The organism is Roseofilum sp. SBFL (genome assembly GCF_017746885.1).
Lineage (GTDB): Bacteria > Cyanobacteriota > Cyanobacteriia > Cyanobacteriales > Desertifilaceae > Roseofilum.
On the sequence record NZ_JAGHZH010000173.1, the window covers coordinates 1 to 40,590 of the forward strand.

General features: G+C 45.5%; 26 protein-coding genes and 1 riboswitch. Of the genes, 7 read left to right on the forward strand and 19 right to left on the reverse strand.

Annotated features, from left to right (window positions below):
• Positions 1 to 363: 363 nt before the first annotated feature.
• The gene (locus tag J7545_RS18380) at positions 364 to 1,134 is read right to left on the reverse strand and encodes a tyrosine-type recombinase/integrase (protein WP_318698251.1); all 771 of its coding nucleotides are present in this window, start codon (positions 1,132 to 1,134) and stop codon (positions 364 to 366) included.
• Positions 1,135 to 1,216: 82 nt separating this feature from the next.
• Positions 1,217 to 1,873, reverse strand: coding sequence for a hypothetical protein (locus tag J7545_RS18385; RefSeq protein ID WP_318698252.1), 657 nt, complete (start codon positions 1,871 to 1,873; stop codon positions 1,217 to 1,219).
• Positions 1,874 to 2,300: 427 nt separating this feature from the next.
• On the opposite strand from J7545_RS18385, the gene J7545_RS18390 reads away from it, so the two are divergent.
• The gene (locus tag J7545_RS18390) at positions 2,301 to 7,031 is read left to right on the forward strand and encodes a glutamate synthase-related protein (RefSeq protein WP_318698253.1); all 4,731 of its coding nucleotides are present in this window, start codon (positions 2,301 to 2,303) and stop codon (positions 7,029 to 7,031) included.
• 499 nt (positions 7,032 to 7,530) lie between these two features.
• Here J7545_RS18390 and J7545_RS18395 read toward each other — a convergent pair whose 3' ends face one another.
• The 9 genes from J7545_RS18395 to ctpB form a co-directional block, all read right to left on the reverse strand.
• A complete protein-coding gene (locus tag J7545_RS18395; RefSeq protein WP_318698254.1) occupies positions 7,531 to 8,052 on the reverse strand; it encodes a tetratricopeptide repeat protein in 522 nt (173 codons plus the stop codon).
• Positions 8,053 to 8,142: 90 nt separating this feature from the next.
• Positions 8,143 to 9,141 carry a transaldolase gene (locus J7545_RS18400; RefSeq protein WP_318698255.1) on the reverse strand — a complete coding sequence of 333 codons (999 nt, stop codon included), beginning with the start codon at positions 9,139 to 9,141 and terminating at the stop codon, positions 8,143 to 8,145.
• A gap of 196 nt (positions 9,142 to 9,337) precedes the next feature.
• Positions 9,338 to 9,709 carry a cyclic nucleotide-binding domain-containing protein gene (locus J7545_RS18405; protein ID WP_318698256.1) on the reverse strand — a complete coding sequence of 124 codons (372 nt, stop codon included), beginning with the start codon at positions 9,707 to 9,709 and terminating at the stop codon, positions 9,338 to 9,340.
• Positions 9,710 to 9,809: 100 nt separating this feature from the next.
• Positions 9,810 to 11,444, reverse strand: a complete 1,635-nt coding sequence (locus J7545_RS18410) for an alpha-D-glucose phosphate-specific phosphoglucomutase (RefSeq protein ID WP_318698257.1) — start codon at positions 11,442 to 11,444, stop codon at positions 9,810 to 9,812.
• 131 nt (positions 11,445 to 11,575) lie between these two features.
• Entirely contained in the window at positions 11,576 to 11,935 is a 360-nt protein-coding gene (locus tag J7545_RS18415; protein WP_318719981.1) for a hypothetical protein, read from the reverse strand.
• Positions 11,936 to 12,035: 100 nt separating this feature from the next.
• Entirely contained in the window at positions 12,036 to 12,758 is a 723-nt protein-coding gene (locus J7545_RS18420; RefSeq protein WP_318698259.1) for an HAD family hydrolase, read from the reverse strand.
• 101 nt (positions 12,759 to 12,859) lie between these two features.
• The gene (locus J7545_RS18425) at positions 12,860 to 13,357 is read right to left on the reverse strand and encodes an ureidoglycolate lyase (RefSeq protein WP_318698260.1); all 498 of its coding nucleotides are present in this window, start codon (positions 13,355 to 13,357) and stop codon (positions 12,860 to 12,862) included.
• Positions 13,358 to 13,501: 144 nt separating this feature from the next.
• Positions 13,502 to 14,071 carry a Uma2 family endonuclease gene (locus J7545_RS18430; protein ID WP_318698261.1) on the reverse strand — a complete coding sequence of 190 codons (570 nt, stop codon included), beginning with the start codon at positions 14,069 to 14,071 and terminating at the stop codon, positions 13,502 to 13,504.
• Positions 14,072 to 14,282: 211 nt separating this feature from the next.
• Positions 14,283 to 15,587: a carboxyl-terminal processing protease CtpB gene (gene ctpB / locus J7545_RS18435; protein ID WP_318698262.1), complete on the reverse strand. Its 1,305-nt coding sequence runs from the start codon at positions 15,585 to 15,587 to the stop codon at positions 14,283 to 14,285.
• Between the two features lie 286 nt (positions 15,588 to 15,873).
• On the opposite strand from ctpB, the gene J7545_RS18440 reads away from it, so the two are divergent.
• Complete coding sequence (locus tag J7545_RS18440; protein WP_318698263.1) at positions 15,874 to 16,581, forward strand: YdcF family protein; 708 nt, start codon at positions 15,874 to 15,876, stop codon at positions 16,579 to 16,581.
• 53 nt (positions 16,582 to 16,634) lie between these two features.
• Here J7545_RS18440 and J7545_RS18445 read toward each other — a convergent pair whose 3' ends face one another.
• From J7545_RS18445 to sat, 3 genes are all read right to left on the reverse strand, one after another.
• The gene (locus J7545_RS18445) at positions 16,635 to 18,317 is read right to left on the reverse strand and encodes a tetratricopeptide repeat protein (protein WP_318719982.1); all 1,683 of its coding nucleotides are present in this window, start codon (positions 18,315 to 18,317) and stop codon (positions 16,635 to 16,637) included.
• A gap of 81 nt (positions 18,318 to 18,398) precedes the next feature.
• A complete protein-coding gene (locus J7545_RS18450) occupies positions 18,399 to 20,708 on the reverse strand; it encodes a caspase family protein (RefSeq protein WP_318719983.1) in 2,310 nt (769 codons plus the stop codon).
• 141 nt (positions 20,709 to 20,849) lie between these two features.
• Positions 20,850 to 22,022, reverse strand: coding sequence for a sulfate adenylyltransferase (gene sat, locus J7545_RS18455; RefSeq protein WP_318698266.1), 1,173 nt, complete (start codon positions 22,020 to 22,022; stop codon positions 20,850 to 20,852).
• Positions 22,023 to 22,442: 420 nt separating this feature from the next.
• Here sat and J7545_RS18460 point away from each other — a divergent pair, with 420 nt between their 5' ends.
• Complete coding sequence (locus J7545_RS18460; RefSeq protein WP_318719984.1) at positions 22,443 to 24,263, forward strand: aspartate kinase; 1,821 nt, start codon at positions 22,443 to 22,445, stop codon at positions 24,261 to 24,263.
• A gap of 89 nt (positions 24,264 to 24,352) precedes the next feature.
• Here J7545_RS18460 and J7545_RS18465 read toward each other — a convergent pair whose 3' ends face one another.
• From J7545_RS18465 to J7545_RS18480, 4 genes are all read right to left on the reverse strand, one after another.
• Positions 24,353 to 25,795 (reverse strand): diguanylate cyclase domain-containing protein, encoded by a 1,443-nt coding sequence (locus tag J7545_RS18465; protein WP_318719985.1) that lies wholly within the window; start codon positions 25,793 to 25,795, stop codon positions 24,353 to 24,355.
• A gap of 2 nt (positions 25,796 to 25,797) precedes the next feature.
• Positions 25,798 to 29,841 (reverse strand): PAS domain S-box protein, encoded by a 4,044-nt coding sequence (locus J7545_RS18470; protein ID WP_318698269.1) that lies wholly within the window; start codon positions 29,839 to 29,841, stop codon positions 25,798 to 25,800.
• A gap of 174 nt (positions 29,842 to 30,015) precedes the next feature.
• Positions 30,016 to 30,981, reverse strand: coding sequence for a folate-binding protein (locus J7545_RS18475; RefSeq protein ID WP_318698270.1), 966 nt, complete (start codon positions 30,979 to 30,981; stop codon positions 30,016 to 30,018).
• Between the two features lie 146 nt (positions 30,982 to 31,127).
• On the reverse strand, positions 31,128 to 31,514 hold the full coding sequence (locus J7545_RS18480; protein ID WP_318698271.1) for a hypothetical protein: 387 nt from the start codon (positions 31,512 to 31,514) through the stop codon (positions 31,128 to 31,130).
• 320 nt (positions 31,515 to 31,834) lie between these two features.
• Positions 31,835 to 31,933, forward strand: a riboswitch (TPP riboswitch).
• An 8-nt stretch (positions 31,934 to 31,941) separates the two neighbouring features.
• Here J7545_RS18480 and thiC point away from each other — a divergent pair.
• A complete protein-coding gene (thiC, locus tag J7545_RS18485) occupies positions 31,942 to 33,327 on the forward strand; it encodes a phosphomethylpyrimidine synthase (protein ID WP_318698272.1) in 1,386 nt (461 codons plus the stop codon).
• Positions 33,328 to 33,546: 219 nt separating this feature from the next.
• On the opposite strand, the gene J7545_RS18490 is transcribed toward thiC, so the two are convergent.
• Positions 33,547 to 35,871 carry a DUF4157 domain-containing protein gene (locus J7545_RS18490; RefSeq protein ID WP_318698273.1) on the reverse strand — a complete coding sequence of 775 codons (2,325 nt, stop codon included), beginning with the start codon at positions 35,869 to 35,871 and terminating at the stop codon, positions 33,547 to 33,549.
• A 190-nt stretch (positions 35,872 to 36,061) separates the two neighbouring features.
• On the opposite strand from J7545_RS18490, the gene J7545_RS18495 reads away from it, so the two are divergent.
• The 3 genes from J7545_RS18495 (at position 36,062) to J7545_RS18505 (ending at position 40,424) form a co-directional block, all read left to right on the forward strand.
• A complete protein-coding gene (locus J7545_RS18495; RefSeq protein ID WP_318698274.1) occupies positions 36,062 to 37,006 on the forward strand; it encodes a UDP-glucuronic acid decarboxylase family protein in 945 nt (314 codons plus the stop codon).
• A gap of 81 nt (positions 37,007 to 37,087) precedes the next feature.
• Positions 37,088 to 38,455: a UDP-glucose/GDP-mannose dehydrogenase family protein gene (locus tag J7545_RS18500; RefSeq protein WP_318698275.1), complete on the forward strand. Its 1,368-nt coding sequence runs from the start codon at positions 37,088 to 37,090 to the stop codon at positions 38,453 to 38,455.
• A 166-nt stretch (positions 38,456 to 38,621) separates the two neighbouring features.
• Entirely contained in the window at positions 38,622 to 40,424 is a 1,803-nt protein-coding gene (locus J7545_RS18505) for a M3 family oligoendopeptidase (RefSeq protein ID WP_318698276.1), read from the forward strand.
• Positions 40,425 to 40,590 lie beyond the last annotated feature (166 nt).

Sequence of the window (40,590 nt, forward strand, 5' to 3'; positions counted from 1 at the left end):
GATGGAGTTAGAGTGGAAATACTCATTCACCATCGACCAGGAACGATCTAGATAGTCTTTCCAGTTTTGCACCTATTTTGCACCTATTTCCTTTTTAAGGTTTTAGGATGCAAACCAGGTATAGCTTCTAGCCATTCAAATAGCGTTAGCTAATTAATGGGTCACCGGTTCGAGCCCCGTTACGTCCATCCCAGTCACAGCAAGGGTTTCAGCGATTCGGATTTGGGGGGGGGAAAATTGCCCTGTACCAAAATCGTACCACTTTTGGGCATGTTTTTTCTGGGGATAGAACTCACTAGCCCTTACAGGGGGCGCAATCTGGATTGAAAATTCCGATCCCAAATCGTACCAGTTTGGAGGGGTTTAATAGAGGTTGGGGAAGGTTTGGGTGGTTAAGGGTTTGGTTCCTGAGTAAAAGCGGATGACGGTTTCAATTTTGTCGCCAATGAGGTGGGCAATGGTGGGGAAGGGGACTCCATGTTCGTGATGGATGTTGGTGACGAAGGAATGGCGTAGGCAGTAGGGGCGTAGGCGCTTGCGGATTTCTCCTTCGGCTACTAAGGAGTGGAGGACGCAATTCCAGACCCGACTAGAAAAGTTGCTTTGGTCGATGTGCTTCTTGTGAGGTGAGGGGAAGACTAAGCCCGATCGCCTCTTTCGCTCCTCTAATAGGTCCTGAAGGGCTAGGGAGATGGGGATGTTTCGGATGAGGTGGTTTTTGGTGTACGGCTTGAGGATGTTTTTAGAAAAGACTTTGGTGATGGAAGCTTCGCAACTAGCCTGGGGCCAAAACAAGTCAGACCACAGCAGGGAGATCGCCTCTTCGGGTCTGCACCCGGTATAAGCGAGGAAACAGACATAGGGGTAATAGTAGCTGTGAGGAACTGGGGCAAAGGGAGAGGAAAACCGGTCGGTTTTAAACGCTTGCAAGATGGCTTTGACCTCCTCTGGGGGAAACCATTCGATTGGCCGCTTTACTCTTTTGGGCAATTGGGGTTTGAGTTTGGTTTCGGGCAGGTGCAACCGGATGGCTGGTTGCAGTGACTCGAAATGACGGTGGCAGGTCGCGATCGCGTTCGCTTTAGCGTAAGCCGCTTCGATGCTTGCTTTGCTGATGGCTCCTGGAATGGACAAATGGTATCGCTTCTCTGAAAATGTCCATCGAAGTTGGATAGACCCGCCTCGATTAATTAGACTGATGCGTTTAGCGACGCGATCAAATGTGCCGATCGATGCGGGTGATGTGCCACCCCTGCACCCATCCCTTCTTGTCTTTGATGCCAGCACTCTCATCGATGTAAACCGGGTCGGGCTGTGGTCTCCACTCTTTCAAACCATTGACAATGGGGATCTTTAAGGTTTCCCGAGCAAACTGGGTGAGCCGGCTGCCAGCGAAAACATTCTTGTGAACTCGTTGCACTTCCACTAATTCCCAGTACCCGTCTAAGGGGACGTAGACGCGATCGCCCTTCTTGGGTAATTCAGGGTTGGGTGAGGGTTGCGATCGATCCGGAGGCTTGGGGATGGAGAGAAACTTCCTCAACAAGCGCCAGGGGATAAAAAGCTTATCTGTCTGTGTGGGCAGCCTTTTCTTATCCCACATGTTAGAGCCGAGGTCTCCCAAGTTTATCGAATCATTCGCTCTAGCGGTGACCAACACTCGGTTACCCCTTATTTCGTGAACCAACCCACAACAGGGAACCGGCTTCTCTGTGAATAAGTTCTCAATCAAGAATCCCCTGCGATCGCCCACCTTTAACGCCTCAGTCCCTGGCGTTGAGTCTGTAACGGAATGTAACGGCGTGCTATCAATTTCCTCTGAACTTTCGCAATAATCATCGTTTTCAGCGAGTTGATCCGCAATTTTTTGCATTTTCCGGTTTGGGGAAATCATCGCGTTTTGCTGGATCAACTGGATCTTTAAAGTTGTCCTCGTGCTGCACATTGCTGAAGGGACTAGACGAGCATCGGGATGAAAGCCGGCCAATCTTGGGAGTACTCTTCGAGAAGAAACTTCGCGTCTACCATGCCTCCAAGATCGAAACAATTGCCAGAACTGACTAGAATTCGATACAATCATTATCCACATCAAATTCGGGGCGGGTAAATACACAGCACTCTCTGGATTCGCTTGTCCCGACAGAAAGCAAGATCCCTGCCAACATCCAGCAGTAATTGATACGAAATCTTATCGATCAATAGGGATATGATGTCTGCATCGCTGAGTTGACCAGCTCCTATAGCACAAAAAGCACGCAGCGTCAGAAACTCCCAATCCAAAAATACCTTTGATGAATCCCATGGACAGAATTTTAACTCAAGATCAACTGCATCCACTAACTGGTTCTTCCGACCTGGGGACTTCAGGACGAGAAGAAAAAGTTTTACGCCAACTCACAGAAGAACGAGATGCCTGTGGGGTGGGAGTCATTGCCCATCCCCAAGGGATTGCCAGCCATGATTTAATTACCAAAGCCTTATCGGGTTTAACCTGTCTCGAACATCGGGGAGGTTGTAGCGCCGATCGAGACTCTGGAGATGGGGCGGGGGTAATGACCGGTATTCCCTGGGACTTATTCCAAGACTGGAGCCAGACAGAAGACATTACGCTGCCAAGTCCTAGCCATATGGGAGTGGCAATGGTCTTTTTACCCCAGGATGGATCGGCCCGCAACAAAGCCAAAGCCTTATTTGAACAACATCTGAGAGAAGAAGGGTTGAAGCCACTTGGATGGCGCGTGGTTCCAGTTAACTTGGAGATTTTAGGGCCCCAAGCACGGGAAAATGAACCACAAATTGAGCAATTACTCGTTGAGTCTCCAAATCTATCGGGACAGGAGCTAGAGCGCCTGTTGTATTTAACTCGGAAGAAAACCCATTTAGATGCCGATCGCTCCGGAGTTGAGATCTATATTGTTTCCTTTTCTACTCGCCAAATTCTCTACAAAGGCATGGTACGCTCCGTTATCTTGGGAGACTTTTACCTAGATCTGAAAAATCCTCTCTATACCAGCAGTTATGCTATTTTTCACCGTAGATTCAGTACAAACACGATGCCAAGATGGTCGTTAGCCCAACCCCTACGAATGTTGGGGCATAACGGGGAAATTAACACCCTCTTGGGCAATTTGAACTGGATGCGGACTCGCGAAATCGAATTTACCTCACCCGTATGGGGCGATCGCCTGAAAGAACTGCTTCCTCTGACCAACCGCAGCGCCTCCGACTCGGCTAACCTCGATAATGTCTTCGAGTTGATGGTACTCTCCGGACGCACCCCCATGGAAGCCTTAATGATCCTGGTTCCCGAAGCCTTCCACAATCAACCGGCTTTAGACAATCGTCAAGAAATTATCGACTTTTACGAATACTATGCCGGCATCCAAGAACCGTGGGATGGCCCAGCCCTACTGGTGTTTAGCGATGGTCGCTATGTGGGAGCAGCCCTAGACCGCAATGGTCTGCGCCCAGCTCGCTACAGTTTAACCAAAGATGGCTATATTGTGATTGCTTCGGAAACCGGTAGTATTCTCCTGGATGAATCCGAGGTCATCGAAAAAGGTCGCTTAGGCCCGGGACAAATGATGGCCATTGACCTGGAAAATCACCAAGTACTGCACAACTGGGAAATTAAACAACAGGTCGCCAGTCAATATCCCTATGGAGAATGGCTGAAAGCAGGAACCCACGATCTTGCCGAACTGCCTTGGGATACTCACCTAAACCTAGACGAGAAAACTCTACTCAGATCCCAAACTGCTTTTGGCTATACCTCGGAAGATGTGGAAATGGTGGTACAGTCCATGGCTGAACTGGGCAAAGAGCCAACCTTCTGCATGGGGGATGATATTCCCTTAGCAGTGCTGTCCCAGAAACCTCATGTGCTGTATGACTACTTTAAGCAGCGCTTCGCTCAGGTCACGAACCCCCCCATTGACCCCCTGCGGGAAAAATTGGTGATGTCTCTGCAAATTCGTTTAGGCGACCATCCTAACCTGCTCGATCCTCAGTCCCGGAAAACGACCCAATTGCGCCTGCCGACACCGATTTTAAGTGAGGCGGAGTTATCAACGCTGGAACATTCCCTACTCAAAGCGCGGGAGGTTTCCACATTGTATCCGGTGGGAGAATCCCTGAAGGTTGCCATTGACCAACTGTGCGATCGCGTAGATACCGCAGTCAGAGAAGGCGCGAAAGTGGTTGTTCTTACAGACCGCAATATTACCCTCGACCAAACCTATATTCCGCCCCTAGTGGCAACCGGTGCAGTTCACTACCATTTGATTCGCAATCAACTGCGCTGTGAAACCTCCATTGTGATCGATACAGCTCAATGTTGGAGTACCCATCATGTGGCCTGTTTAGTGGGCTATGGTGCGTCGGCAGTGTGTCCCTATCTAGCTTTAGAAACGGTGCGTCATTGGTGGAGCAGCGATCGCACCCAAGGGTTTATGGAGCGCGGCAAACTGCCCAAGATCTCCATGGAACAAGCCTTAGATAACACCCGCCATGCGATCGAGTTGGGACTGCTGAAGATTTTATCGAAAATGGGGATTTCTCTACTCTCTTCCTATCATGGGGCACAGATTTTTGAGGCGATCGGTATTGGTGAAGAGTTGCTGGATCTAGCCTTTGAAGGAACAGTATCGCGCGTTGGCGGTTTATCTCTGGATGAATTAGCCCAAGAAACTCTACAATTTCATGCCAAGGCGTTCCCAGAACTCGAAGGCAAAAAACTGGAAAATCGCGGTTTTGTTCAGTATCGTACCGGCCTAGAATATCACATGAATTCTCCGGAAATGTCCAAGGCTCTCCACAAGGCCGTTCGCGCGGTAGGGGCGGGTTCACCAAAATCTGGGTTGGATGACCAAAAATCCCCTGAACCCGCCCCTACCTCTGGTGGTAATAACGGTAAACTCTCCCCTACAGAGGCACGCGCAGGATATGACCATTACGAGTTGTACCAAAAAATGCTGCAAGAGCGTCCCCCTTGTGCCCTGCGGGATTTACTGGAGTTTCGCCCCGATACTCAATCTATTCCCCTCGAAGAAGTAGAACCGGTCGAAAACATTGTTAAACGGTTCTGTACCGGGGGAATGTCCCTAGGAGCCTTGGGACGGGAAGCCCATGAAACTTTAGCGATCGCCATGAACCGTCTGGGCGGTAAATCGAACTCTGGAGAAGGGGGCGAAGATCCCTTGCGCTATACCACCCTTCACGATGTCGATGGTGAAGGAAATAGTGCTAGTTTTGCCCACCTCAAGGGTCTGCAAGCTGGAGATACGGCCAGCAGTGCCATTAAACAGGTGGCTTCGGGGCGCTTTGGCGTGACTCCTGAATACCTGATGAATGGCAAGCAGATTGAGATTAAGATGGCCCAAGGAGCCAAACCCGGAGAAGGGGGCCAACTTCCCGGTAAAAAGGTGAGTCCCTATATCGCCATGTTGCGGAGATCTAAACCCGGTGTACCTCTGATTTCTCCTCCTCCCCACCACGATATTTATTCCATTGAAGATTTAGCACAGCTTATTTTTGACCTGCATCAAATTAATCCGAATGCAGGCGTGAGTGTCAAACTGGTGTCAGAAGTTGGTATCGGTACAGTTGCCTGTGGAGTCGCTAAAGCTAATGCCGATATTATCCAAATTTCCGGCCACGATGGTGGAACGGGTGCGAGTCCCCTGAGTTCGATTAAACATGCGGGAGTGCCCTGGGAATTGGGCGTAACTGAAGTGCATCGGATGCTGATGGAAAATGGATTGCGCGATCGCGTTTTGCTCCGGGCTGATGGCGGTCTCAAAACTGGCTGGGATGTTCTCATGGCCGCACTCTTGGGAGCTGAAGAATATGGATTTGGCTCCATTGCCATGATTGCCGAAGGCTGCATTATGGCTCGCATTTGCCACACCAATAATTGCCCCGTGGGAGTGGCAACCCAACAGGAGAGACTGCGCCAGAAGTTTACCGGTATCCCCGGTCATGTGGTCAACTTCTTCTATTTTGTCGCTGAAGAAGTACGTCAACTCTTGGCTCGGTTGGGCTATCGTTCCTTAAACGAAATTATCGGTCGTGCTGACCTATTGCAGGTGCGGAATGTGGAGTTAGCGAAAACTAACCATATTCATGTCCTGTCCCTAATTGACGATTTACCTGATACTAGAAGCGATCGCAGTTGGCTGGGCCACGGCCCCGTTCACTCCAACGGCCCGGTTTTAGATGATGACATCTTAGCCGATGCCCAGATTAAATCCGCTATTTCTGAACAAGGCAAGGTGAGCAAAACCTGGAAAATTGTCAACACTGACCGCTCCGTAGGAGCGCGAATCTCTGGTGAAATTGCCCGTCGCTACGGCAATAGCGGCTTTAGCGGAGAGTTGAAACTGTCCTTTACCGGCAATGCGGGGCAAAGTTTTGGTGCATTTAATTTACCCCGAATGCACCTGCACCTGACCGGAGATGCGAATGATTATGTGGGTAAAGGAATGCATGGGGGCGAAATTGTCATCGTTCCAGCAACCAATGCAACATTTGACCCCTCGGAAAATGTCATTGTCGGCAATACCTGTCTCTATGGTGCAACCGGCGGTACTCTGTTTGCCAATGGTCAAGCTGGAGAGCGTTTTGCGGTTCGCAACTCCCTCGGCAAAGCTGTCATTGAAGGGGCGGGCGACCACTGCTGCGAGTATATGACGGGTGGTGTGGTTGTGGTTCTCGGATCGACTGGCCGCAATGTGGGGGCAGGGATGACCGGAGGATTGGCTTATATTCTTGATGAAGATGAGAATTTCCCGGAAAAAATTAATACCGAGATTGTGACCCTTCAACGGGTAACCTCGAAGGTGGGTGCAGCGTCTGTGCGAGAGTTGATTGAGTTGCACTATTCCCGCACGGGAAGTCCGAAAGCCAAGATGATTTTAGAGAACTGGGAAACCTATTTGCCTAAGTTCTGGCAAGTCGTTCCTCCTTCGGAAGCTAATTCTCCAGAGGTGAATGATAATCTGGTTGTGGATAAGGTGGCTGTTGAGGCTTAATTTACATCAGGGGTCAATGCTTGTTGACCCCTAATCGTTAACGTTTTTTAGACTAACCTGAGTTCGGGATAAGGAAAGGAGGATGGAGTAAGCTGAAAGTTACCAAACATCAGCACCATCCTCCACAATGACTACTAGCTTAGAAGAACTGTATCTAAGGGGCGGGGCCGCTTCAACTCAACGGATGCCACATCACTCCTATTTTCTACGGAAACTGTACTTAGGGCATCAGAAGAGAGAGCATTTCTTTCTTTTCCCTCTCCTCTAACCCACTGGAACTGTTGTCTTGTCTATTCTTTATTTCCCTCCTTATCTACATCGATGGAGCTGGCTGTTTAACGATCTCTGACTTGGCCCGATCTCCTACTCTCTTAAGATACAAGGGGCGGGTTTCAAACCTGCCCCTACAACAATGTCTCATTGTTAATCGAATTCACTATATCTTGACTGGCTAGAAAAGCTTGGTCTTGAATAGAAGTTACTGTAGAATTTTCACGAATCACTTCCGCGAGGGTGATACTTTCGAGTTCTGCCCTCCAAGGATGTAAATCAACATCATTGAGATAAAAGAAGCGATCGCCCCTTCTACATCTAAGGTACGGTAGCGAGTATAACCTCGGTTGTAGTAAGCTTGTGTAAGATTAGGGTCTAACTCCAGTGCTTGATCAAAATCAGCGATCGCTTCTGCATAATTTCCGGCTTCAAAGTTAGCAGTAGCTCGATTATTGTAAACCTCTGCTTGCTTGGCATTCTTAGCCAAAACTTCAGTATACTCTGCAATCGCTTCAGTATAATTTCCCTGTTCTGCGTGGGCTATCCCTTGAGAAAACTGGCGAGATTTTAAGTATCTCAACGTTAAGAATGTGCCCAAACTGCCAATAATCGAGAGAGCAGTGTAAACGGCGATCGCTTTGTGCAAAGATTTTATGATATTTTCTCCGAAGAATTGATGAATAAGAATGGATAGATCCTGTAGAGGTGAGAGGTACATCGCCCCTACATAATGAAAAATTGACAACATAATTTTAGTAATTCTCATTAGGATGTATGATCCCGCCGAGCCTACTGTAGGGGCGAAAAGTTTTTCGCCCCTACGACTTTTTTCGACAGATTAAACGGCAACGGTTGCTTCTAAGTGATTTAAGCGCTCTGCCAAAAGACTCTCTAACTGTTCTAAGGCTTTAGAGAATCCTTTAATCCCTTCGTCGAGTTTTTCTGAAGCCATGGGATCTTCAGCGTGCATTTTGTCGAAGGTGTCCTTATCCATGGGGATTTTTTCGATCGCCATTTCCTGAGCTGCATCTGGACAGAGTTTTCTTGGTAATTCCCCAACCGTTGCATCGAGTTCCCCTAGGAGTTTCGGGGAAATCGTGAGTAGATCGCATCCCGCTAATTCAGTGATTTCGCCAATGTTGCGGAAACTGGCTCCCATGACTTCCGTGGAATAGCCAAATTTCTTGTAGTAGTTGTAGATTTTAGTGACCGACAATACACCGGGATCTTCGGCAGAGGGATAGCTATCGCGTCCCGTTTGTTTCTTGTACCAGTCTAAAATCCGACCCACAAAGGGGGAGATTAGGGTAACTCCGGCTTCTGCGCAGGCGATCGCCTGGTGGAATCCAAACAAGAGGGTTAAATTACAATGGATACCTTCTTTTTCCAGAATTTCTGCTGCTTGGATGCCTTCCCAAGTGGAAGCAATTTTAATTAAGATGCGATCGCGAGATACCCCAGCCGCTTCATATTGGGCGATAATGTCTCTAGCTTTGGCGATCGTGCCTTCCGTATCATAGGATAAGCGAGCATCTACTTCTGTAGACACCCGTCCGGAGATAATATCCAAGATTTTTAGCCCAAATTCGACAGCTAGGCGATCGAAGGCTAAATTAGCCACCTCCTGAATCGTTGCTGCATTTCCTAAGTCTTTTCTGGCTTTTTTCACCGTACTATCGACAATCTCTTGATATTCCGGCATTTGAGCGGCTGCAGTAATCAAAGAGGGATTCGTGGTCGCATCGCGGGGGGTGAATTTTTCCATCGATTGCATATCCCCCGTATCGGCAACTACAACTGTCATTTGGCGCAGTTGTTCGAGTAACGTCTGACTCATATTATCTCCTAATAACGATTGAATTAGGCAAGTCTTTGGAAAGATACAACTTGCCTAATTCAATCATAGGAATTCGAGTTCTGTCCTGAAATTAAATAACCCTTAAAAATTTAGGGGGTATGGCAAAAAAGTTTAAGGATTATTTTAGGATTAAAGTATAGCGCTTCACGAATTACCCATGACTAGCACGTAGGGCTTACATTTCATGACGTTTAAGCCGTCGCAAGCGATCAGAATAACTCCGGAGCACCTCTAGGGCAAATTCTGGCGTTTCTTGCACCGCAAATAAAAAGCGCCCTTTATCGATAAATGCTAGGGTGCAATCAGTTTTTGCTACTGCGGTAGAAGCGCGAGTCCCTTCGTGATGCACTAAAGCACCTTCCCCAAATACATCACCCTTTTCAATAGTTTCGACAACTTCACCATTGACTTTTAATTCCACCGTTCCTTCAATGATGCCATACATATGTTGCCCTTTATGGCCATCTTCAAAGATAATATCGCCCACCTTAAAGTGGCGTGGTTCGGGTTGTTTTTGAAATAATTTAATCGTTTCTAGCGCAGCCATAAACACTCAATTTACCTCCTATTGTGTTTAATCTATGCCTTGACTCATTTCAAGGGCAAGGGGCTGGGGGCCCCTTTTTTTAGTTCTTCCTCTCCAGAGATTAAGTGATTACGGTGGGTTTTTCTCTGCCGGTTAAAGCTTGGATTTGAGCAATTTCGTCAGCGAGTTCAATTAAAGAAGCTAAAGCCTCTTGTGGGTCTTGATGATGTGCTTTAGAATCGGGTTCATATCGTTCTAAATACACGCGCAAAGTTGCCCCTTGGGTTCCAGTTCCGGATAAACGGAAGACAATACGCGAGCCATCGGTAAACCCAATGCGAATCCCTTGTTTCGTTGCTACACTACCATCTATGGGGTCAGTATAGCTGAAGTCATCGGCATATTTGACTTCATACTTTCCATACTGTTTTCCTTGGAGTGTAGGAACGAGAGAGCGCAAGTTTTCCATTAAGGTATTAGCGGGTTTAGTCTCTACTCCTTCATAGTCATGACGAGAATAGTAATTCCGACCGTAGGTTTGCCAATGTTCTTGGACAATTTCCTCGACAGATTGCTGTTTAACCGCGAGGATATTGAGCCAAAATAAAACGGCCCAGAGACCATCTTTTTCGCGTACGTGATTGGAACCGGTTCCAAAACTTTCTTCGCCGCAAAGGGTGGCTTTTCCAGCATCGAGAAGATTACCAAAGAATTTCCAGCCGGTGGGCGTTTCGTAACAGTCGATACCCAGTTTTTCGGCCACGCGATCTGGTGCTTCACTGGTGGGCATGGAACGGGCAATGCCGGCTAGGCCTTCTTTGTATCCGGGGACGAGGGTGGCGTTGGCGGCGAGGACGGCTAAACTATCGCTAGGGGTAACAAAAAAGTGGTTGCCCAATATCATATTGCGATCGCCGTCTCCATCAGACGCTGCACCAAAGTCAGGTGCATTATCTCCATAGAGAATCTCGACTAAATCATGGGCGTAGACTAAGTTCGGATCGGGATGACCGCCACCAAAGTCTTCTAGGGGAACTCCATTTTGCACGGTTCCCGCAGGTGCTCCGAGACGAGTTTCAAACAGTTCTTTGGCATAGGGCCCGGTAACGGCGTGCAGGGAGTCCATACACATGCGAAACTGGCCAGAACTGAGGTAATCGCGAATCACGTTAAAGTCAAACAGGGACTCCATCAACTCGGCATAGTCAGCAACCGAGTTAATCACCTCGACGCTCATATCTCCTAGTTTGAAGCTGCCTAACTGGTCAAGATTGAGGTCGGCCGCTTCTAAGATTGTATAGCGATCGATGGTTTTGGAGCGATCGTAAATGGCGCTGGTCACCTTTTCTGGAGCTGGCCCGCCATTACTGACGTTATACTTCACGCCAAAATCCCCTTCTGGCCCTCCTGGGTTATGACTAGCAGAAAGAACAATACCTCCAAATGCCCCATTTTTACGGATAATGCAAGAAGCAGCAGGAGTGGATAAAATTCCTCCTTGTCCCACTAGAGTTCGACCTACACCATTTGCGGCCGCAATTTTCAAAATCGTCTGGATAGCTGGTCGGTTATAATAGCGACTATCTCCACCTAAAACTAAGGTTTTACCCTGAAAGTCCTCTAAACTATCAAAAATGGATTGGATGAAATTTTCCAAATAATGCGGTTGTTGAAATACCGGAACCTGTTTGCGTAAACCGGAGGTTCCCGGTTTTTGGTCGGTAAACGGTTGAGTTGAAATGGTCTTTATACTCATAAAAAGCTGATGCTCGGATCTTCAGCATCTTTATTTTCGAGCATTTCGTGCCTCTTGAAGCAGGGAGTGGGAAAATCTTTGGCGCATTATGAGCAATAGTTAGGAGAGAGCGCCCCTAAAGTCCCTGAACCCTACAAATCCAGTTGACTAATAATCTCCTGTAGCACTTGTGCTGAATGATGTAGTTGTTGCTGTTCCATCTCATTGAGAGATAAATGAATGAGCTTAGTTGCGCCTTGGCAGTCTACTAAAGTCGACAATACGTCTGGCACTACAAGCGCTACTCTGGTAACTGCCCAAATAAAATGGGAATTTCTGACGGGGAGGCGATCAATCGCTAAACAGAAAAAGATTGGGTTGTGAACAGGTAACCCTATTCCACCTTGGGAGTGGCGAAACAATAATTGATTGACTGTACGTTGGCAACCCAACTTGTAGGGAAAATGCTTGCTACAGCGATGGTTTATGGTAAGGGAGCGAAAAAAGACCATTTGCTATAAATCAAGAATATTCTGCTCCCTTGCCACCGCTTCGCTCAACCATCACCTCTGCGCATTTTCCTGAGTGGAGCTGGCGATCCTAAATTGGGTCTCAAAATCCCTCTGTTTGTGGGTCAGAGTCTCGATGTTTGCGGGTCGCTACAGCTATAGTAGCATCCAGTATTTCAGCAGGGTGCTTTATAATATAGTCAACATAATTTATCTCTTCCTCATTTGGTTCATTTTTTTTATTCAGACTCATCAATGCGGTTCTCATACCAGCTTTTTTTGCGGGCATCAAATCTGCTTTTATTCTATCTCCAATATATAAAATCTCTTGAGCAGATATATTGGATAGCTGAAGAATTTTGTTAAAACCTTCGCTATTAGGTTTAGGATAATGTAACTCATCGTTAGTGATAATATGTGCAAAAATATTTATATCAATGCCTATATATCTTAGCATTTCTTTCGTATCATTGCGTTTCTTTCCACTAAATAGGGAGTGGGGTGGAAACCGTTGAGTCAACTTGTAAAAGGTTTGTTTAATGGATTCATCAGGTACGATGTAGTCTTTTACAGAAATATTACGATTTCTTAACCAAAAATCTTTATCTTTGCCCAAGCTCATAAAAACCATACAGCGACTGCCATGCTCTTCATAAGCTTGTAGACATTCCTGCTCTATCTGAGGAGTTACAGTCTGCCCGATAATTGAAGCATAAAGTTCTATAAATCGTTTTGTTTTCTTTTCATAAAAAGTAGGTAATGTTTTATAAAGAGTTTCCCCAAAATCCCACCAAATGTGTTGGATATTGTGTTGAAATTTCAACATATTGAAGTCCAGATAACGATGTTTGTTCAAAAACGTATAATAATATGAAATCATCAGCTTATGGCTCAAAGTTGTGCCCCAAGATTCCAGGCGATCGCGCCCTAAAGATCTATGATGTCAAACGTTACACCATAACTTGAGCGCAGATTACAGGTGTGATGATCGGTAATATTCGTATCACTTAATTCCAGGTTATAAAAATCGACCCGATCGTGGTCAATATAAGGCCCTGCGTGCCAGGTTCCCAGGTGCAGTTTCACGAAGCAGTTACCAGGAATATGAAAGGCTCGGATCTCATTTAGGTCAGGTTGCGGGTTTTCACTCGGTGGTGCAACGCCTAAAAACCAATCTTTACCTTCAAGCGATCCTAGGCATTGGGTGCAGTTTTGATGACGGGTAATGGCGGAAAATTGTCGCCCGTTTTGGTGCAAGCGCATGATGTAAAATCGAGGCTCTCCGCGATCGAGGATCAGTTGGGCATCCTGGAAATCATAGGGTTTGTCGTCATCAGTAGCCCAGATCGCTTGACCGTAGGGGGCGAAGTTTTCTGGGGAGATCCAGGGAGCTGGAAGGGTTTGTAATTTGAGAGGTTGGGTCATCAGACTCAAGGGGTGATAAAGAGGATAAAGAGTATACTATATAGCGCTGCATACTTGGCTAAAAATCGACGAGTTCGATAGAAGATATTTATCAAGAAACTTGTATAATGATCTACAACATTTAGAAATAGTAGAAATCATTAATTATTCCATCAAAACCTCATCATAAATATCTGTCATTGTGAAGGTTAAACCTACTGAATTTAACTCTAAACGATCGCCTTCCTCTAAAATTTCCAGAGACCAATTTCCCGCTGTATTCCGTCGATACATTTCCACCTTCATTTCCGTTTGCGACACGAGCACATATTCCTGTAAACTGGGCAAACTTTGATAATTTATCCATTTTTCTCGCCGATCTAAACTTTCAGTGGAAGGAGAAAGTACTTCCACAATTAAACAAGGACGAGTTTTATGATATTTTGCCGTATCTTGGGGGTCGCAAGTCACCATGACATCGGGATAATAAAAAATGTCTGCCGTATCGCGAGCGATAGGTATATTGACTTTCATATCTGACATGAACGTTTTACAACCACTCCCCCGCAAGCGAATGTTTAAGAGACTGACAATATTGATAGCAATCCGATTATGTGCTTCGCTACCCCCAGACATGGCGAAGATTTGACCGCCCAGATATTCATGGCGAATGGGACTTATTTTTTCTGCTTCCAGATAGTCCGGTACGGAAATAAATGCTGTAGAAACTTTCATAAATTTGTCCTATTTTGAGAGATTTCTTCCAGCATAACCGCCACCACCGGTATCGATCGCCATCTTATCCCCAAAGTAGGGAAAAACAGTTAATCTATTACCCATTATGGCGATTCTCTCTTCTATGAAGTACAGCTTGAAGGCTTAGAACCTAAGCAATGGGAGCTATTGCTAGAGTGCGTGTTGCCTATTGGCTAGGGCAAGCGCTATATCACTCTTCAAATGTTGTCGCTAACGGTTTCGGAGACAATTGAGCGACTAAAGAGGCGATCGCCTGGGTATAATGGCGATCGGAAGACGTTGCACGTAAACGGGCATTTCGTACTAAGCGCCGTTGCTCTTGTTGACTCAACTCTATCGTTACATCTGGCGTAATCCCCATTTTACTGATATCGGTTCCCTTCGGCGTGTAATAATGGGCAACGGTCACCGCTAATCCAGAGCCATCGGAGAGGGAATGAACTGCCTGCACTAAAGCTTTACCAAAGGTTTTCATTCCCACAATTTGAGCGCGATGATTATCTTGCAGAGCGCCAGTGAGAATTTCACTAGAACTAGCCGATTTTTGATCGACTAAAACCGCTAAAGGTCTTTTCGTTAAGGCAGTACGGTTAGCTCGCACAGACTCCCAATTACCATCGCGGTCAATGGTACTGACAATTGCCCCATTGTCAAGCCACATACGGGCAATTTCAATGCTTGATTCTAATAATCCCCCTGGGTTACCGCGCAAATCCAACACAAACCCATCAACGTTTTGATGTTCTAAATCTTTAATCGAGCGCTCCATTTGTTCTGCTGCGTGGGAGCTAAATTCATCTAAGCGAATATAGCCGACTCTTAGGGAACCCTCTTGTTTCACTTCATAATTAACCGCAGGTACTTCCACCGTAGCTCGGACTAATTCTAATTCAAAGGGCCCCCATCCGGGTCGGGTTAGTTTCAGTTTAACTTGACTGCCCACATCCCCCCGAATCAGTTGGCTAACCGTTTGTAGAGACATGCCTTCCGTAGACTGACCATCAATCGCTAGAATGATATCTCCAGCCAGAATCCCCGCTTTTAAGGCAGGAGAGTTTTCATAGGGTTTAACCACGGTTAATCGGCGGGTTTGGGGATGGATTTCTAAGGAAATACCCACCCCTGATAATTCCCCAGAGGTTTGCTCGGTCAGTCGTTGAAACTGCTTCGGGTCAAGAAAACGGGTATAGGGATCGTTAAGCTGTTTGAGAGCGGCTCGAATGGCTCTATAGGCTTGATCTGGACTGGTATATTGGCGATCCAGGAGATCCTGTCGCACATTTAACCAATCGACTTGATTAAAATTGGAGTCAACATACTCGCGGTTCACAATTTGCCAGGTTTCATCCACAATGGATTTGGGACTATCCTGTAGGGCTGCACTTACGGATTGACACCAGGCTGTACCCAGTAAACCTAAGCTTGCTGTGGTAGTTAAGGTGCCACTGAGCAAGGCAATCTGAAGCGGTTTTAAGCAGTTTTTATACCAATTCATTGGGATTATTCGCGATGGAGGTTAGAGAGTGAGCCGTCCTATTCGGTCTTCATCTTCATTTTATCGATTAATTTAGTCGATGAGCCGCAATACTGAATTAATCGAAGAAGGCAAAATGCTCAAGGAAGCCCTTTGAGTCTACTTCAAGGGGAAATCTCACTTTCCCTATTGTGGGCCATTTTTCCTATTGTGCGACCAGTGAACATAACATAACTTTACATCGACTCAGCAAAATGGCGATCGCCTATACTCAGAATCGCATGGATAGTCGGTTTGCTGGGAGGGGATGATGAAGATTTTGGCGCGACTCGGCTCTTGGGTGCTGCCTCGTTGGTTGCTGTTTGGCACTTTGGCAGGACTTAGTCTGATTATAGTGATTGGCAGTGGGTGGGCGATCGCCACGTCACAAAAACTTTCTGCTGCTTCCCAATCTCCCCTTGATGCCTATTTAATGCTAGGGGGGAGTATTCGCCGAGAAGTCCATATGACGCAAGTTGCCAAAGATGATCCTAACATTCCTATTTTAATCTCCCAAGGAGCTGACGATCCGTGCATTATTCGCCTATTTGAAGTTAATGCAGCTCCCCAAAATCAAGTGTGGTTAGAACGCTGCGCCCATTCCACCTTTGAAAACTTTTACTATACATTACCCATTCTGAAACAATGGGGAGTTCACCACGTGCAAACGATCACCTCTGCTCGGCATCTCCCCCGCGCCCAATGGTTAGGACAAATTATCCTTGGTAGTCATGGCATCTGGATGGAAACATATACGGTCAAAGAACAAGGCATTCCTGGCAATACAGAATCGAGTTTAAAAACTGGATTAGATGTGATTCGTAGCCTCATTTGGGCAGGAATTAGCCAATTTTATCAACCCAGTTGCGGGCAGTTTTATCGCCTCGTGGACTCTAATTTACAAGAGTGGATAGAAAAAGGATATGGCTGTGAAGATCAATGGGATTTACGCCATATTTTCAAGGAGATGCCGTAATGGGGAATAGGGAATAGACCATAGGATTTTATCTCCGTGTTCCCCATGTTCCCCTAAGAGGCAGAACCAGCAACTTTTAATTCTCCTGCCATGATTCGCTTAAAGACCTGATGGTTGCGAACCGATTCTAAGTCGGCATCATTTTGAGCCACTTCCCGATACATGGGATTAATTTTAATGGCGCGATGGAGACTAATTAGGGAAGATTTTTGATCGCCCATTAAGGCATAACAATAGGCTTTATTGTAATGAGCATTGGCATGATCGGGTTTACATTTTAAGGCTTCATCAAGACTGGATAGGGCTTCTTTATAGCGTTTCAGTTTACTGAGAGTATATCCCCGGTTATCCCAGGCTTCATATTTATCAGGTTGTATGCGAAGGGCTTGTTCATAGGAAGCAATTGCCTCATCAAAGCGATCTAATTTTTCTAAAACATTGCCCCGATTATTCCAATAATCGGCTTTATTCTCTTCTAATTCGATCGCTCGATCGTAGGCTTCCAGGGCTTCTTCATCTCGGTGTAATTCATACAGAACATAGCCTTTTGCATACCAAACTTCGGGATTATTGGCTTGCAAACTCAGCACCTGGTTATAGGAATCTAAAGCAGGTTCATAGCGCCGAATTTGGGCTAAAGAATTACCGCGTTGTTGCCAAAGTAAGGGATCGTCGGCACGATATTGAATCGCTTTATCATAGGCAGAAACGGCTTCTTCATAGCGCTGAAGTTTTACCAAGACATTGGCTAAATTCATCCAAATTAAGGGGTCAGATTGTTTATACGCAACGGCTTTATTATAGGACTCTAAAGATTCTTCATATTGTTGTAATTTGGCCAAAGTTCCACCACGATTATTCCAGGCTTCAGGAAAATTCTCCCGTAATTTTAACGCCCGATCGTAGGAGGCGATCGCTTCTGAATGGCGGCCGAGTTTGGCTAATGCACCACCACGATTATTCCAGGCTTCAGGGAAATGGGTTTGATGAGCGATCGCTTGATCGTAAAGGGTAATCGCTTCATGATACCGACCTTGCAAAAATTGGGTATCTCCTTGCCTCAGATACTCATTGGCTGCTTTAGAATAGGATGGAGGGGGAGGGGGTTGGGCAGGATTTGCTCCATTTGTACCATTTGCCCCATTTGTACCATTGATTCCATTGCTTACCCCATGCCCATTTTGCACGGCATTGGCTGCTTCTGTTAACCGAGGTAAAACTTCCGCTAATTTTTGATAAATTTCATCTTTTGCTTTTTCGGTCTCAGCCGCAATTTCCCTAAGTTCCGATACGGCTTCTGACTTAGCGTGACTGATTTGTTGTTCAGCTAATAATTCCTTTTCAGCGATCGCCTCTAACACAGTTTCGGCAGAACCAATGGTCTGTTTAATCGAGGATACCGCATCCTGTTCAAAGCTGGCCAACTCTTGTTTATGAAACTCCGTTTGCTGCTTTAACCGTTGCAGTTGGAGCCAAAAGCCAATGGTCACTAGGGCAAAAAACAGCGCCAAAAACGCCACAAACAAGGCATTCATGGAGATCATCGTACTAAAAAACGTCGCCTCTACTTCATTGGCGATCGCATCCCGCATGTCAGAATCTAATCTTCCCCCCTGTGCAATAAGCTGTTCTTCCTGTAACCCTTGAGCGGTTGAAGGTTCAACCACTGCCAAATTTGCCACTCCTCCCGTAGACCATATGAGGGTAGAGAGGATGAATGCCATCTGATTGTTCATTTGAGTGCCCGGTAAAACCTGCCAGATTTCTCCAAATTATCCCATTTTTCGTTAAATTGACGAGTGTATTCTAATTCACTTCTAAACGACACGGTAAATAAAGCTTAATGAACACCAAGCCTTAACCGAAAACGCATAACTATCGGGTTTAATCCATTCTGGAGCAAGTTCGGCCCGACTGGCTTGGTGTAGATCTTCTAAAATGGCTTTAGCTGTAGCTCCAGGGTTTTTGACCGTACCCGATACGCCCTTTGATCCAGTTGAAGATTCAGCTAACTTCAAGACTTTAGCCGTTTGCGTAAAGGGAGCCACACTAAAGAGTATTTGGGTGTGGGCTAATCCATCCCCACAGCATACTGTCCATTCAACCGGGGCGATCGCCTCTGGCAGAAAAATACTGGCTCCTGGAGGAATGACTAACTGTTGATTCTCTACGGTAACATTTAGCTCTGTCTGGCTTCCAGAACTTGGGCTGGCGCTTTTGGGGGATAAGGAGACTTTAGAAGGTTGAAATAGCTCTAATGCTCCAGAGCGATCCAAGCCGAATAACATCACGTATAAGGGGCGATCTTCCTGGTTATGGAGACGGTAACCGATGCGACTGCCGATCTCCAGATTAAGTAAGGAGGGAATTTTAGCGGCTGAAGTCCGGGGAAGGGGCGATCGCGCCGGTTCCTGTCTAGCGATAATTTCTCGTTCGGGGGTAAGCTTCTCCAAAGTGGCTCGCACTGCCAAACGAGACGATCCAGGATTAACCGTTAACTGTAACAGTTTCATCGCCCAGAGGGCATCCAAGGTGGGCATTAACCGCCGAATTGCTGTTTTGACCGCTTCATCAGTTTCTCCCATGGTATGGGGAATTAAGTCTAATCCAGGGGAAAATAAGCCATAGCTGTTGTGGGAATTAATGCCCTGGGAGAGATTGGAATTAATCCCCTTACTAAACACACAATTAACCGCTTGGGTTAATTCTCCTAAAACCACCGTAGACACATTGGGAATACCTGAAAAGGCACTGGTGGCATCAACCCGTTCTATACGTTCTAAGTCTTGGCAGATCCCCACGACTAAGTTTAGGGAACGGGAGAGATAACGCACCGATTCTTGAATCAGGTCTCCTTCTTCTATATCTAGGTCAACATTATTGCCAGGAACCATTACGGCTTTTGCCTTTAAGCCTTCAATCGAGCGCAGTTGAATTAGGGGGATTGACCCTGGAAGGGACTCTGGCGTTGGGGTGAGAGTAAATAGGGAAGAGGGCTGATAGTTATTGAGGACTTCTGGAGGCAGTCCACCAAGCCACAGAGTAAAGCTTTTACCATCTTCACCAATCTCTGCCACCCTCCCTTCGGCTCCTTGGAGATCGGCCGCTTTCCACTGGGTAAGGGTTTGAGTCGCGTCCTGACTTTTTTCACCACTTAAATGGGGTTGTTCGCGATCGCCCGCCAATTTTTGCACCTGATTCGAGACAGTTGCTAAACTCACCGATAAGCGAGTTTCAGGGGCAGCTAACCACAGATGTTGCGTTAACTGATAGGTTAACAACCCTGCACTAAAACCATTCCATTGACTCTCAAATGCTTGTTCCCCCAATCCTTGACTGGGGGCTTGTTCAATGGGTCGCTGAATCGGCATCGCCGCAGAAATCACCACACCCGGCAGTTGTCCAAACCGACGTTGTACCCGCAGTTGCTCGGCATCGGCTTTGAGATCGTCGCGCAGTTGGTCTTGCAGTGCTTGTACTTCTGGAGTCAGTTCCATACTGCGAGTTTCCCAACTCTCTTTTAAATGGGGATAAGAGCGCCCTCGTAGCACTCCCACCTGTTGGCGCTCCAGGGTTCCATAACTGGTATCGAGAAGGGTTACTACTTGAGTGGTTTTTAGGGATTTGAGCAACAGTTGTAGAGTCGATTCTAGAAGATCGTTGATTTGCCCCCCAGAGGCTTGTGGGACATTACCATCAATGGGGACTAAGCTACTTTGTAGTTCCGCTGGAGTCTCTCCGGTTTGAACAGAGCGACCATAGCCGCTAAAGTGGAAGACTACTACATCATCGGGTCGCACTTGGGAAATCAGATGATTGATAAAAGCCGATTCAATTTGTTCGCGGGTAGCTTGCTCATTGGTGAGGGTTAAGATATCGCGGGAACTAAATCCTAAGCGATCGACCAACAGTTCCCGTTGCAGTTCCACATCGGTTAGGCATCCTTGGAGTTTGAGGCTCTCTTTCAGAGGATATTGATTAATGCCCACCAAAAGGGCTAACTTCCGAGAGGTGGGTTTGGCGATCGCCGCTAAAGCGCGATCGCTCAACTGCCATAAACTCGCTTCACTTATGCCTAACGTCGCTAAGGCTAAACCTGCCTGCTGTAGAAATTCCCGCCGCTTCATAATTTGCCATCAGCTATCCGCTCTCCGCTATCAGCCTATCAGCTTTTTAGCCCTTTGCGTTGGGAATGGGAAGTCGGGAATGGGGAGTTGGGAGTAAGGTAGACATTGCCCACCTTACCACCACTGACTTCTGAAACCCGTCTATTGCTGAATCTGCATCGCTTTGGCCAATTCTGCCGCTACTTCCGGGCGAGAAAATTCTGGGGGTGGAAGTTGACCAGATCGTAACATTTCCCTGACTTTAGTGCCTGACAAATGAATCCGATCTTCTTTTTTGCTGGGACTGGTTTTTGCCGTAGCCATACCTCCCGTTAATTTGCAGTAAAATGCATGTTCAAATTTCATCGGCACAATGCCCAATTCTGACGGTTCAAACTCATCAAAAATATATTGAGCATCATAGGTTCCATAATAGTCACCAACCCCGGCATGATCTCGACCGACAATAAAGTGAGTACAGCCATAATTTTTCCGCAGAATTGCATGGAAAATCGCTTCTCTGGGGCCAGCGTAGCGCATGGCAGCCGGATTAATAGCCAACATCACCCGGTCTTGGGGATAATATTTTTCGATAATAATTTCATAGCAGCGCATCCGCACATCTGCCGGAATATCGTCACTCTTGGTGGCTCCCACTAGGGGATGTAGCAAGAGACCATCCACCGTTTCCATGGCACATTTTTGAATATATTCATGGGCGCGATGAACTGGGTTGCGAGTCTGAAACCCAACAATGGTTTTCCAGCCTTTTTCTTTAAATGCGGCCCGCGTATCTGCAGGGTCAATTTGATAGTTAGGGAACAGGGGATGGGGGTCGCGTTGTAAGAGCCAAATGGGGCCAGCTAAATTCACTTCTCCTTGTTCATAAACGACTTTTACACCGGGATGTTTTTCGTCGTCTGTACGATAAACATTTTTCACTTCATGGGTTTTGTTATATTGATATTTTTGGGTTAACTCCAAAATGCCCACAAAGCGCCCTTGAGGATCGTCTAAACGCACCCAAGATCCCTCATTTAAAGGCTCTGCTACTTCTGGGGTTACTGATAAGGTAATGGGAATGGCCCAGGGGATTCCATTTTGGAGATGCATATCCGCGACCACGGTTTCATAGTCTTTTTGCTCCATAAAACCGGTTAACGGGCTAAATCCGCCAATGGCAATTAATACAAGGTCGGAAAAGGCGCGATCGTCGAGTTGAACCCGGGGAAGAGTATCGGCTTTTTGTAAATATTCTTGCTTTTCTTCTGGGGTAACCACTCGGTTGATTAGTTGACCACCATGGGGAGGAATGCCGTCAGGATGAATCGTCATAAGATATAGCGCTTCGCGCGATAATGGGTAATCGGTAATGGGTCAGCCGAAGGTATGGCCTTAAAAATGCCCATTTATTACAGGTTTGGCCTGGTCTGCTCACCGGTGCTAGGAAGCGTTTCTGATAACAGCAAAAATTGCTGTAAAGCTGTCCGTGGGGACATAAAACCAGGTTGTGCCGCCTTCATCGTACCAAGTTTTGTTCCCCCATCAGGAAACCCATTTCAATTCAGAATTCAAAATTAGAAATTAAAAAAATTACGGGTATGGGTCGATTGGGCTGACGATCGCCGATCAATCTGGTACATTAGTTAAGCTAACTGCCAATAGTTCAGTTCTACACTGTTGGCTCCATTGGGTAAAATGCACCCTTAGTCTGATTGAAATCAGGTTTGTAAGCATGGCAGGGGAATAAGACATATGGCCTTAATCGTACAAAAATATGGTGGCACTTCCGTGGGTACAGTCGATCGCATTCAAGCCGTTGCCGATCGCGTACAACGAACTGTAAAAGCTGGTAATTCTGTAGTGGTGGTCGTTTCCGCCATGGGCAAAACCACGGATGGATTAGTAAAACTCGCTTCAGAAATTTCCGCCAACCCCTGCCGCAGAGAAATGGATATGTTGCTCTCAACTGGGGAGCAGGTATCTATCGCTCTCCTGAGTATGGCCCTGAAAGAAATCGGACAACCCGCAATCTCCTTAACCGGCGCTCAAGTGGGCATTGTCACAGAAAATAATCAGCACACCCGCGCCCGTATTCTGAGCATTAATCCCCAACGCATTGAGCGCCATTTGGGGGAAGGGCAAGTCGTGATTGTGGCCGGTTTTCAAGGAATTGCCCTTTCTGAGGATATGGGGAGTAAAATTCCAGAGGTAGAAATTACCACATTGGGAAGAGGGGGATCGGATACCTCAGCCGTGGCTTTAGGCGCAGCATTAAAGGCTGACATTTGTGAAATTTATACGGATGTTCCCGGTATTTTGACGGCCGATCCCCGTTTGATTCCCGATGCTCAATTGATGAGCGAAATTACCAGTGATGAGATGCTGGAATTAGCCAGTTTAGGAGCCAAGGTCTTGCATCCTAGGGCAGTGGAAATTGCCCGCAATTACGGTATTCCTTTAGTTGTTAAGTCGAGTTGGACGGACGATCCGGGTACGAAGGTAACCTCTCCCAAACCTTTCCCCCGCCCCTTGGAAGGATTGGAACTGGTGCGTCCGGTGGATGCAGTGGAGTTTGACACCGATCAGGCGAAAGTTTCCCTATTGCGGGTTCCCGATCGCCCAGGGGTAGCGGCTCAGTTGTTTGGTGAAATTGGCGACCAGAATCTGGATGTAGATCTAATTATCCAATCGATTCATGAAGGGCAAACCAATGATATTGCCTTTACGGTGACAACAGATTCCCTCAAACGTGCAGAAGCTGTTTCGACTGCTATCTTACCCGTTCTTGCCCAAGGGTCTAGCCTCGATAAGGCCGAAGTCATCGTCAAAGAAAACATCGCCAAAATTAGTATCTCTGGTGCGGGGATGATTGGCCGACCGGGGGTCGCAGCACAAATGTTTACAGCCCTATCTGAAGGAGGGGTAAACATTCAGATGATCTCAACTTCTGAGGTGAAAGTTAGTTGCGTCGTTGAAGCCACAGAGTGCGATCGCGCTGTGGAAATTCTGACCTCAACCTTTGATGTACAAGTTCAGGCAGCTAAAGCGATCGACTCCGGTACTCAACCCCCCGTTCGAGGTGTCGCCTTAGATCTCAAACAAGCTCGGTTAGCCCTGCTCCGCGTGCCCGATCGCCCCGGAACTGCCGCCGAGTTGTTCAAACTGTTAGCCGAACATAACATTAGCGTGGATATGATTATCCAATCCCAACGCTGTCGGGTGATTAATGACCTCTATACCCGCGATATCGCCTTTACTGTCGCTCAAGCTGATGCCCAAACCGCTCGGACACTCTTAGAGGAACTCGCTTCAGAATGGGGATCGTCAGAAGTGGTTGTGGATGAAGCGATCTCCAAAGTCAGTGCCGTCGGTACAGGAATGATTAATCATCCCGGTGTAGCCGCCATGATGTTTTCTGCCCTATCTAAGGAAGGGATTAACATTCAGATGATCGCCACCTCTGAAATTAAAATTAGTTGCGTCGTCGATCGAGATTCTGGAGTACAAGCACTACAAGCGATCCATGCTGCCTTTGGTCTCGCTGGCAGCCAGAAAATCACCGTCCCCGCCTGATGGGAAAATGGGGGACGCGGGGACACGGAGAGAGCCATGAACAAACCGGGTTTCTATTTCCCTATTCCCTAGCGCGAAGCACTATAATCCTAAACACCGATCGCATACCGATTCCGCCCTTTGTGTTTCGCTTCATACAATGCTCGATCCGCAAAATCTAAGAGTCTGATCAGATGAGAGTGTGGAGTTGGCGTGACACAAGCAATCCCTAAGCTAATCGTCACAATAGGTTCCGGTAACTTGGTTGCCATATGGGGAATTTTTAGGTCACCGATCGCTTGTTGCATGTATTCTGCTACAGTAATTGCTCCTTTGAGAGGAGTATTGGGTAAAATCGCAGCAAACTCTTCCCCGCCATAACGAGCAATTAAATCAGCCGGGCGTTTCAGGATCGAAGATAGGGCTTGGGCAACTTGTTCCAGACAGTAATCGCCGATGATATGACCATAGGTATCATTATACTGCTTGAAATAATCAATATCACAAAGGATGAGGGACAATGGCAGTGCTTCCCGTTGCAGTCGTCGCCATTCCTGTTCTAAATACTGATCGAAATAGCGACGATTAGCAACTTGGGTTAAGGCATCCACATTCACCAGACGCTCTAATTCTTGATTGGCTTGTTGCAGCGCATCATACAACTGGGACTGTTTAATAGCGATCGCAATTTGTTCAATAATCCGGACTAAAATCTCGTATTCAGGAGAATGCCAGGCTTTAGAGATGTCATCGCGATCGACAATTAATATACCCCACAGGTCATTCTGTTGATAGATGGGGACACTTAGTTGCGTTTTCACCTCTTTACGATCTAGACCGATTGGATAATAGATCTTAAACTGGCGATCCTTCGATTCTGGATTGGCTAAGGGTTGGATCTTCACAGTTTCACCGATGGGTAATGTCTTGGCATTGGCAGAATGGGCGATCGCCACAATTCCATATTCTCCCTCAGATACACAACGACAAATCATTACTCGACTCGCGTCAAACAACCCCTGGATACTGAAAACTGTAGTCGTTAAAATTTCTTCTAAATTCAGAGAATAATGAATTCCCTGAATAATTTTGAGTAAAATCAGCTCTTTTTCGGCTTGGCGCTGACTTTGTTCCCGTAAATGCTTTAACTCTAAATGAGTTTTCACCCGTGCCAAGAGTTCCGGAGGATGAAACGGTTTCGTTAAATAATCAATCGCTCCCTTCTCAAAGGCTTGGAGCAGATGATCTTTTTCTTGACTTGCCGTTAAAAAAATTAGGGGAATATCCTTAAAATTTGAATCCGCCTTCAGCCACTCGCAAACCTGAAAACCATCCATATCTGGCATCATTAAATCCAGTAAAATCAAATCAGGTTTTGCCTTTTTTACTCGGTCTAGAGCTTGTTTTCCTCCCATGGCAAATGTCAGCTTATAGCCAGGAGGAGATAGTAAACCTCTCAAAACTTTCAGATTGTCTGGATTATCATCCACAACAAGCAATAAACAATCTTCCGGCTTCATCAATTGGACTTCAGAGTTGAGAAGTACGGTCAAGATCAGTCCACCTCCTCTGCGACACTCTCTAAAAGAGTTTTGAATTTCAGTATAGTTTGAGGTATCATATCCCAATCAAAGTTATCCAATTGTTTCTCTAAATTTTGAATATAATTGACCAAGGGTAAATAGTAATATTGTATCGTAAGAGCCTGTAAATCCTCAACAAATCGCTCAACTTCTTCAATTTCTAACGTTTCAGATAAGCTAACCCAAGAGTTTTTTTTGAGAATCGTTAGTTTTTCTAATAGTTCAGCTAAATGAACCGGAGTGAGTGCCGGCTCAAAAGAATTGACTTCTGGATTAACTGGGGCGATATCGTTCGGGCTGGAGGAAGAATCCAGCTCTTGAGAGGGAGGGAGTAGGGACTGAAGTACCCTAATCAAATCACTTATCTTGACCGGTTTGAGGACAAATCCTTCACAGATGGATTTGAGTTGTTGTTCATCTTTAAATTCAGAAGAAGCAGTAACAATGACAATGGGAATATGTTGTGTTTGTTGACTTTCTTTGAGAAAATTGGCAACTTCCCGGCCATTCATCCGTGGCATCCGCAAATCCAGTAAAATCAGATCTGGGAAGTGATTAAACGTTACTCGAATGGCTTCTTCTCCATCTTCAGCAAACAATAAGGTATGAGCCGTATCTCTAAAATATCCTCGAATGAGTTCTCGATTAGATACAATATCATCAACGACTAAAATGGTAGAGGGCTGAAACTGATTTAAGTCAGAAATCGGCTGTTCTTGGACACTAGCGAGGACTCGAGAGTGACTAATGGGAACATCAGGAAAGCGAAAAATAAAGAGACTGCCCTTAGCCAATTCACTCTGGAGTTCAATTGTTCCTCCTATCATATCAACTAAACGGCGTGTAATGGCTAGTCCTAACCCTGTACCGCCAAACTTACGGTTACTTTGACCTTGACTTTGGGTAAAGGCATCAAAGATATGGTCTCGATCGCTTTGGCTAATCCCAATTCCAGTATCTCTAATCCTAATTTCCAGATTAATTTTATCTTCGTTATCAGAATTAAAAGAGCATTGTGAGCTAATCTGAACTGTTCCTGAAGCAGTAAATTTAATGGCATTTCCAACCACATTAAATAAAATTTGACGCAAACGCACTTCATCAAATATGACTAAATCTGGTAAATGGTCATCCAATTTCATCTGGAGACTAAGACCTTTATCTTGAGCTTTATGCAGAAAAATATTATAGATATCCTTAAAGATATTTTTTAAAGGGGTGGGTTCAGGGTCAAGTTCGAGCCTACCGGCTTCGATTTTGGAGAGATCGAGGATATCGTTAATTAAAGAGAGTAAGGTTTTACTACTAGCGGCAATCGCTTGTAAGTATTCTTGGGATAAGGGTTCTTTAATTAAGGGTTTGAGGAGTTCGGTAAATCCCAAGACGGCATTCATCGGTGTACGAATCTCATGGCTCATATTGGCTAAAAATTCACTTTTGGCTCGATTCGCACTATCGGCCATCACCTTTGCCTGTTCTAATTCTTGATTTTTTTGGATTAATTCTTCTCGTTGGCTAATTTCTTTTTCCAGTAATGAAGCTTGGGCGATGGCAATACCGAGTTGCCCCGCTAAGGCTTCGATCAGTTCAATATCCTCTTTGGTCCAATGACGATAATCATCACATTGGTGTAGACCAATCACTCCATTAATTTGTCCTTGGTAAAATGTCCCTACTGACAGCATGGATTTGAGGTGGATTTGTTCGCAGGTGGGTTGCACATTGGCCAGCAATGGATGGGCATAGACATTATCGCAGGAGATTGCCTCCTCCTGACTCATCAGTTGTTCTATATGGGGATTCCCTTCTAGAGGAACGGCAAAATCTTGCAAAGAAGCATAATTACCCCTCAAATATTCTGCTACAACGGGGATAGAGACTGTCCATTCAGGGTTATAAAAATGAATCAAGCAACGGTTTACCTGGAAGGCTTGGCCAATTTTTTCAGCAGCCACCTGAAAAATGGTGTCAATTTCTAGGCTTTGACGAATAGCAGTGGTTATTTCTTGCAGTAGTAGGGCTTTGTTGAGTTGATAAACTAGAGCGGCTTCTTGCTGTTTGCGGTGGGTAATATCTCGAATAACAGCTAATACACTCTCATTATCAAAGGGAATCAAACGACATTCTTCACAGTAAACCTTTTCTTCAAGGGAGATTTCATATTCATAGCTCTGAATGGTTTGGGTATTGAGGGTTGTTTGAATATACCCGATTCGTTCTGGACTCACCAGTTGAGGGAGACGTTTGATCAAATACCTACCTAGGTATCGGTTGTCAGTTCCCCAGTCATTTCGATCAGTACGATTGACGTTCATCACATTGATAAATTGACCCTCTCGGCTTAATCGAATCATTAAGTCAGGGATGGCATCCATTAAAGCGCGATTGGTGGTTTCAGTTTTCTTGCGATCTGTGATGTCCATGACTGTACCAAAATAACCAGTAATATCGCCATTATCATTGCGAACGGCGATCGCACTTCCCCAAACCCAAACGATTTGACCATCCGGTTTCTGAAAACGGTATTCCAGGTCAAATGGACGGCTTTGTTGACTTGATGCAGTCCATTCCTCAAAAATAGCTTCTCGATCCTCTGGATGTAGGGCTTGCTGCCAAGCATCTCCTAAATAGCTTTCGGGTTGATAGCGTCCTGTCATCTCAGCCCATTGGGGATTAACATAGAGGCATTGACCTTGGAGATTGGTCTGAAAAATACCAACCGGAGAATGGGAGACTAGCACTCGAAAGCGTTGTTCACTGTTTTCCAGAGCAATTTGGGCGAGTCGGCGATCGCTAATATCTTGTACTAAATAGGAAAATCGGGGACGCTCTGGATGGACAAATCCGATAAAACTCACGGTTGCCCACAAGAAATATGACCTGTTTTCTACATAGTTTTCATACTCAAATTCAACTGCCTCTTGGGTTGCCATTGCTTCTCGGTAATGGCTAATCCATTGCTGAATATGTTCGGGGGGAGCGCCCATTAGACTCGCTCGCTGATTGGCCATTGCTTCTGGAGTTGTACCAAAAAAACGAGCGGATGCCTGATTATCGGACAGATGTAAAACATCATTTTCGAGCAGTTCTACAATTCCCATCATTATGGGAGAGCTATTATAAAAACTCCGTAGCATTGCCTCTCTTTCTTCTAGTTTTAATTCTGCTTGTTGACGATCCATCATTTCTTGATTGAGTTTCTGATTGATCGTCTGAATAACATTGAGTTTATTTCGCCAACTTTGGAGCATAGCAATCCCAATGGCAATACTCCAACTGGTTAATAATCCTCCGGCTAAAAATTGAGAGGGAAAAGGAGCATGAAGTTTTTGAATCCACCATTTTTTTGGATATAATGTAAATTTGAGCATTTGACCATAAAGGTTAACCGTTTTTATGACTTTGCGATCTATATCAATTTCTTGAGAGAGTTCTTTTTGGTAGATGACTTGCTCTCCCTGAGTAATGATTAATTGATAATGATGATGACGCAAGGGTTGTAAAAGATGATCGAACAAAGTCTCTAAATTCACAACTGAAACGATACATCCATTAAAAGTACTGTCTTCTGCGTTTGGATCAAGCTCTAAGAATAGGGGATCAACAATCAAAATACCCCGATCTCCTCCAGAAAGTAAAAAATTTTCTGTTAGAGTCATTTGTTGGTAGTCGTATGAGCGCTCTAGAGTGCGTTTATAATCTGCATTTTGATTTAAGTTGATATGGGCAATCAGTTGGGGATCTTCAGGACTGACACTCCAACGAATTTGATGGTTCATATCCACCCAGGCTAAAGCTTGCAGTCCGGCAAAATCTTCAACATAGTTGAGAGCGTCTTTTTGCCACAGAACTTCAGGGGTTCCCCCCGCAGCTTCCCAGCGATCTCCCATCCGTTGTAGGGCTAAAATTTGTTCCTTGAACTGTGATTCTAGATGAATTTGTAGTGTTTCAGCCTCTTCTAGAATAGACTGTTGCACTAATTCCCGGTCTTGACTTTCTAGCTTTGACCAAACCACTAGGATTCCTAGAGATAGGACACACCCGAAAATCCACGGTAATTTTAATTTGAAATATTGCCCAGCCACACTATCAGAGAATCGAAGTTAAGGGTATATTCAATAGCTTATCGAATACCCCATCTAATGACAACTTTAGAACCTGAGTGTGGTTGGGGACTAAGGAGGGTCTGTTTATTGGGATGGGGTGTCTAAATACCCACGAGATAGAAAGGGCAGATCGATGAGAGTTGCGGATTGGTTGCCGACTTGAACGGTGAGGCCTTTTCCTCCTGTTTTGGTGCGAATATAGGCTAGGGCGATCGCTCCTTCTGAAAGAGCGATACAACTGGTGATGCTTCCGGCTTTCTGTTCTCCCACTTGGATGGGGGTTCCAGGATCAACAGGTTGGGAAAGTTGGAGACCCCAAAGTTGCTGTTTCACCCCTTGATATGTGTTTAAACGAGCGATGGTTTCTTGACCAATGTAACAGCCTTTTTCAAAGGAAATGGTTTGCCATAATCCGGCTTCTAGGGGATTATAATCTTCGGTTAATTCGCGATCGGGTGCGGGACGACCTTGTTGAATTCGTAGCTGCTCCCAATCTAGATCGGTGATTTCTTTTGCTCCTTTTGCTATCAGTTTTTCGACTAAAACTCTTCGGTGTTGAGCCTCAAACATAAGGGTATAGCCAGCCGTTGCTAACCCACTGCCTACTGCTATTCTGAGGGGAATTTCCCCTAGGGTAATTTGCTGGTGGGTTCCTTGGGGAGCGTGGGTTAAGGGGTCGATGTCAAGGGTCTCTAAGAGGCGATCGCTGTCGGTTCCGATTAAACTTATACAGGCTGTATTTTCGGTAATATCCGCCAGCTCGACTCGATCCATTGGGAAGATATACCGATCCATCCACTGGAAGAGTTGTTCTTGTCTATTGGGAGAAACCAGTAAAATCACGCTATCTTCGGTCAGATAAGCTGTGACTAAATCCAGGGTACGAGCAGTGGAGGTAACGAAGACGGTATCACAGCCTTGTCCGGGTCGCAGGCGCTCGAAATCATTGGTACTCTGGTTGTGTAGGAAGCGGATGCGATCGCTTCCTTTAACTTCAATTCTGCCCCAATGGGTGCGATCGTAGAGTAAAGTTTCTGTTTCTTCAGGCATAATAATTACGGATGCTTCTTAAAAGGCCATCTTTAATCATAATCAACAACGGCAGGAAAAACCCTCCTAATTCAATGACTGGGCGGGCTTATTAGAGTTACCTGTGAATTTCCTACACCTAGGAACAACCCTCCCCTACGCCTCCATTAACTCATTTTGGGTAAACTCTCAAACAGTTCCGCGATCGTTTGCTTGGTTTTTTCTTCCAATTGTATCCAATCAACATCTCCCGTATCATCAATTAAGCTCGTATCAATCTCTACGTTCTGTGCGTCATAGGGAGAATGGGTCATTGGGTATTCTAGAAAACAAATACGGAAACATAGCTCCCACAGATTCACTCGCATTTCTTCTCCCTGATAGGTTAAGCACAATACATAACCAGGATAGGGGTCTTGCACCTCTTCATAAGTTCCTTTCCAGGGTGAGGTTTCCAAAACTTGACGCAGATTATCCACGACCCTCAAGAGGGAAGGTTGCATCAGTAGTTCGGCTTGTTGCCATGCGATTGTGTCCTTAAATTTAGGTCTCATGAAGTCAGCTAAAGGCTTTTAATTATTGTTGAAGACTTAGGGTTCAGTTGTCAATCACTCTGGTGGTTCAGGTTAGCCCATCTGGTAAATTTATGTTCAATTAATTACCATCACCAAGTAAGATGTAAATGGTTACTATCTATAAAGCAACTCAAAAGGGAAAAGGACAATATTTTGTAGATACTGGAGAAATGACTCCAGCAATTAGAGAAAGATAATTGAACTTAAGCTTAAGAGAATTAAAAATGTGTGTCTGCACTATCTACCTGACCCCCTAGGCCAAATTTTTCTCTTAGCCTGCCCAAATTATGTTAAAATTTAGCGCAAGCTAGGGGTGCCTGATGGCGATCGGGCTGAGAGTAAACCCTTAGAACCTGAGTCCGGCTAGTACCGGCGGAGGGAAGCTGTCACTTCGAGGACTAAACATATGCGAACTGAATGGGTTGCTAAACGGCGGGGACAAGCCAATGTCACGCAGATGAATTATGCTCGTCAAGGCCTGATTACGGAAGAGATGCAGTATGTGGCGCAACGGGAAAATCTGACCCCTGAATTGATTCGGGATGAGGTTGCGCGGGGACGGATGATTATTCCGGCGAATGTTAATCACCCAAATTTAGAGCCAATGGCGATCGGGATTGCTTCTAAGTGTAAGGTGAATGCTAACCTGGGTGCTTCTCCCAATTCTTCTAATTTGCAAGAAGAAGTCGATAAGCTGAATCTGGCGGTTAAATATGGTGCAGATACGGTGATGGACTTGTCTACGGGAGGCGGAAACTTAGACGAGATTCGTACAGCGATTATTAAAGCGTCCCCGGTTCCGATTGGTACCGTTCCCATCTACCAAGCGCTAGAAAGTGTGAATGGTAGAATAGAGAAACTTACGCCAGATGACTTTTTGCATATTATCGATAAACATGCCCAGCAAGGGGTGGATTATATGACCATCCATGCAGGGATTTTGATTGAACATTTGCCGTTAGTGAGAAGTCGGATTACTGGGATTGTTTCCCGTGGTGGTGGTATTATTGCTCGGTGGATGTTACACCATCATAAGCAAAATCCTCTGTATACCCATTTCAATGATATTATTGAAATCTTTAAGAAACATGATGTTTCGTTTAGTTTAGGGGATTCTCTGCGTCCGGGTTGTACCCATGATGCTTCGGATGAGGCACAATTGGCGGAGTTGAAGACGTTAGGTCAACTTACCCGCAAAGCTTGGGAACATAATGTACAGGTGATGGTTGAAGGGCCGGGCCATGTACCGATGGATCAAATTGAGTTTAATGTGAAGAAGCAGATGGAGGAGTGTTCGGAAGCTCCGTTCTATGTGCTGGGGCCGTTGGTGACCGACATTGCGCCTGGTTACGATCATATCACCTCTGCCATTGGAGCGGCGATCGCCGGTTGGCATGGAACTGCCATGCTCTGTTACGTTACTCCCAAAGAACATTTAGGACTTCCCAACGCCGAAGATGTACGCAATGGCTTAATTGCCTATAAAATTGCTGCTCACGCTGCTGATATTGCCCGACACCGCCTAGGAGCCAGAGACCGAGATGACCAACTCTCTGCCGCTCGGTATAATTTCGACTGGAATCGCCAGTTTGAACTCTCCCTCGACCCCGACCGCGCGCGGGAATATCACGACGAAACCCTCCCCGCAGATATCTACAAAACGGCTGAATTCTGCTCCATGTGCGGGCCTAAATTCTGCCCCATGCAAACCAAGGTAGATGCAGACGCGCTCACCGAGTTAGAGAAATACTTAGCTCAGGAAGAGCAAAAGAAAGAAGTCGCTTCAGTTTAAGCTGAACTTCAAGTTTTACCCCCATACCCCCAGTTGCTAAAATCTGGGGGTTTTTCATATCCATTACAAATGGGTTTGGGTCGTTCTTTTAAACCAATATCCTAGAATTCTAAAAACGAGGTAATGTAATGACTAACTTTTGGAATCAAGTGAAGTCAAACTATCCATTAGCTTGCCCACCTTAACCCTTGAAAAGAAAAATGGTTTTCCCATTACCCATCACCACACCTGATTAGCGTGTTGATCCACGATTGTACCAATCCGAATAATGATGCGTCGAATATCGGCAAGACTGGATTGACCCATTAGATTCTTCAGTTCTACTCGTTGAGTCGTTTGATCAGCTCCTTGACCTTTGAGCTGAGTTGCCTTTTGTCCCAGGTTTCGGATGAATGTGAAATCTTGAGTTAAATTATTCGATAATCCATTAGGAAGTAGGGAAGTTGCCGCTAAGATCATACGGTCAATGTATTTACCTGCTTTATAAACTCCCTTCCATGCCGGTTGATTGGCATATTCTTTCAAGACTTTCAGGGTATCGCCCACTTGTTCGCGCATCGATTGTAATCTGAGTTGGTTTGCCAGTTGCAAATCGACGGTTTTGCCTGTTTTCTTGGCCATTCCTTGTCCAATCTGATAACCAAGGACGACATCCTGAACTGCTCCTTGACTAAAGTAAGCTTCATTAGAAAACATAATCGCTTCTGAAAGAGCATTTTTTAAGTTAATGCCACATTCTTTCATGTCTTTAATGACCTCTTGAGTGCGAGGGCGCTGTTGCTTCAGTGTTTGGAGCTGATTTCGCAGGGTTTGTACTCGATTGAGTTTGCGCTCATAAATCAGATTGGCTGCAATCATTTTTTTAGTTTCCTCTTTGTGGTGTTCGGAAACTGTATTGCCACCTTGATCGAGAGTCTCATGCAGCCGGTCATAAACATGGTTGGCATTGGTATTAATGATATTTACTTCATGTTCAATGCTCTCAAGATAGTCTTCGTAATAATATTCGGCATCTAAAAGTTGCTGCTTCAGTTGTTCTTTTTTCTGATAGCTGTCTGGATCGTTCGCCATCATTTGCTCATTCATTTCTGTGCCCAACATATCGGCTTTATAAGCATTCCATTCATTATCCGTCATATACATCCGCATCTTAGCCATTGACCACACATCTTGATTCGCGGAGAAGGTTTCAAAGGCAATGCTATCTTCATCGGTTAGAGGTGAAACTTCTTCGACAGGAGTTAAAGTTACTTGGTTATCCTGTTCTTGTTTTTCAAAGGGAGAGCCGAGTTTTTTATGTCCTCCAGATAGGGTTTTGGTTTGACCTGGGGTCATAAAATCTTGGGCATAAACATTGACATCGTAGACTGTCCCTGCATCATAAGCCCATTTTTCTTGGGTTTTGAAGAGTTTGTTAAATAAACCAACAGCAGCAATGGAACCAGCACCTTTGAGGTTAACATCAATATCAGAGGTTAGAGTCGTGCTACCTGCGGCTGCCCAAGAAAGTCGTTTTGCAGGGTCCATCTTCCTCATGTGGGGATATTGTGCAGGAAGTTTGGTATCGCGAATGTGCCGCAGTAGTTTATTCGTATCATATTCGCGGACGGCTAATAGGGCCCGCATGAGTTTTTCAAAGCGAGGCTTTTTCTCGGAAATGGAACGTTTGGATTTGTTTTGCCATTTGTTGGCGACTAAATAATCTTTGGCGATAAACCAGTTGGAATAAAAGTCTTTTTTGAGGACTTGACGGACTTTCCCAGGGCTTTTTATGACTTGAGTTAAGGCATCTTCATGGGTTCCCCAAATGGTTTCTGGCGATCGCTGTATAAGATTCGTAGAACGTTGAATACTGGCTCCACCCTTGAGTTGTACCGAAACCGGTTGATTTTGAGTAATCCGTTGTTCATTCTCTTGGGCATCTTTTTCCAACGTATCATTGATCGGAGTATTGGGAATGGTTGGCTCCACATCCATGTTATGTTGCTGGGCGACATGGGTGGCTTCATGGGTTAATACTTTTTTATCATTGGCGACCCGTGATTGCACCACGATATGTTTTTTCCCGGTTGTATAAGCCTGAGCGCCAATACTTTGAGCAGCAGCATCATCAACATGAACTTCAGCTTCTTCGACTTCCGGATGCCCTTGCCCAGTAAAATTGTCTACAATCTCATCCGGTAAAGACCGCCCTTTCCCAGTTGGGTATAGATTAACCGGCTTTTCTCGATCAGTTCGTTGCACCACTCCAGAAGTTAAGGACTGAATGACATTGGGGTACAAGGGGGTTCTGCTGCTCTGTTTGTGTGAGAGTTGAGATGTCCCAGTTCCTTGTTCCTGTTGTGATTGCGCTTTGAGGGCATCTCGTTCCATGATTTGTTTTAAGATATTGCCACTCCGCACTAGGGGGCAATCTTTGCCCATGGAAGGAGTATAATTATTGCCCTCTGCCATAGAGTTTAACTTGGCTTGCAGAATCGATCCTTTTTTGCCTTTAGGTGAAGTGAAGGGACGTTTTTTGATTCGCATTTGTCCACGTGCCATAGTGGTTTCTGGGCGATCGCCCAGCGACTTTAACTCTTTGCTTACCCTATCGAAAGCTATACCCAGATGTCAATAATGATGCTAGAGCTAGGGCGCTCAAATTCAGACTTTAACTAATGTTCCAGTTCTCACCAAATCAGCCAGGAAAAGGCTAATATAACCTTGCTGGCTTAATATACCTGCACACATTATGAGAATCCTTGTAACGGGGGGAGCTGGCTTTGTTGGCTCCCACCTCATTGACCGTTTGATGGAAGCGGGTGATGAAGTCATCTGTTTAGATAACTTCTACACAGGCAACAAACGAAATATTCTTCAGTGGCTCGATAATCCCTTTTTTGAGCTGATCCGACATGATGTTACCGAACCCATCCGGTTAGAGGTCGATCAGATCTATCACTTGGCTTGTCCAGCATCACCCATCCACTACCAATACAATCCCATCAAGACCACCAAAACCAGCGTCTTGGGAACCATTAATATGCTAGGACTAGCCAAGCGAGTAAAGGCACGCATATTACTAGCATCTACTTCAGAAATCTATGGCGATCCTGATGTTCACCCCCAGATGGAAGAATATCGGGGAAACGTAAATACCATCGGCATTCGTTCCTGTTATGACGAAGGCAAACGAATTGCTGAAACCCTATGTTTTGACTACTATCGAGAGCATGGTCTAGAAATTCGCGTCGCTCGGATTTTTAATACCTATGGCCCTCGAATGCTGGAAAATGATGGTCGAGTGGTAAGTAATTTTGTGGTACAAGCCCTCAAGAGAATTCCGCTCACTGTTTATGGTGATGGCTCTCAAACCCGCAGTTTCTGCTATGTTTCTGATTTGGTAGAAGGGTTAATTCGGTTGATGAATCGCGATAATCGTGAAGAAGAAGGGCCGGTCAATTTGGGAAATCCTGATGAGTATACAATTCTGGAATTAGCCCAAAAAATTCAACAAAAGGTTAATCCAGATGCCCAAATTCAGTATCAGCCTCTTCCTGCGGATGACCCCCGAAAACGGAAACCGGATATTACTCGCGCTAAGGAATGGCTAGGATGGAAACCGACGATTCCCTTGAATGAAGGATTAGACAAAACGATCGCCGATTTTGGCGATCGCCTATTTCCCTCTGAATAATCCCTTTAGGTATTGAAGAGATCCAATAAGGCAAGTATCTACTCTGTGTAAATCTAAAATCAAGTCTCTTGAGGTATACCCATGAAAGTTTGTGTAATTGGTACAGGTTACGTTGGTTTGGTGACCGGTGTCTGTCTAGCGGAATGCGGCCACCACGTCATCTGTATTGACAACAATGAAGAGAAAGTCAAGCTGATGAAGTCCGGACAATCCCCGATTTATGAACCAGGATTGTCTGAATTAATGCAAAAATCTGCTCAGGCAGGGAACTTGGAATTTAGCTCCGATTTAAAGGCTGGAGTGGCTCATGGGGATATCTTATTTATTGCTGTAGGAACACCGGCTCTACCCTCTGGAGATAGCGATACCCGATATGTGGAAGCCGTGGCTCGTGGCATTGGGTCTCATCTGCGAGAGGGTTATAAAGTGATTGTGAATAAATCGACCGTTCCCATTGGATCGGGGGATTGGGTACGGATGATTGTCCTCGATGGTATTGCTGAACGCAAGAAAGAAGAAGGTTCGAGCGAGCAAGAGATTAAAGCTGAATTTGATGTAGTCAGTAACCCTGAATTTCTGCGGGAAGGATCGGCTGTTTATGATACCTTCAACCCCGATCGCATCGTCTTAGGTAGCAATAATGAAAAGGCGATCGCTCTGATGCAAGAACTTTATACCCCCATCGTAAAACGCAAAGTCGGCACAGATGCATCCTTACCTCCGGTTCCCGTCGTGGTTACCGATCTCAGTTCTGCGGAGATGATTAAATACGCTGCTAACGCTTTCCTCGCCACTAAAATTAGCTTTATCAACGAAGTGGCGAATATTTGCGATAAAGTCGGTGCAGATGTTACCCAAGTTGCCAAAGGTATTGGACTCGATTCTCGGATTGGTAATAAGTTTCTACAAGCCGGAATTGGTTGGGGTGGCTCCTGTTTCCCCAAAGATGTTTCTGCCTTAATTCATACTGCCGATGACTATAATTATGAAGCCGAACTGCTCAAAGCAGCCGTCACAGTCAACAAACGCCAACGGCTCATGGCAGTGGAAAAACTACAACAGGAACTGAAAATCCTCAAAGGTAAAACCATTGGATTCCTTGGACTTACATTCAAACCCGATACCGATGACATGCGGGATGCTCCAGCTCTGAACTTGATCGAACAACTCAGCCGCTTAGGAGCGAAACTCAAAGCCTACGATCCCATTATCTCTCAGTCGGGAATGCGTCATGGTCTCTCGGATGTGATTGTAGAAACTGATCCAGAAATGCTGGCTGATGGGTGTGATGCTCTGGTATTAGTGACCGATTGGCAGCAATTCTTGAACTTGGATTATGGCAAAATGGCCCAGAAAATGGCCCATCCTGTCATGATTGATGGTCGGAATTTCCTCGATCGCAAAACCCTAGAGGCTGCTGGCTTCCGTTATGTGGGAATTGGCCACTAATTTTTCTCGAGCAATACTGCGCTTGACTTCAGCCTGTCATTGCGATCGCTAAAAGGGGGTTCAGTCCCCCTTATTTTTTTGTTTCTGTTCCTCAGTCAAATTAATCCCATCTAACCTAAAATCAACTATAGCACCATAATCTGTTGCCTTTGACCTAATCTCTCCTATGACCACACTCAGCAACCCACTCCAAACCCCCCAAGAATGGGATCTTTCTGACCTCTACCAACGACTAGAAGACCCCAAAATTCAACAAGACCTGGAGCATCTACAACAGCAAGCCACCACCTTTCGCCAAACCTATCGCGGCCAAATTGACCAACTCTCCCCAGAGCAAATCCTCGACTGCTTACAACAGCTCGAAACCCTCTTTCAATCCTGTGGCTACCTTTGGACCTATCCAAGCTTAGTCTTTTCCGCCGATACCCGTAACAGCCTCGCCAAACAACTGCTTGACCAAATCATGGAAGCAGTAACCACCCTAGAAAATGAGGTTCTCTTTTTTGATTTAGAACTCAAAAAGTTACCCATATCCCAACTCGAAAAACTGCAACAATCACCCATTTTAGCCTCCTATTACCATTACCTGGAACAAATTGCCAAATTTCGCCCCTATGCCCTTTCCGAAGAAGTTGAACAAACCCGAAATCAGGATAACTTAACCGGTCGTAGCGCCTTTATTCAACTCCGTTCTCTGCACCTAGGCGAACAAAACTATACCCCAGTCACCATCCCAGAAGGAAAAACTGCCCAAACCGAAGCCGATCTTTCTGCCTTACGTTTGCATGCTTCCCCAGAAATTCGCTACCAGTCCTATATTTCCCTCCGGGAAGTCATGCAGCAGCATAACTTGCTCTATGGCTATATTCTCAACAGTATTGCCCAAGATCATAAGCTCGAAAGCAAAATGCGAGGCTATGACTCTACCCTCAGCAAACAACTTTTAGAAGACCAGGTTTCTGAACCCGTATTCCAAGCCATTATGACCGGGATGGCTGACCGCTACGATCTTTTCCAACGCTATTACCATCTCAAAGCTAAAACCCTAGGGAAACCCATCCGTAGTTGTGACATTTATGCCCCTTGGACGCAAGATCCTAGCCCTTCCTTACCCTATCATTTAGGAGTGGAAACCCTGTTAAAAGCCTTAGAGCAATTTGATATTAACTATGCTCGTCGTGCCGAAGAATTTTTCCTCAAAAATTGGGTAGATGCCAAAGTTAGACCAGGAAAACAAGGTGGCGCTTTTTGTGCCTATAGCCATGGTAAACATAGTTATTTACTCCTCTCCTACACAGAGGATTATAATTCCCTATTTACCTTAGCCCACGAAATGGGCCATGGTTTACATTTTGCCTGGATTGACGATCGCCAAAGCTATTTTAACAGCAATCCCCCCATAGTGATCGCTGAAGTCGCTTCCACATTTAACGAATTGTTGTTACTAGATTTTCTCCTGGAATCCTCCGATCCGGACTTAAAGCTCTCCATTTTGACCGGACAACTCGAAGATCAATTAAGCTTACTCTTCCGGCAGAGTACCATCAGTCGCTTAGAATTACTCATCCACGAACGAGCCAACCAAGGCAGTTTCGATCGTCATTTTGTCAATCAGGAATGGATGAAGTTGTATGAACAGCTTTGTGGAGAGGCGATTACCCTTTTGCCCGAACATCAATATGATTGGGCAAGAATTAGTCATATTTTCTTTAAGCCATTCTATTGCTATCAATACACCGCTTCCCATATTGTTAGCTTGGCTTGTTATCAACAATATCGACAACAGGGTAAAGCGTTTGTCCCTGGATATTTAGAGTTGTTATCCACAGGAGGAAGTGTGGATCAGGTGGAAGCACTAAAACAGTATGTAGGTGTTGATTTAACCGATCCAGCTACGATTAGCCATGCTCTGGAGTATGTTCAAGGATTGATCGATCGGTTAGAGGAAACGTTAACCCTTAAAAATTAATAATCAATAATTATTCATGGTTCATTGCTTAAGGGGTGACAAGGAGGCTAAAAACTAGACTGTATAAGGGATAGAGCCTGTAGCCCTTGGGGAAAAAACCACCGCTTATGAGGTTTGCACTCCATTAATTCTTCAGCTAAAGAAGAGCCACATTGGAAGGAGTAAA

Coding starts and splice junctions, on each gene's coding strand:
- J7545_RS18395 (WP_318698254.1), bottom strand. CDS start 8,052: ATGTTGTCAATTTTTCATTATGTAGGGGCGATGTACCTCTCACCTCTA.
- J7545_RS18425 (WP_318698260.1), bottom strand. CDS start 13,357: ATGACCCAACCTCTCAAATTACAAACCCTTCCAGCTCCCTGGATCTCC.
- J7545_RS18490 (WP_318698273.1), bottom strand. CDS start 35,871: ATGGCACGTGGACAAATGCGAATCAAAAAACGTCCCTTCACTTCACCT.
- J7545_RS18495 (WP_318698274.1), top strand. CDS start 36,062: ATGAGAATCCTTGTAACGGGGGGAGCTGGCTTTGTTGGCTCCCACCTC.
- J7545_RS18400 (WP_318698255.1), bottom strand. CDS start 9,141: ATGAGTCAGACGTTACTCGAACAACTGCGCCAAATGACAGTTGTAGTT.
- J7545_RS18390 (WP_318698253.1), top strand. CDS start 2,301: ATGGACAGAATTTTAACTCAAGATCAACTGCATCCACTAACTGGTTCT.
- J7545_RS18405 (WP_318698256.1), bottom strand. CDS start 9,709: ATGGCTGCGCTAGAAACGATTAAATTATTTCAAAAACAACCCGAACCA.
- J7545_RS18475 (WP_318698270.1), bottom strand. CDS start 30,981: ATGCCTGAAGAAACAGAAACTTTACTCTACGATCGCACCCATTGGGGC.
- J7545_RS18445 (WP_318719982.1), bottom strand. CDS start 18,317: ATGAACAATCAGATGGCATTCATCCTCTCTACCCTCATATGGTCTACG.
- J7545_RS18440 (WP_318698263.1), top strand. CDS start 15,874: ATGATGAAGATTTTGGCGCGACTCGGCTCTTGGGTGCTGCCTCGTTGG.
- J7545_RS18460 (WP_318719984.1), top strand. CDS start 22,443: ATGGCCTTAATCGTACAAAAATATGGTGGCACTTCCGTGGGTACAGTC.
- J7545_RS18420 (WP_318698259.1), bottom strand. CDS start 12,758: ATGTTGAAATTTCAACACAATATCCAACACATTTGGTGGGATTTTGGG.
- J7545_RS18500 (WP_318698275.1), top strand. CDS start 37,088: ATGAAAGTTTGTGTAATTGGTACAGGTTACGTTGGTTTGGTGACCGGT.
- J7545_RS18430 (WP_318698261.1), bottom strand. CDS start 14,071: ATGAAAGTTTCTACAGCATTTATTTCCGTACCGGACTATCTGGAAGCA.
- J7545_RS18480 (WP_318698271.1), bottom strand. CDS start 31,514: ATGAGACCTAAATTTAAGGACACAATCGCATGGCAACAAGCCGAACTA.
- J7545_RS18505 (WP_318698276.1), top strand. CDS start 38,622: ATGACCACACTCAGCAACCCACTCCAAACCCCCCAAGAATGGGATCTT.
- thiC (WP_318698272.1), top strand. CDS start 31,942: ATGCGAACTGAATGGGTTGCTAAACGGCGGGGACAAGCCAATGTCACG.
- J7545_RS18385 (WP_318698252.1), bottom strand. CDS start 1,873: ATGCAAAAAATTGCGGATCAACTCGCTGAAAACGATGATTATTGCGAA.
- sat (WP_318698266.1), bottom strand. CDS start 22,022: ATGACGATTCATCCTGACGGCATTCCTCCCCATGGTGGTCAACTAATC.
- ctpB (WP_318698262.1), bottom strand. CDS start 15,587: ATGAATTGGTATAAAAACTGCTTAAAACCGCTTCAGATTGCCTTGCTC.
- J7545_RS18450 (WP_318719983.1), bottom strand. CDS start 20,708: ATGAAGCGGCGGGAATTTCTACAGCAGGCAGGTTTAGCCTTAGCGACG.
- J7545_RS18410 (WP_318698257.1), bottom strand. CDS start 11,444: ATGAGTATAAAGACCATTTCAACTCAACCGTTTACCGACCAAAAACCG.
- J7545_RS18415 (WP_318719981.1), bottom strand. CDS start 11,935: ATGGTCTTTTTTCGCTCCCTTACCATAAACCATCGCTGTAGCAAGCAT.